The organism is Halorientalis pallida, assembly GCF_004118325.1.
Lineage (GTDB): Archaea > Halobacteriota > Halobacteria > Halobacteriales > Haloarculaceae > Halorientalis > Halorientalis pallida.
This window is the reverse complement of sequence record NZ_RDFA01000001.1, coordinates 178,205-232,917: the sequence shown is the minus strand read 5'-3', so window position 1 is coordinate 232,917 and position 54,713 is coordinate 178,205. Positions and strand designations below refer to the sequence as shown.

Below are 54,713 nucleotides of genomic sequence, written 5' to 3'. Positions count from 1 at the left end.
ACCGCGACGACGTGGACCTGGTCGTCGGACTGGCCGCGGACGAACTCTACCTGCGCTCGACCTCGACGTTCGACGTGCGCGCGGTCGCCGCGACCGCCGCCGAGGCGGCGCCGAACGCCGGGCTCCACGCCAAGAGCACGCGTGACGGCTGTCTCGAATTCCTCTCGGGCGAGCGCGACGCCGTGCTCGACGCCGTGCTGGAAGCAGTCGCCGACGTGGCCTGATTAGGAACCGGTTACGCCACAACGTTCTTTTGGCTCGTTCCGATAGTCGTCGCCGATGAGCCGCGCCTCCGCCCTCGGTCCCCTCGCCACAGTGTTCGCCCACTTGCCCTGCTCCCGTGACGGCCTGACGCGTCTGTTAGGGTCGGTCGGCCTCACCACCGATCCGCCGCCGGTGCGGGAACCTGCGATGGCGGCGCACGCCCCGGCACGGACGGGCCATCTCCCGCCGTTCGAGACGATCACTCTCGCCGAGCAGCCGACTGCCAGCGACGACTGCGCACCCTCCCACGGCGTCACCGTCTGGAACGCCGGCCCGACGCGCACGGTGACGGTAGCCGTCGAGTCGGCTGGTCAGGGTGACCTGCTCGAAACCGAACGGACGCTCGACCCGAATCGGCCGCTCCGCATCGAACTCGGGCAGGCCGACGCGTACACGGTCGCGGTGGGTGACGGCGATCTGCTGTACGAGGTCAGCGTCGAACCCGAGTGGTTCGATCGCGACGCCGCCGTGACCGACGTGGTGGTCGACGACGATGGAGGGGTGCGGTACAGCACGCTCGCCGAGTGAGTGTCCTGTCACTCGGACAACTTTTAACCGCGGGAGCGGTGAACGGAGAGCCGTGCAGCGCCGCCGCGAGTTCCTGGGACTGCTGGTCGGTGGCTACCTGTTCGGGGACCGCTGGGGAACCCTCAGCGGCGGCGACGGAGCGAGCGCGCACCCGCCTGGCGCACCGATTCCCCAGGGGTCGTCCTCGACTGGACCGCCGGACTGGGAGCAAGTCGAGACGCTGACCGCGGGCGAGCCGAGCGCGGACCGGGATCCGTACTACACCGGTCAGCATCGGCTTTTTCTGTGGAACGACCGGTCTCGCTGTTCGTTCGGACTCCGGATTCTCGGCCGCGAACTCGGTCGTGTGCTGGACTGGCGTGGCGAACTGGCTGCCGGAGAGTACGTCACCGTCGAATTTGAGCAGGCCGACCAGTATCTGGTGATCCTCCACGTCGATACCGTGGACGGCGACTGGTACTGGCTGGGCATTCCCGTGGACAGGTTCGACTGCAATAGCTCCGGGACGACGGTCGCAGTACAGCCTGGCGGTCGCGTCGAGTGGAACGTGTCGTCGACGCTCGTGTTCTGTCCGCGCCCGTCTCAGTACCGGAGCCCGAAACCCGGTGATTTCGACCGTCGGTAACCCGAGCCGACACCCTTATTCTCGCGACGCGTCCACTACAGACCAAGCGGCAATGAGCACGGAGACGACCGACCCGACCGAGACGGAGGCGTTCGAGCAGGTCTGTGAGGAACTCGTGAACCGGATCCTCGCGGGCGAACTGGAACGCGACGAGGTCGAGAAGGCCAAGCTGGAAGTCTGTTCGGAGTTCTCCTCGCCGAAAGTCCCCAAGAACTCCGAGTTGCTCGACTACGTGCCCTTCGAGCGCCGGGAGGAGTTAGAGGAAGTCCTCCAGCGCAAGCCCGTCCGGACCGCGTCGGGCGTCTCCCCCGTCGCCATCATGACTTCGCCCGAGCGGTGCCCCCACGGGAAGTGTCTCTACTGTCCCGGCGGCCCCGACTCGGAGTTCTCCAGCGCCCAGAGCTACACGGGCCACGAGCCCGCGGCGGCCCGCGGGAAGCAGAACGACTACGATCCCTACGGACAGGTCACACTCCGACTCGAACAGCTCAGAGAGATCGGCCACCCCGTCGACAAGGTGGAGTTGATCCTGATGGGCGGGACGATGACCGCTCGGAGCCACGACTATCAGGAGTGGTTCGTCAAGCGGGCCATCGAGGCGATGAACGACTACGACGCCGACACCCGGCCCGAACCTGCCGAGGGCGAGAGCTTCGCCGAGGATCCCGAGGAGGTGGAGTTCAGCTACCTCGAAGACGTGATCGCCGAGAACGAGATCGGCGACGTGCGCAACGTCGCGACCACGTTCGAGACCAAGCCCGACTGGTGTGACCCCGAGCAGATCGACCGGATGCTCGACCTCGGGGGCACGAAGGTCGAGGTCGGCGTCCAGACCACCTTCGAGCGGATCAACCGCGAGATGCACCGCGGGCACGGTGTGCAGGACTCGATCGACGCCAACCGCCGCCTGCGCGACTCGGGATTCAAGGTCGGCTTTCACATGATGCCCGGCCAGCCCGGGATGTCCAAGGAGATGTGTCTGGAGGACTTCCGGCGCATCTTCCAGGACTCGGAGTGGCGGCCCGACTACCTCAAGATCTACCCCACGCTGATCGTCGAGGGGACGGCGACCTACGACATGTACCACCGCGGCGATTTCGATCCCCTCGGGAACGAGGAAGCGGCCGAACTGGTCGCGGAGATAAAGTCGATGATCCCCGAGTACACGCGCCTCCAGCGCGTCCAGCGGGACATCCCCGCGGACTTCATCGAGGGCGGCGTCTGGAAGTCCAACCTCCGGCAACTGGCCCGCCAGCGGATGGACGACCACGGCTGGACCTGCGACTGCATCCGCTGTCGCGAGGTCGGAATGAACGACGAGGAACCCGAGCAGGTGGAACTGCAGGAACTCTCCTACGAGGCCGGCGGCGGCACGGAACACTTCCTCTCCTTCGAGGACCCCGAGAAGGACCTCCTGATCGGCTTCTGCCGGGTGCGGTTCCCGAACGATCCCGTCCGGGCGGAGCTGGAAAACGCCGCGCTGGTGCGGGAGCTCCACGTCTACGGGAGTCAGGTCGGAGTCGGTCAGCAGAGTGAGGACGACCAGCACCAGCACCGCGGCTACGGCCGGCGGCTGCTGGAGCGGGCCGAACGGCTAGCAGTGGAGAACGGCTTCGAGAAGCTGTCGGTCCTCTCGGGGATCGGCGTCCGGCAGTACTACCGGGAGAAACTGGAGTACTACCAGGACGGGCCCTACGTGTCCAAGCGGTTGTGAGCTATCGCACCGAACGCGAGCGGAGCGAGCGGTCGGCTTTTTCGCCCACGTTTTTCGACGTTCACGAGAGCGGAGCTCTCGTGAGCAAACCAGAAATGTCCGATTTCTGGTGTGAGTGGTGCGCTCTGGGCACCCGAGGAGAAAAGGTGGGACTGGCCCCTACGTGTCCAAGCGGCTCAGAACTGCCGAGCGTGCGAGACGGTCAGAGGGCGGATTCGCCGTCACTCCCCAGCGAGACGTATCGGCTCCCGCGCAGGACGTCGACGCCGATGAACACGAGGACGAGGCCGCCGACGATGCCGGCGACGAAGAACGTGTAGTCCATCGAGGAGGCCGTCCCCTCTAGAACCGGGTTCAGGAGTGTCAGGGGGAACCCGAGGCCGAGGGCGACGTCGGCGCCGCCGACGAACTGGTGCCAGGAGATGGTCCGGTCGCCGACCTCCACTTCGTCACGCTGGGCCGCGACGACGAACAGCAGGCCCCCGATGCCGAGTAGCAGGGTCCCGACGGCGTTGTACGGGTCCGCAGTGACGCCGAGCAGGAGCGTCGGGAACGAGGTGACCGCCAGGATGACGCCGGCGAACAGGTAGATTCTGCGTCGCATGCCCGTCTTTCCCCGCCCCAAGGCAAAGAAGCTCCCGACACCGGACGCACGGGCGGGTCGTGGCGGCGACCGAAGGCAGGGGGAACTTTGACCCTCGCACCCGAATGGCGACTATGGCTGACGATATCGCAATCGTCGGAGCCGGCGCGGCGGGTGCGGGTGCCGCCCACGCGCTGGCCGATGCCGACGCGACGGTCACCGTCTTCGAGAAGAGCCGGGGAGTCTGTGGCCGCGCGGCGACGCGCCGCCACGACGACTGCCGGTACGATCACGGGGCGAACTACGTCAAGTCCGACGACGACCGGGTCTCCGAACTCCTGACGGAGGAACTCGACACCCACGGCCTGGTCGACATCGAGGAACCGGTCTGGGTGTTCGACGCCGAGGGGGAGATTTCGGAGGGCCGGGACGCCGACGCCCACAAGTGGACCTACGAGTCGGGCATCGCCCAGCTGGCAAAACGGCTCTTCGACGGGACCGACGCGACGGTCGAGAACGGCGTCCGCGTGTCCGAGCCCGTCCGCGAGAACGAGGGCTGGCGGCTCTACGACACCGACCACGAGGATCTGGGGCACTTCGACGTGGTCTTGCTCACGCCGCCGGCCCCGCAGACGGCCGACCTCCTCGGCTGTGCAAACTGGGAGCACGAACTCTGCCGGCAGTTACGCGAAGCGGTCGCCGTGGTGCCCTACCGGACTATCGTCACGGCCGTCCTGCACTATCCCTTCGAACTGGAGCGGCCATACTACGCGCTGGTCAACACGGACGACGCCCACGACGTGGGGTGGCTCTCGCGCGAGGAGTGCAAAGACGGACACGTTCCCGACGGCGAGAGCCTGTTGATCGTCCAGATGGGTCCCGACTGGTCGGTCGACCACTACGACGACGACGACGAGCAGACGACGACCACCGCCGCCGAGCGGGTGGCCGATCTGCTGGACGACGAGCGACTGGCCGAGCCCGACTGGACGGACACCCAGCACTGGCGGTACGCGCTGGCCGACGACGGTGTCGACGACGACGTGATCGACAGGGCGGCCGACCACGGCCTCTACCTCGCGGGCGACTGGGTGGCCGGCGAGGCCCGCGTCCACGCCGCGCTCCGGAACGGGCTAGAAACCGGCGAACGCATCGCCGACCGCTGACCCTCGGGACGCGAACATCTCCGAAAACGTACCAGATTTCTGGTTTTTGTGGCGGGTATTTAAGTCGGTGCCAAAAAATCGTGTACGTCAATGCCACGCGGGAGACGGTACGACGTACCACGGATCGCGCACAGAGCCGAACTGATCGCTTCGACTGACGCCGGCGGCCAGGCGACGCGGCGGGGGCGTTCGCCGTGATCGTGGGGATTCCGACCGAGACGGCCGACGGCGAGGAACGTGTCGCGCTGACGCCACCCGTCGCCGAGGACCTCGTCGAGGACGGGCACGAGGTCTGTGTCGCCGCCGGTGCCGGCGAGGGGGCGACCTTCTCGGACGCCGACTACGAGGCGGTCGGCTGTGAGATTCTCGACGACCGCGAGGCGGTGTTCGAGCGGGCCGAGGTTCTCTTCCAGGTTCGCGGGCTCGGTGCGACCGACACCGAGACCGACCCGTACCGCGAGGGACAGGTCGTCGTCGGCTTGCTCGGACCGTACGAGGTGACCGACGACACGCTCGACGAACTGGCCGACCGGGGCGTCAGTGCGTTCTCACTGGAGTTGATGCCGCGTATCAGCCGCGCCCAGAGCATGGACGCGCTGTCCTCGCAGGCCAGTCTCGGTGGCTACCAGGCCACGCTGCTGGCGGCCGAGGCGTTGCCGAAGATGTTCCCGATGGAGATGACCGCGGCAGGGACGATCCAGCCCGCGGAGGTGTTCGTCATCGGCGCAGGGGTGGCCGGACTGAAAGCCATCGCGACCGCCGAGCGTCTGGGGGCCAGTACGCGCGGCCACGACGTTCGCCTCGAAGTCAAACGCGAGGTCGAGAGTCTGGGCGCGGACTTCGTGGAACTCGAACTTCCCACGGAGGAGTCGGGCGACGAGGAGGGCTACGCCGTCGAGATGGGCGAGGAGTTCTACGCCGAACAGCGCAGACAGATGGAGCGGGTCGTCCCCGAGTCCGACGTGTTGATCACGACGGCGGCGATTCCGGGTCGCCCGGCACCGGAGATCGTCACGACCGAGATGATCGAAGACATGGACCCCGGGTCGGTCGTCGTCGACCTCGCGGCCGAGACGGGCGGCAACTGCGAACCCACCGAGGCCGGCGAGACCGTCGAGGTCGACGGTGTCCGGGTCCACGGCCCGACCGACCTACCCTCGCGGGTCAGCCACACGGCGAGCCAGCAGTACGCGAACAACTGCAAGCACTTCCTCGACAACCTCCTCGACGACGAGGGTGACCTCGACGTCGACTTCGAGGACGAAATCGTCGACTCCACGCTGCTGGTCCACGACGGCACGGTGCGCAACCCACACCGCGACGACGACGGCGGCGATGCTGACGAGGAGGGGAACGAGGACGGTGACGATGCGGCGGACGAATCGGGCGCTGACGACACCGCGGACGACGAGCCAGCCGAAGCGTCCGCCGACGGTGACGGAGGTGACGGCGATGGCGACTGAGCTGTCGGCGTTCGTCACGAACCTGACGCTGTTCGTGCTGGCGGCGTTCGTCGGCTACGAGATCATCACCAAGATCCCGACGAACCTGCACACGCCGCTGATGTCCGGGGCCAACGCGATTTCGGGCATCACGCTGCTGGGGTCGGTCGTCGTCGCCGGGGCGGGATCGACCACGCTCGCGACCGTGCTGGGCTTTCTCGCGGTCGTCATGGCGACGATCAACGTCGTCGGCGGGTATCTGGTGAGCCACTTCATGCTCGACCAGTTCCGCGGAGGTGGTAACTGATGCCGGGGATCCTCGCACAGTATCTGCCCGACGCGGCCCTGCAACTGGCCTACCTGATCGCCGGCATCCTGTTCATCCAGGGGCTCCGGGACATGACCCACCCACGGACCGCGACCCGGGGGAACCAGATCTCCGCCGCAGGGATGTTCCTCGCCGTCGTCGTGACGGCGCTGTGGTTCGATATCCTCTCGCCGCTCGTACTGGCCGCCGCCCTCTTGATCGGCGGCGGTATCGGTGCGTGGCTGGCCGTCACCGTCGAGACGACGGAGATGCCCCAGCTCGTCGGCCTGTTCAACGGGTTCGGCGGCGGCGCGTCCGCACTCGTCGCCGGCGCGGAACTGATCGACACGTTCAACGGCGCGAGTGTGGCCACCCTGCCGGTCAGCCTGACGGCCACGGCGGCCATCGCCGGCATCATCGGCTCGGTCACCTTCTGGGGGAGTCTCGTCGCCGCGGGCAAACTCCACGGACTCGTCGGCGACTCGCCAGTGAGTACGAACGTCGGCCACGCGATCAAGGTCCTGTTCCTCGGGGCCGCCGTCGTGGCCGGACTGATCCTCGTGATCCAGCCCGAGACGCTGGGCGACTCGCCCATAGCGTCGTGGATCCCCTCGTACTGGGTGCTGGTCGCGGCCGCGTCGATCCTCGGGATCTTCCTCGTGGTGCCCATCGGCGGTGCGGACATGCCCGTCGTCATCGCCCTGCTGAACTCCTACTCCGGCCTGGCGGCCGCGACGACGGGGTTCGTGCTGGGCAACACCGCGCTGATCATCGCCGGGACGCTGGTCGGCGCGTCGGGCCTGATCCTGACGGTCATCATGTGTGAGTCGATGAACCGCTCGCTGACGAACGTCCTCTTCGGCGGGCTCGGCGGCGACGACGGCGAGAGCGAGGACATGGAGGACATCTACGAGGGCAGTATCCAGGAGACGTCGCCCGAGGAAGTCGTCATGCTCCTCGAAACCGCGGATCGGGTCGTCGTCGTCCCCGGGTACGGGATGGCGGTCGCCCAGGCCCAGCACGCCGTCGCGGAACTCGTCGAACTACTCGACGAACACGGTGTCGACGTGGAGTTCGGCATCCACCCCGTCGCCGGCCGGATGCCCGGCCACATGAACGCACTCCTCGCGGAGGCCGACGTGCCCTACGACAAGATGCGCGAACTGGAGGAAGTGAACCCGACCTTCTCCCAGACGGACGTGGCCATCGTCTGCGGGGCCAACGACGTGGTGAATCCCCGGGCCAACGAGGACGACGGCAGTCCTATCTCCGGGATGCCCGTTCTGAACGTCGCGGAGGCAAACACCGTCATCGTCAACAAGCGGAGCCTGAGCCCCGGGTTCTCGGGCATCCCGAACCCGCTGTTCGCCAGGGACAACACGAGCATGCTCTTCGGCGACGCCAAGGAGTCGATGCAGGACCTGGTCAACGACTACAAGGAGGCCACGAACTGAGCGCTGGGCGTGCCGGCACGGACGCCGTGTCAGTCGTTCCCAGTTTCTGAAGATTGGGGTGCCCTTTCTTGTGCACAGACAGCGTATTCTCCAGTATGGTTCAAGATGCACTCCTGGTAGCGCTGGTCGGCATGGCAGTGTTCTTCCTCCTGATTCCGGCGTCCATCTGGCTGTTGAAGAGCGCCCTCCGCGTCGAGGAGCCGGCAGAGCCAGTCGAGGAGGAAATCGAGACGAACGAGCAGTCCGGGCGGTCCGAACCGCCGCGACAGGGGTCGAGCGCCTGAACGCGGCGGTCACCGCCGCTGGATCGTCTTCGAGGCCGAACGACACCCTCTTTGCACGCCCGGCGGACCGGGGGATATGGACCGCAAGCGGGAGCTGACGAGCGTCGACCTCGCGGCGCTCTGTGGCGAGTTCGGGGACTACGAGGGCGCGAAAGTCGACAAGGTCTATCTCTACGACGACGGCCTCGTCCGATTCCGGATGCGCGATTTCGACCGGGGCCGCGTGGAGTTGCTGGTCGACATCGGCGAGACCAAACACCTCCGGGTGGCCGACGCCGAGAACGTCCCCGACGCGCCCGGTCGCCCCCCGAACTTCGCGATGATGCTCCGGAACCGCCTCTCGGGGGCCGACCTCGTGGGCGTCGAGCAGTACGGCTTCGACCGCATCGTCACGCTAGAGTTCGAGCGCGGCGACGAGAATACCACTGTCGTGGCGGAACTGTTCGGCGACGGGAACGTCGCCGTCCTCGACGAGACCGGCGCGGTCGTCGACTGTCTCGACACCGTGCGCCTGAAGTCCCGCACCGTCGCGCCCGGCTCTCCGTACGAATTCCCCTCCTCGAGATTCAACCCGCTGGAGGCCGAGTACGAGGCCTTCGCCGCGAAGATGGACGATTCGGACACCGACGTGGTGCGGACGCTGGCGACCCAGCTCGACTTCGGCGGGTTCTGGGGCGAGGAACTCTGTACCCGCGCCGGCGTCGAGAAGACAATGGACATCGCCGAGGCCGGCGCCGAGGAGTACGAGGCCCTCTTCTCGGTGATCGAGGACCTTCGGGACCGCCTCGACGCGGCCGACCTCGACCCACGGGTATACTACGAGGGAAGCGAGGAGGGCGGCGACGGTGAGGGGGCCGACGAGGACGGTCAGGAGACCGACCGCGGTCTCCGCGTCGACGCCACGCCGATTCCCATGCAGGAGCACGACGAACTCCCGAGCGACACCTTCGAGACGTTCACCGCCGCGCTAGACGACTACTTCACCAACTGGGAGGCCGAACCGGAGACCGGGCCCGAGGACGGCGGCGGGCGGAACCGTCCGGACTTCGAGAGCGAGATCGAGAAGCAAAAACGGATCATCGAGCAACAGCAGGGGGCCATCGAGGACTTCGAGGCTGACGCGGAGGCCGAACGGGAGAGAGCCGAACTCCTGTACGCCGAGTACGATCTGGTCGACGACATCCTCTCGACGGTCCAGCAGGCCCGCGAGAACGACGTGGCCTGGGACGCCATCGAGGCCAAATTCGAGGAAGGTGCCGAACGCGGGATCGAAGCCGCCGAAGCCGTCGTCGGTGTCGACGGCAGCGAGGGCACCGTCACGATCGAACTCGACGACCACCGGATCGACGTGGACGCGAGCACCGGCGTCGAGAAGAACGCCGATCAGCGCTACACCGAGGCCAAACGCATCGAGGAGAAAAAGGAGGGCGCACAGGCGGCCATCGAGAACACGCGCGAGGACCTGGAGGAGGTCAAACGGCGCCGCGACGAGTGGGACGCCAGCGACGGTGACGAGGCCGGGAGTGGCGACGGGGCCGACGGTGCGGACGAAGAGACCGCGGACGTGGACTGGCTCTCGCGGGCGTCGATCCCCGTCCGGTCCTCCGAGCAGTGGTACGAGGAGTATCGCTGGTTCCACACCAGCGACGACTTCCTCGTCATCGGCGGGCGCAACGCCGACCAGAACGAGGAACTCGTCAAGAAGTACATGGACAACGGGGACAAGTTCTTCCACGCACAGGCCCACGGCGGTCCGGTGACGATCTTGAAGGCCACGGGGCCGAGCGAACCGGCAAAGGACGTGGACTTCCCCGACTCGACACTGGACGAGGCCGCGCAGTTCGCGCTCTCGTACTCCTCGGTCTGGAAGGAGGGGAAGTACGCCGACGACGTGTACATGGTCGACCCCGATCAGGTGTCGAAGACGCCCGAGAGCGGTGAGTACCTCGAAAAGGGCGGGTTCGCCGTTCGCGGCGACCGCACCTACTTCGAGGACGTGGCCGCCAGCGTCGCCGTCGGCATCAAATGCGAACCGGACACCCGTGTGATCGGCGGGCCACCCGCCGCGATAGCACCGAAGGTCGAGACCAGCATCGAACTCGAACCTGGGCGCTACGCACAAAACGACATGGCGAAGATGTGTTACCGGGAGTTCAAAGCCCGGTTCACCGACGAGTCGTTCGTGCGAAACGTCGCCAGCCCGGACCTCATCCAGGAGTTCCTGCCACCCGGTGGGTCGCGGATGACCGAGGACTGAGCGAGTCGGTCCCGTCAGTGTTTGTGCGTAAAGAGGAGCGGATTGCCGTCGTGCATCGCGGTGCAGATGTCCATCGCGAAGTCCAGTTCCAGCGAGTTGTACTCGTCTCTACAGACGATCAGGTTGTCGAACGGCGATTCACAGGCCGGACAGGCGAGTCCGACCGTGTTCTGGTAGATGCTGACCGAGTCGCTCTCCTGCCGGGGTGTCAGCGAGGAGACGAGTTCGTCGTATCCGTCCATACAGAAAGCGGGTCACGCTGCGAGTATAAATCACACGCCCGGGCGTCGCGTGCCTCCGGCACGAACCGTTGCTCGTGCCCTCGCGCGGGTCGGCGACGAAAACGACCCATAGAGACAACTACTAGGACGATTATTGACGAAGGTATGCAACGACGGCTACAGGGGTCGGCTATCGCCGCCGTCGGCCTCTTGCTGGCCGCCGTCCAGGTCGCTCACGCGACGGCCCGTACGGTGACGACCGTCGGGTTCCTCGTCGATCTCGTCCCGTTCTTGGCGATGGCGGCCGCGATTACCTTCGCCGGCATCTGGGTCGCTCGCAGCCCGGACTACGTCGAGTACGGCACCGTCGTCGGCGCGTGGACCGTCGGCGGCGCCGTGGCGTTCGCCGCCATCACCGCTTTGATCCTCTTCTCGCTGAACGTCGCCATTGAGACGTTCGACGTGTTCGGTGCGGCCCCCTACGTCGCCGTGGACAACGTCACTGCTGGGATGCTCGCGGGCGTCCTCGTCGGTATCTACGACGTTCGCAGTCGGATCGACCGTGAAGAGCTGAAACGCCAGCGCGACCGGATCGAGACGTTCGCCAACCGCGCCGCCGACACGAACCACTACGGGCGAGCCCTGAACGAGTGTGCCACGATGGACGAGGTGAGTTCACTCTGTGTCGAGGCCGCCACGACGCTCGTCCAGTTCCACGACGTGGCCTTCGTCGAGCGCCGGGGCGGCTTCGCCACGCTCGTCGAGAGCACTATCGCCGGCGTCGATCAGGAGACGATCGCGGAACTGGCTGGCCTGGCCGCGGGCGCGGAGCCCGCCACCGTCGACACTCACGAGGACGAGTTGCCGTCGGGCCTCCCCGATGACGTAGAGCGGGTCGTGACCATCCTCGTCACCGAGACCGACAACGCCACCACGGCGCTGGTCGCGCTGGACCGTGGCGACACCGCCGTCACCGAGGAGACGCGCTCCCTGCTCGAGATGCTCGTCGCACACGCCGGCACGGCGCTGGAGACCATCTACGAGACGTCGATCCCCACCCGCGACGAGCGCGATTCCGTCACCATCGAGATCGACGACAGGGAGTGAACGGCGCGCTATTCTGTGTCCGACGGTTGATCGTTCTCGTCACCTGGTTCGTACGCACCGAGACGAACACCCGGCTCCACGTACCGATCGGACTGCCGCTCGCGGTTGCGCTCGGCCACTCGGCCCCACTCCCGAAGTCCTTGGGCGATCTGCTCGTCGGAGAACCCGATCACCTCGCCGACGGCCCGGAGGTCCCGCGGGGCGCGAAGGTGCAGATGCGTGGTTGGATCGACGCTCACGACGTAGGGTACGTCGTATGTCTCGACCAGCTCCCGAAGCTTCCGGAGATCCTGGATCGCCCTGACGCGGGTGCCGCCCTGTTCGCGCAGGACCCGGGCCAGCGAGAACTCGACGCGGACGCCGTTGCGCGCCGCTTCCTTGGCGAGGACGTGGTTGAAGTCACCGCCGTCCATCGGGTGGGCCAGCACGTCGACGGCGGCCTGTTCGACGGCGAACCGGTTGAGGCGGGTGTCGCCGCCGTGGACCGAGACCACGGTCTTCTCCTCGCGGTAGCTGCCGACGAAACCGCTGGCCCGGGACGGGTCGTCGGCCCGGACCTCGACGCCGTCGACCACGTCGATGCCGTACGTCTCGGCGATCTCGTCGTAGTCGGCCTCGCAGGGGCGGTCGCCGTGATTGCGGACGACGACCCCCGAGTACCCGTACTCGGCGGCGGTGAGCGCCTGCCGCGCGAGCGTACTCTCCCCGTCCGGTCGCGCGTGGACGCTCTCGTACATCACTTCTCGGCGATGAACGTCTCCAGGGCCTCGCGGGCGTTCTCGACCGCCTTCTCCTTCGTGGCGGGGTAGGCCTCGACTTTGGCCCGGACGGTGATGCCGTCGCCAAGCCGTACGTCGCCGCCGAACGCGGCCTGCTTGTCCAGTCTGAGAAACAGCGAGCAGTTGTCGTCGACGCGCTCGTCGAGTTCGTCGGCCAGTTGCTGGGCGGTGTCGAGGTCGCTCAGGCGGTCCAGCACGTGGCGCATCTCGTCGGCCCGTTCGACCCGCGCCGAGAGGACGACGATGCGGTCGCCGTGGTGCCCCTCCGAGGTGGCGCGCTCGATCTCGAACTCCTCGGGCAGGAAGTTCCGGAGCGCGCCCGCGACGCGTTTCTCGTCCTCTGTGGCGTAACAGAACGCGCGGAGGTCGACGTAGTGGAAGGGGACCGACGGCACGGCTACGTTACTCCTCGTCGTCGGCTTCTTCGACGAGTTCGAGCGCGTCCTCGGAGATGCCGGCTTCCTGTCCGTCGTCGAAGCTCACGGTGTAGTTGGCGTCGCCGAACATCGTCTCCATGACCTGCGTGACCTTGCCCTCTTCGCCGTCGTGTTCGCTGTGCTCGTCGTGCAGAATGACGGTGTCGTCTTCCTCGAGACTCATACCCGAAATCTACTCACGCCCGCCTAAAAAGGGACTGATTCGCGGTCACTGCCGGACGACGCGGTCGCCCTCCCTGTCGACCCTGACCCGACTGTCGAACGCCTGTGCCAGTTGTGCGACCGTTTGCTCGTCGTGGGCGGCCGGGTCGAGGTGGAAGTGCGCGCTCGCACCGAGTTCGGTCAGTCTGTTGGTCAGCATGTGCAGGAAGCGAAAGACGCGCTCGGTGTCGGCGTACTGCAGGAGGATCGACAGCGAGTCGAAACAGAGGGTCACGTCGCCGGCCGCCGCCCACTCGCCGAGGGCGTCGTTGAGCGCGATGCCGAGTCCCGTCAGGTCCCCCGGGTCGGTGAGACGCTGGACGTGGTAGTGTTCCGCTGGGGGTTCCGGCCCGCGCTCGCCGACGACGCCGCCGGCCCCGACGGCGACCACCGCCGACTCCGCCGGGTGATCGGGGAGGTGTGACTCGACCACTCGGTACCGCTCGATGGCCGACTCCATGTAGAGGACGTGGATGACCCGCGTACTGGCGGCGGCGTCGTGAGGGAGCATGTCGGTGCAGGCGTCGCGTTCGGCACCGCCGACGGAGGGTGCCAGCAGGAGGACGTTCCCGTCGTCCGGAAACCGGTCCGGGTCCCGGTCGCGGACGCGCTCGGAGGTCGTCATCGGTGGTCACCGCGCGTCCGCTCTCGTCCGTCGGCACTCTCTCCTCCAGTCGCGTCGTCCCCGAAGCGATCCGGCCCACGACCGCCGAACAGATCACGTCCGGGAGGGTTGCTCCCGTGCTTCATGACAGTGCAAGTCGGCCGCGTCCACATAACTCCCCGTCAGACGGGCGTCTGCCGGAAGATCCGACCGAATGAGAGTCTTCGGATGGGCGAACGGTGTAACCGTGAGCCGGAAGATCCGACCGAATGAGAGGAGCTTGGAAAATGCGAGCCCGGAGTGCGTGGTCTTCGACCGCGACGCGAACGGGCGGGGCGTCCCGTTCGGACGGCCCGTGTCGAAGCCTTATTGCTGACTCGTGTGAAATACGTCGACATGGTCGACCGTTCGCACTCTTTCGCTGCTCCTCCGGATCGCGTGCAAACGCCACGCCACGCAGACGCGGCACGATGACGGTCGTCGACAACCTGTGGTATCTCGCCGACGAGGCCGATCAGCGGGCCGAGCAGACGTATCATCGGCTCGCCGGCGATCACGAGAACTACGTCGAGTACGAGCGCACGCGGACCGTCTCTCGGTCGCGCTTCCGCACCGTCGCCGACCGTATTCGGGAGAACGGCCTCCCCTACGGTGCGCACACGCTGGTCTACCGGGATTCCGGCGACCTGCTCCTGGTCCGCCACGAGGGTGTCGACATGTGGGTCGTCCCCGGCGGCGAGGTCCACGCCGACGAGTCACTGCGAGAGGGTGCACGCCGTGAACTCAGGGAGGAAGCGGGCATCGACGCATCCTACGAGGGGCTGGGTATCCTCGCCCGGGTCAACTTCCGCAGCGACGGGCACCACGCCTGGGGCGTCCTCCCCGTGTTCGCGGCGCGGGCGGAGACGATGGAGCTGGCGGTCGAGGATCCCGACGACGAGATCTCCGAAGCACGCTGGTTCAGCGACCTCCCCGAGGACACGCGGGACCGCGCGGAACTGCTCACCTGGCGCGACCAGATGCTGTGAGCGGTGCCCCCGTCGGTGGGTTCGGTCGGCCGTTCGACGCGTCGTAACCGGAAGCAGTTTTAACTTTGACAGGTGGGTTGTGTGGGTACGGATGGAACGATCACAGATGGCGGTCGTCGCCGGCGTCGCCGGCGCGGTCGTGGTAGCAGGGGTCGGTGCGGCCTTCGTCTTCGGACTGGTCCCGGGCGGCGGGGGCGACGACGTCGCACCGCCGACCACGGGGGACGGAAACGGGAGCGAGGTGACCCTGAACTTCACGCTCGTCGGGGGGTCGGAGTGTGGACAGACCTGCCGGGTGGTGAACACGACGATCAGAAACACCGGGAACACGTCGCTGAACGTGACGGCGAGTCACGCCCTGTTCACCAGGTACGAGAACGGCAGCGCCAAGAAGGAAGCGTGGAGCGGGCAGGTCGCCCCGGGCACCATCGCCGCGAACGAGACGGTCGTCAGCACCTTCGAGATCAACGTGGGAATCGGCGACGGACTGGCGCTCAGGGAGAACGACGGTCTCCTCTTCACGACGCTGCAGACCGATCGGGGCAACGAGACGGTCGAGACCGTCGTCCCGGTCAACTAGGCCCCGAACTCCTCGCCCTCGCGCCCGTCGGCGTTCATGCGTCGGAGCGTCGCGCGGGCGTTGCTCGCGTCGTACCCGAAGAGGACGCTCTCGCCGTACTCGCTGGCGACCTCCGCGGCGTCGATGAGGTTGTCGATCTCGACGTCGACGGCGTACAACTCGACGCTGAACGGCGTGTCGAGGGCGTCGGCGAAGCCCGAGGCGATGATCTCCAGCCAGTAGGTCGTCGAGTAGGCCATGTCGTAGATGGGGACGACGAACTCGTCGACGTACTCGGCGAGGGCGTCGATATCGAGGCCGGCCCGCTCGTGGATGTGGCCGGGGTAGGGATCGGGGTACAGCGTCAGGTAGAGGTCGCCGGGGACGCGCTCGCGGGCCTCGCGGACGAACTCGGTGATCACGTCGGCTCGCCAGGCGAACCAGTCGTCGAACTCGCTCTCCGCGAAGCGGCGCTCACAGCGGTCGCAGTGACAGTACTCCGGGCGGGGAAAACCCACGTCGTCGAGGCGCACGTCAGGCGTCACCGCGGCGGCGTCGTCGACGATTTCGAGCAGCCCCTCGCGGTAGTCGTCACGGGTGGGGCAGACGTAGGCCCAGTCGAAGTACCGACGCTCCCGCGTGGCGGGTTTGCCGTCCTCGGAGACGGGGACGAGGTCGGGGTTGGCGTCGGCGGCGGCGTTGTCGCCGAAACACGACACCATGCTGATCCCCTCGGGGACGGGTTCGGCGGCCCGGCCGGTGACGTCTTTGACCTCGTAGAACGCGCGGTCGAACTCCGACCAGGCTAACTCTTCCTCGTTGCGAGTGACGACGCCGTACATATCTGTGGGTATGGAGCGGTCGGCAAAAGCCCGTCGGGGCCAGGGCGGTTCGCGAGCGATACGTCGACTGCCACCGACTCACTTCTTGACCGCGAGGCGGTACACGAGGACGATGGCGACCAGGGCAGCGGCGAGCTTGAGCTTCTTCGACATTGCATGACAAGAAACGGTGGGTCGGGGTATAATCCTTCCGGGGGCTGAACAGGAATCGCCCGGCGATCAGAACTCAGTCGACGTGGATGTGGTCGGCGATGGACTCCCGGATGATCGTGTCGCAGTAGGCACACCGCACGCCCTCCTCGAGGACGGCGAAGCGCGAGTCGACCGGCTCGTCTTTCGTCGTGATGCAGTTGCGGTTCGGACACTGCAGGACGCCGACGACTTCGCCAGGCCGCTCGACGCGGTGTTTTTCGACCACGTCGTAGTCCCGGACGATGTTGATCGTCGCCGCGGGCGCGATCAGGGAGAGCACGTCCACCTCGTCCTGACTCAACTCACGCCCCTCGACCTTCACCACGTCCTTCCGACCCAGTCGCTCGGAGGGGACGTTCATCCCGATCGAAACCTCCTCGCCGCCGGAGCCGTCGATGCCCAGGATCGCCAGGACGTTCAGCGCCTGCCCGCCCGTGACGTGATCGATAACCGTTCCCTCGGTGATCTTGCTGACGCGGAGTTGCTGGTCGTCGCTCATAGGTTGCCCTCCAGGATGAGGTCGAGCAGTGCCATCCGCACCGGCACGCCGTTGTGGGCCTGCTCGAAGTAGCGTGCGTGGTCGGTCTCGTCCACGTCGGGTGCGATCTCGTCGACGCGGGGTAGCGGGTGCATCACGACCAGGTCGTCTTTGGCCGCCTCCAGCGTCTCGGCGTCGATCTGGTACTCACCGGCCACCTTGCGATACTCGTCCTCGTCGGGGAACCGCTCGGCCTGGATCCGGGTGACGTACAGCACGTCCAGACTGTCCAGTACCTCGTCGAGGTCCGTGTGTTCCCGCATCGAGGCCCCGGCCTCGTGGAGGTCGTAGCGCACCCCACGCGGGAGTTTGAGGCTCTCCGGGCTGACGAAGTGTTGCTGAGCGTCGAAGGTCGTCAGCGCGTGGGCCAGGGAGTGGACCGTCCGCCCGTACTTCAGGTCGCCCATGATCCCCACGGTCAGGTCGTCGAACCCAGCCGACTCCCGGATCGTGTAGAGGTCCAGCAGGGTCTGCGTCGGATGCTGACCCGCGCCGTCGCCCGCGTTGATCAGCGGCACGTCGACGAACTCGCTTGCCATCTTGGCCGAGCCCTCGAGCGGGTGACGCATCACGAGCGCGTCGGCGTAGCCCTCGACGACGCGCACGGTGTCGGCGAGGCTCTCCCCTTTCTTGACGCTGGACTGGTCGACCGGGCCCATGTCGACGATGTCGCCGCCCAGTCGTTTCATCGCCGCGGTGAAACTCATCTTCGTGCGCGTACTCGGCTCGAAAAAGAGGGTCCCGAGCAACTTCCCGTCGTGCCGGTCGGCCACCGCGTCCGGATCGGCGGCGATCTCGGCCGCGCGATCCAGTACCGACTCGATGTCGGCACGCGAGAGGTGTTTCGCGCTGATGATGTGGTCCTGGGGCATTGAGAGAACCCGCGACCCGCGGCCCCTTGAATCCCTCGTTAGTCCGGACGAATCGAGACCGCCTCCGAACCTTCTTGGCCGAAGCCGCGACCACCCGCGGCCATGCTCGCGATAGCCGGTGGGAAAGGCGGCTGTGGGAAGACGACCACGACGTACCGACTGGGACGTGCGCTCGCCGCCGACGGTCGGTCGCCCCTGCTGGTCGACGCCGACGTGGAGATGCCGGATCTCCACCGTGTCACTGGGGTCCCCCGCGAACCCGGCCTCCCCGCCGTCGCCGACGGACGGCGACCCGCGAGCGTCGCCCACGCACCGGTCGGCCACCCCGCCCTCGCCGTCCTCCCGGCCGCGGGTGCAGGGACGGACGCGCTCGACGCCGCGGCACCCCGCCTCCGCGGGTGGGACGGCCCGGTACTGCTCGACTGCCCGGCCGGTGCGATGGCCGACGCCGTCGGCCCGTTGCGCGTGGCCGACCGGACGCTCCTCGTGTCGACGCCCCGTCGCCGGTCGCTCCGGGACGCCGTCAAGACGGCCGCGATGGCCCGCGAACTCGACGCACCGCCACTCCTCGCGGTGCTGGTCGAGACCAGCCCGGCAGACGACGCGGCGACGGTCCCGACCGAGCCCGCGCGCGCTGCGATGAACTGTCCGGTCGCGGAACGTATACCCTACGTTTCGAGTGGAGATCGCCGGACACAACCGGTTCGTACGGGGTATAGGAGGGTCGCAAGAAAGGTTCAACAACGGAATATTTAATCTGCTGGATACGCTTGTCTCGTACTGACATGGAGAATCGGCTCCGGACCGGGATCGACGTTCTCGACCGGAAGCTCAACGGTGGTATCCCGGCCGGCAGCATCGTCGCGCTCTGTGCCGACCCGGCGAGCCAGGCCGAGCTATTTCTCTACGAGTTGACCGCGACGCGGGGCACGCTGTACCTGTCGCTCGACCGTTCCGAGGAAGCCGTCTCCGACAGCATCCGCAACTCCCCGACCGAGACCGGCGACCCGACCGTCCGGCACATTCCCGGGGAAGCGCCGCTGGACAACGCCGGCAAACTCGTCTCCGCGCTCCCGGAGACCTCGAACCTCATCATCGACCCGGTGAACGTCCTGGAGACACAGGAACCGCCCTCGCGGTTCCGCAACTTCATGAACGACCTCCAGAACCACATCTTCAACACCGGCTCGCTGGCGGTCCTGCACTGCCTGACCGGCCACCAGATTCCACGCCTCCGGGATTCGACCGAACACTTCGCCGACGTGATCTTCCAGCTCGAGACCGGCACCAACGGCGACGACGTGGAGAACCGGTTAGCCATCCCGAAGTTCCGGGGTGGCCGCGCGCCCGCCGACGTGATCAAACTCGACCTCGTCGAAGAGGTCTCCATCGACACGTCTCGGGATATCGCCTGATCCTGATCCTCAGTCGTCGGCGGCAGCCGACGCCGTGGCTCCGTCCGGGGTCGACGCGACCACGTCTTCGTTGCCTGCGACCCAACGCAGGAGCAGGAACGCGAACACGTACTTCGCGAGGATATCCAGCACGGAGTACCCCCACGACGTGACGCCCGCGTCGATCAGGGCGAACCCTTCGATACCGAGCGCCCAGAGGATCGGGTACCCGAGCCACAGCACCACGGTCAAGAGTTTCAGCGTCCCGAATATCTCGGCCGTGCCGGCTCGTGCGGCGTCGTCTGGCCACTCGACCAGCAGCACGTAGAGCACGGCCACGAAGAAGGCCGAACTGATTCCGTAGAACGCCCAGCGAAGCAGGTACGACTGGGAGACGAGCGCGGCGGCCAGCCCCGTCACACACATCCCCACGTCCATCGTGATAGCCGTGAACAGTTTCGCCGTATCCGTGCCCGCGAGCAGGCCGAGCGCCAGGAGGATCATCGGTGTCGAGAACGTCCAGGTCAGGTATCGTCCCCACGGGGAGAACACCTCCTGGCCAGCCAGGGCGTGTCCTGCGGGCATCTCCAGGGTCCCGACGGTAAGCCCCGACAGCAGGGCCGTGTAACTGGCCAGCGAGACCAGCGGCACCAGGAGTGTCGATACCCATATCAGCCGTGCCCGCGGTGTGTCTACGTTGCGGCCCATGTAGACGAACAGCAAGATCGCGAGGCCGGCGAGGGCCACGTTGACCCACAGCGACGCGCTCAGTACCGTGTCGTTCCGAAGTATCTCGACGCCGTTCGTCTGCAAGACGGGCGCTGCGAGCGCCGACGCGTCTCCAGTGGCTTCCGTAATCATGTGTATGATGATTTCGGGACCCGGCCGCGAGGTGGCTCAAAACCGGCCACTGCGACCCGTCCCTACAACGGCTACGCCTGGGATCCGGAAAAAACGGACCCCCAACCAGTCAGTACTCCGAGAACGAACGACGTCCCGACGATCGAACCGTCGGCGGCGTTACTCGTTGGCGTCTTCGGCTGCGCCTTCGATCTCTTCCATGATCTCGTCGGCGTCGACGTCGGCGTCCTCGAGGGCTTCCTCGATGTCGCCCTCGCCGGCACCGCCCATGCCGCCCATCATGCCGCCCATGCCCATGCCCATCCCGGAGCCGTCGATGATCTCCTGGATGATCACGCGGTCGAGACCGAGCAGGTCGGTGACCTGCTGGCAGATCTGCTGTTTCTGCATCATCCACTGCTGGTTCATGCTGAGCTGGGGGTTGGCCTCGATGTAGAGGGTCTCCTTCTCGACCTCGACGACCTCGGTCTCGGGTTCGGGCTCTTCGTCCTCGTCACTCTCCTCCTCGTCGGGCTGGACGAGTTCCTCTTCCTCGACCTCGTCGGTCTGGATCCACATCTCCAGCTCCATGCCGAGGTACATGTCGAAGAGGCTGCGGGCCTGTTCGAGCTGGTCCGCGACCTGCCCGACGACCTCGTAGTCGTACTCGATGTCCTCGCCGGCCAGCGGGTGGTTGAAGTCGACGCGGGCGCGGCCGCCGACGAGGGTCTCGACGCGGCCCTGCTGGCCGTCGATCTGGACCTGCGCGCCGGGGTACTGGTCGTCTTCGGGGATCTTGTTGACTGAGACGGTGCGCACGTCGTCCTCGTCGAACTCGCCGAACGCCTCTTCGGCGGCGATCTCGACGGTGTCGCTCTGACCGACCTCGCCGCCGATGATGTCGTCCTCGACGGCCTCGAAGAGGAAGCCCTCGCCCAGCACGAGCGTGCGGGGCTCGAACTCGCGGCCTTCCTCGTCCAGGCCCTCCTCCTCGGCGACCTCGGGACGGGTCGTGTCGACGATGGTGCCCTCCTCGACCGTGCGGGCGGTGTAGTCCAGTTCCACGAAGTCGCCCGCCTGGAGCCCGGACTGTTCGGATTCGGCTGTCTCCTCGCTGTCTGCTACGTCATCGGCCTGTTCGGCCTCGTCGGCCTCGGCTTCGTCACTCATACCCTGAAGGTCATGGGTTACGCCTATAAGCACAACGTTTCGACCTTGGCCGTCGACGGGGGGCGACCGGCCGGAATCCGGATGCTTTAGTCCCGCCCCGCGAATCGGGAGGTATGTACGAGGTGGAGGTCAAGGTCCGCGCCGACCACGAGGCTGTCCGGGAGCGACTGGCCGATCTGGACGCCGACCCGCTGGGTACCGTCGAGCAGATCGACACCTACTTCGACGCGCCCCATCGCGACTTCGCGGCGACCGACGAGGCACTGCGACTGCGCGAGGAACGGGACGCGGACGGAGCGATAACCGAGCTGACCTACAAGGGACCGCTGGTCGAGGCCGAGTCAAAGACCCGCGAGGAGATCGAGTCCGAAGTGGCCCATCGCGACCGCGTGCAGGCCATCTTCGAGTCGCTGGGCTTCTCGCCGGCCGCAACAGTGGAGAAGGAACGCACACGATTTCAGGTCGACGAGTTCACTGTCACGCTGGATTCGGTCGTCGGCGTAGGGGAGTTCGTCGAGGTCGAAACGGAGTGCGGGCGCGAGGCCGACGTGCCCGCCGAGCGCGAGGCCGCCCAGGACCTCCTTGAATCGCTCGACCTGGACCCCGACGACGGCATCCGAACTTCCTACCTCGGCATGCTGCTCGCCGACGGGGATGCTTGACGGTAATTCTGTCAGCCTCGACATTTCCGGAAGTTATAGCATCCCCACCTGCCAAGGCACGGGTAATGACCGAGCGGAACATTCGCGTCGAGCCGACCAACCGGCTCGCTGTCGAAGATCAGGAAGTAGAGATCGTCGAGCGCAAGGGGATCGGGCATCCGGACTCGATCTGTGACGGCGTGGCAGAGCGCGTCTCGCAGGCGCTCGCGCAGGCCTACCTCGAACGGGTCGGCAAGCCGCTCCACTACAACACCGACGAGACGCAACTGGTCGCAGGCAGCGCCGCGCCGGCGTTCGGCGGCGGGGAGATCCAGGAGCCGATCTACCTGCTGATCGTCGGCCGCGCGACCAAGGAGTACGAGGGCACGAAGATTCCGGCCGAGACCATCGCGCTGGAGGCCGCCCGCGAGTACCTCAACGAGGAGATTCCGCAACTCGACGTGGGTCGAGACGTCGTCGTCGACGTGAAACTCGGCGAGGGCAGTGGTGACCTGCAGGAAGTGTTCGGTGAGGACGGCGCAGTCCCGATGGCCAACGACACGAGCTTCGGGGTCGGCCACGCGCCCCTGACCGAGACCGAGCGGATCGTCTACGAGACCGAACGGCGGCTCAACGGCGAGTACGCCGACGACAACCCCGAGGTGGGGCCGGACGTGAAGGTAATGGGCAAACGCGAGGGCGACCACGTGGACGTGACCGTCGCCGTCGCGATGATCGACGAGTACGTCGACGACCTCGACGCCTACCGGGATGCAGTCGAGGGCGTTCGGGAGTACGTCGGCGACCTCGCCCGGTCGATCACCGACCGCTCCGTGACCGTGCACGTCAACACCGCCGACGATTACGAGGACGGGGCGATCTACCTGACCTGTACCGGCACGTCCGCCGAGATGGGCGACGACGGCTCGGTCGGCCGGGGCAACCGCGCGAACGGGCTCATCACGCCCAACCGTCCGATGAGCATGGAGGCCACGAGCGGGAAAAACGCCGTCAACCACATCGGGAAGATCTACAACCTGCTCTCGACGGACGTGGCCGAGGCCGTCGTCGAGGAGGTCGACGGCATCCGCGAACTCCAGATCCGCCTGCTCAGTCAGATCGGGCGACCCATCGACCAGCCCCACGTCGCCGACGCCCACGTCGTCACCGAAGACGGCGTCTCGGTCGCCGACATCGAGGACGAGGTGACTGCCATCGTCGACGAACGACTGGCGAACGTGACCTCGATCACCGAGCGGGCCATCGAGGGCGACCTCTCGACCTTCTAGAGTTCGACCATATCGTCGAACGTCGTCTTGATGCGACTGATCGTCCGCTCGTCGTGGGCCGTCGGGTCGAGGTGGAAGTGGGCGACCGCGTCGACCTTGTGGAACTGTCCCGTCAGCATGTGCAGGAACTTGTAGGCGCTCTCGGTGTCGACGAACTGGAGCATCGCCGTCACCGAGTCGAAGCAGACGTACACCTCGTTGTCCGTCTCCGACAGTGCCGTCAGGGCGTTGTTCAACTCCATCCCCAGACCCGTGAGGTCGTTGGGATTGGCCGCGAGGACTTCGACGGTGCCGTCGGCCTCGCCGGACAGCGTCTGACCACCGATGGACCCGGACTGAGCGCGGTCGTCGACGCTCACGATGACGGTGTTGGCCGGCGGGTCGCCGACCCGGTCGGCCCACTCGTCGACCAGGCGGTCGGGCGAGCGGTGGTAGACGATCCGCACCAGGTCGACGGACTCCGGCGCCTGTCCCGAGAGCAGATCGTGGCACTGCTCAGCCTTGTCGTCGCTCATCGCCGGCGCCATCACGAGCAGGTTCCCGGCTTTTGCGGGTGTGTGTTTGCTCATCTCAGTTCCCCTCGTCGGCCCGTGGCGGGCGCTGGATGCGCATGTACGGTTTGTCCTCGGTGTACTCGACCAGTCGCGTCGAGCCGAGGAACCCGGCGGGCGACTTCTTCAGTTTGAGATACTGGAGTCCCTTGTCGTTGATCCACGTCCGGAGGACCTGCCAGGCGCTGTTCTTGTAGAATTCGGCGAGCTCGTCCGCCATCGTGCCGGGGTTGAAAAAGTACAGCGACGTGTCGGCGGCCTGCATCAGGTTCTCCTCCTCCCAGAATCGTATCCGTTTCAGTTCGTCGTCGTCCGTTACCGGGATCTGAGCCTCGACGTTGATCGCGCTGAACATGGCGCTGTCACCCCGGCGCTCGTCGATGATCTCGAAGACGTGCTCGGCGTCCTCGTCCTCGTGTTCGCGCGGTTTGAACACGTTCCGGCGGGTGTTCCGCCAGATGTTCGGGTAGTCGATCAGGAAGAGTTCGTCGTTCGCGAGCATCTCGTCCATGTCGCCCACGTCCCGGTCGATGATCGCTTCCAGCCGCTTTGGCGGCAACTCCACGGGCGGGACCAGCGTGATGGCCATGTCGTTGTCGACCGCCGCTCGCATCAGGTTCGTGATGATCGAGTGGGGGCTGGCCTGTCCGTCGTGTTCGAGCAGCATCGTCCCGCCGAGGACGATGCCGCCACCCAGCAGGGCGTCGAGTCCGCCGATCCCGCTCGCCATGAAGTCCTCTGGGACGAACTCCCCGGGGTGGGTCCGCATCCGGGGGATCAGCCTGACGCCGTCGTCGTCGAAGTCCGTCTGGAAGACCCGGGTGTCGTGGTCGACGCCGCGCATCTTCATCACCTCCAGGAAGCGGTGGTAGTCGCCCTCGATGTTCTCTCGCCACAGGCGGACGACGCCGTGAGTGTTGTACTGGATCGAGTCGGAGACGGCGACAGTGGCCTCGCCCGCGTCGGTGCCGAGACCGCTCTCTTCGGCCGTCAGGACGGTCGTCGCCTCGAACTCGTCGGAGAATAGCCTGATGAGATCGAGGACGGCCCGCCGGTAGCGGTCGTAGTCGTCGCCCATCGCCGACAGCCCGGAGACGCTGTCCAGCACCACCCGGTCGACCGGCGCGAACTGTTCGAGGTGTTTGACGATGTACTGGGACTCGAAGGGCGCGGAGTAGCCGTCGCTGACGGAATCCCCACCTTCGAGCGTCTTCAGTGTCAGTTCTTCCTCTTCACCCTCCAGCGTGTAGCCCGTCGTGGCGTGGATCGTGGTGAGCGTGAGGTCCCTGTGGTCGAGGTCGAACGTGTAGCCGTCGAACGTGTCCCGTAACTCGTCGGTGGTCTGTTCCGTGCTGACGAACAGACAGTCGTCGCCGGCGTCGAGTCCGCGCTGGAGGAACTGCATCGCCAGCGTCGACTTGCCGGTCCCGGGACCGCCCGAGACGAGGACCGACCGGTTCTTCGGGAGCCCGCCCTGGAGGATTTCGTCCAGAACGACGCTCCCCGAGGGGACCTTTCGCAGGCCATCGTCGCTGGATTCGACTGTCGGCTCCTGACTCATGGGGGGATCGAACTTGTCACGGGTACGGAGGCCAGTCGTAAGTGAGTGCGGGTCGATTCGACACACCGTGTCGGTGGCGACGGCCGGGGAGCCGAAACCGCTTTGCCTCGCGGCCCTGTTGCGGCGAGTATGACGCAGGTCTGTCTCGTCGGCGATCCGGAGGTGAACCTCCGGTACGAGTTGCTCTCGCGTGAGACGGCCCGCAACGCCCTCGCGACGTACGACCTGCGGGAACCGTTCGAGAACACCGTCGCCGTCGAGACGGTGAGCCTCGGCGCAGCCGTCGCCCTCCTGAACGACCTGAACTGGTATCTCGTCCGGTTCACACGCGACGCGTTCGTCCGCGAACCCAGCGTCAGCGAGACCGAGTGGCTCTCGCGGGACCTGGCGGCGGCCGTCCGCGACGACGACCTGTCCGCCGACGAGACCGAACGCTTCCTCGAGGTCTACGGCGTCGAGTACGAGTCCGACCGGCGAGACGACGGTCCACCGGACGCGGTGTCGACCGACGAGTCCACCGACACCGAGGAAGGCGACGGGTCCGACGACGCGACCGTCGAGACGGCCCCCGCACTAGTCGAGCCGATGTACGCCGCCCGGACCGGACCGGAACTCCCCGAGTACGACCTGCGCGAGGTCTCGGACACGCTCGTCGTCAGAGTGACCGAAGACGAGTTCGGCGGCGAGAAACAGCGGTAAGCGGGCCGGACCCGCTATTCCGGGCCCGGTGCCGGCGAGTCGAGGAACTCGATCAGCGAGACGACCCGCTGGAGGACTTTTCGCTGGCTCCGCCGGAGGTTCTCGGAGGCGGCTGGTTTGGACACGTCGAACGACCCCGCGATCTCGCCGAGCGTCGTCCCCCGGGGGACGTCGAAGTACCCGTCCCGGACGGCGCGTTCGAGGGTCCGGCGCTCGACTGCCGAGAGCGAGAGGGACTCGTCGACGAGTTCGTGGACCGGGTCGCAGTCCAGGGCCTCCCTCGGGACGTCGTCGGCCCCGAGCCGCTCTCGGTTCCGGACGGTGAACTCGTTGTCGTCGTCGAGCGCGGTGAGTGCGTCCGAGGCGACCGAGCCGTCGTCGAAGCCGACGTGCCAGCGCTCGCTGCCGTCGGCGACGCGGAACGGGCCCGTGACGTAGCCGTCGTGCTCGCGAATCACGGACATCGCCTCGGTCTCGCCGATGCGGGTCCGGACCTGCGCCCGGTCGTCGTGTCGGGCGAGCAGGTGACAGGTCCGGAGCCGATCGTGAGCCCGAAGCGCGTCGAGACCGTTCGCCAGCGCCGCCTCGTCGGCTCCATCCACGGTCATTCGCGTCTCCAGTTCCCGCTCGTTTTGATCGAACTCCCACTGGAACGCCGCGAACCGGACGTCGAAGTCGGCGCTCACGTCGATGAACGGGCAGTCGTACTGCTCCATATCCAGTGTGTACTCGAGCATGGCGTGGGAGCGTTCCCCTCTCCACGGCCGCGATTATAGTTCTTGTAGCGCTTCTGTGGCGGCTTTACATGTTAAGGGCCAACCCTATCGCCGCCAGCGTGGACGTATAAACCATGCACGCACTGCCAGCGGACGGACCGGTCGTACTGCGGGAGGTGAGATAGATGGTGGTCGCCTCACTGCTTGGGCTCCAGAGTCCGATCGTCGAGCTGGTTCTCGCAGGGATCGTCGTCTTCCTGCTCTCGGCCCTCTACCTCGGGCTGCGATTCGAGGGCGTCGGCTCGGTCGCCGAATCGGAACCCGACACCGGCGACGAACCCGCTAGCAACGAGGGGGAGTCGAGGCAGCCACAGCCCGGGAGGAACTGACCGATGCAGGTACTCCAGAGCTGGGGCGGCGAACTCCCGGTCCAGTACAGCAGCGATCTGGCGGTCGTGTTCATCGTCGGCTTCTCGCTGTTGATGGTCGGGATCGGACTGGTCGCCAGCCGGTACCAGCACGACCAGGAGGACTACTTCGTGGCCGGCCGCAGCGCCGGCATCTTCGTGATCGCACTGTCGATTTTCGCCTCGATCCAGTCGGGGTGGGGGATCGTCGGGTTCCCGGGGTCGGCCTTCGAGGTCGGCTTCGATTTCATCATCGTCGCGATGACGGCCGTGATACTGGGGTTCGTGATCGCCTACTGGTTGCTGGGCCGGAAGATGCGCCTGCTCGGGGACGTGCGCAACGCCATCACCGTCCCCGACGCCATGTACTATCGCTACGAGGACGACCGGGTTCGGCTGCTGGGGGCGACGACGGTCTTTCTCGGTTCGATGGGCTATCTGGCCTCACAGTACGCCGCGCTCGGGATCATCGGGGCACTCGTACTGCCCGTCGGCTTCTTCGAGGCGCTGATCCTCGGGCTGGTCGTGCTCGGATTCTACACCGTGATCGGCGGCATTCTGGCGGCGATCTGGTCGGACGCGATTCAGGGAGCCATGATGATCGTCGGGGCCCTGCTGACGACCTACTACGTGTTCACCAACTTCCCGGGCGGGTTCGACGGCATGGTCGGGACCCTCCAGACCAGCGATCCGGGGTTTCTGAACCTGACGCTCCTGGGCGGCGAGGGACTGGCGACGATCGGCTTTCTCGTCTCGATGGCGATCATCGGCCTCACGGTGGCCGGCCAGCCCCACGCCATCACGAAGTTCTACATGACCAAACGCGTCTCCGTCCTGAAGTGGGGCGCACTCATCTCGGGGACCGGCTACCTCCTCACGTCGCTGTACTGGTGGGTCGGGCCGGTGATGCGCGCGGCCGTCGCCCGCGGCCAGTTCGGCGGGTCGCTGCCGACCCCGGACACGGCGCTCCCGCTGGCGCTGATCGAGTACGCCCCCGCCGCGGTGACGGCGTTCGTCCTCACCTCGATCATCGCGGCCATCATGTCGACCAGTAACGCCTTCCTGAACGTCGGCGCCTCCGCCATCGTCCACGACTACCTCATGGAGTACCGGGGGACGGAACTCTCGGACCGGAAGCAGGTCCTCTGGGGGCGGGGCGCGACCGCCGCCTTACTCGTCGGTGCCGGCCTCATCGCCGCGACCTTCCCGGGCCTGATCTTCGTCCTCGGGGCCGCGGGCTGGGCTATCTTCGCGTCCGTCGTCTTCCCGTGTGTCGCCATCGGATACAACTGGAAGGGTGCGACGGCCGAGGGGGCGCTCTGGGGCGGCACCGCCGGCCTCGTCTTCACGCTCGTGTTCGCGTACGCACCCCAGTACACGCCGCTGACGATTCCGTGGGGCCTGCTGGGCGGGCAACTGGCGACGGTCATCGCCGTCACGGTGTTCGTCGCCGTCTCGCTGGTCACCAACACCAGCGAGTACGGCGACCTCGACGACAGCGTCCAGGCCGTGCTCGACATCGGTCGCCTGCAGGGCAGGTCCGGGGACTCGGTCGGCATCGCCGCCGACGGCGGGCGATCCAGCGAGAGCGACGACTGACGATTCCGGTGCCCGCTCCGCCGAGTCGGCCCGGCACTGGGAGCGCTCGGGGATGCCGTCCGAACCGGTCCCGACGATCCGTCTGATTTCTGCCAGGCTGGTGCGGGTCGTCGAAGATGGGTTCGGCGGCGACGAACAGCCTCAGCCTCGGACCCACAACACGACGCTGAGCAGGGTCAGAACCGTGGCGGTGGCCAGCGTGAGGACGCTCTGTAACAGCGGTGAACCGAACAGCGCCCCCTGCGTCCGGGGTCGGGGCTGGGGACCTGGGTCGTCGGCTGGAGCCGCCTCCGTCGCCGGCGGCGTCGTCCCCACGGTTCGTCGCGTCTCTTGCTTCGTCTCCGTCGCCGAGGACGCGCTCGTCGGCGTCATGGCCGAAGTCGTCGGGCGTTCCGTGGCGACCGTCGTCGGTGTCTCGGTCGGCGACGATTCCGGCGTCGTGGTTCTGTTCGTCGCGGCATCGGAGACGGTGACGACGGCGTAGTGGCTCGTCGGATCCTCGACTTGCCGGTCGTGACTCTTCGCGTCGATCAGGCTGCTCCGGTAGGTGCCCGCAGAGAACTCGAACGTCGTCACGTACTCCGTCCCGACGACGAAGTGCGACGCACGCTCGGCCACCACGCCGCCCTCGATATCGTAGACGCCGACTGCGATCCGACGCAGTCGGTCCGACCTCTCTACCCGGACGGTGCGGTTCGTCCCCTCGACGGTCGCGGTGTAGGACTCGATCGACGGGGGCCCCTCGGTCGTTCCCTCCTCGGCCGACTCGTCGTCGGCTGTCTCGTTCTCGCTGGTCGTGTTCTCGGTCCGGTTCGCGTCGACGCTCGATTCGTCGCCGTCGCTGTCGTTCCCGGTTCCAGCGTCGGTGTCGTCGACCGAGGACTCGTTCGTCTGACCGGCGAGCGGGACCGCGCCGAGTGACACCCCGCCGACGCCGACACTGGCCGTCGCTGGCGTCGCGTGATCGGTCGCCTGGGCCGCGGGTAGTCCCCCCGCGACTCCCGCGACGGGAACCGCGACCAGCAGACAGCACAGGACCGCAACCGGTATCGGTGACTCCGTGCCCTCGATGGCCGATTTCCCTGTCATAGTCGGTCGTGACCGTGACGGACTGTGATCGATCCCACCCAGGTGACCCGCGCCCACCACGGCCGCTCGTACTAGTCAGTCAGGAACGAGCTACTTATGATTTGCAATTCGTAGATTTATCGCCACCGACAGGTCGAATCAGTGGCGAGTGGCGGAGACGGTCGATCGGTCCGTTGGGACTCGGAGTGTGCGCGCATCCGGCGCGCGGAGCGGGCCGGTTCGCTCCGCCCGAGGTGATGCCGAGCGCAGAGGTAGTCTTCGCACTGAATTTGCCGAGTCGAGCGAGACCGCAGGTCCCGCAAACCAGGCGAACGGGCGCTACAGGCCCGTGGGCAGACGGGGGTGTGCGAAGGACACCCGCAGACGTAAAAATTAGTCTTCGAACATCCCGGTCGACATGTACCGCTCGCCGGAGTCCCAGAAGGCGGTGAGGACGAGCGGGCAGTCGGTGAACTCGTCACTCGCGGGGTCGGCGGGGCCGTCGCCGTCCATCACGATTCCCGGGCCTGGACCACCAGCGTCGGGGGAGGGCGGGCAGTCGGCGTCGGGGTCGGACAGACGCTCGGCCACGCGGCGGGCGACGACGTTGGTGCCGCCGGAGGACTGGCCGACCAGGATCCCTTCCTCACGGGCGAGACGACGACACTCCGCCTCCGCGGCGTCGATGCCGACGGTCTCGACCGAGTCGAGCAGGTCGGTGTCGAGGTTGTCGCTGACGAACCCCGGACCCATGCCCTGGAAGTCGTCCGAGCCCGATTCGCCGGTCGAGAGGACGGCGTTGTCCTCGGGCTCGACGGCGACGACCTCCATGTCGGGAAACGCCTCCAGCAGGCGGCGCGCCGTTCCCGAGAGGGTGCCCCCGGTGCCGACGCCGGCGACGAAGGCGTCGGGGGTCCGGTCGCCCAGCTGGTCCAGAATTTCCGGACCGGTCGTCCGGTAGTGGGCCTCCGGGTTGGCGGGGTTCTCGAACTGCCGGAGCTGGACCATCCCCTCTTCGGCTTCGAGGCGGTCGGCTCGATCCTTGGCCGCGTCCATCTCGCCCTCGACGAGTTCGAGGTTCGCGCCGTAGGCCTGCATGATGTTGCGTCGCTCCTCCGACTTCGAGGCGGGCATGACGATTGTGATGTCGTACCCTTTGGCGGCGGCGACCAGCGAGAGGCCGATGCCGGTGTTGCCGCTCGTGGGCTCGACGAGGTGGTCGCCGGGTTCGATCTCGCCGGTGGCCTCGGCGGCCTCAACCATCGCCAGCGCGGGGCGATCCTTGGCCGAGCCACCCGGGTTCTTCGACTCGATCTTCGCGGCGACGGTCGCCCCAGGCGGGGACTTGACCTGTACCAGCGGCGACCCGATGGTCTCCAGAATCGACGCGTGCATGTCGCCGGCTATGCCACCCCGGGTTAAGTGCCCACTGCCGCCGGCAGTGCGTGCCTCGGTCGCCGACACCCCCCGCACCCCGTGTTTTTTGCTCACAGCCACTCGACACTCGACCGTGGAACGGGCCGACGCCGGCGAGGTCGCGGAAACGTACGTCGCCGCCCTCCAGCACGACCTGGTGGATTTCGAGGACGCCGCACTCGTCGGCGTCGTCCGCCAGCCGACGGGCTGGTTCCACGGCGCTGTCGACGAGAACCGGCCGGCGCTGGGGCCGCCGGCGGCCCTGCTGGAGGAGACGAAACGGCGACACGAGGACCTGAAGATGCAGGGGCTCTGCGACGAGGGCGCGCACAACGCTGCCTGGGACGAGGTGGGATTCGAGGCGCGGTACCGCGATCACGTCCGGGAGTCCCCCGACGCACAGGCCGCACTCGACGACCTCGCCGAGCGGGTTCGCGACGGCGAAACCGTCGTCCTCGTCTGTTTCGAGGGTGAGGACAAGCGGTGTCACCGACGCGTGCTGGTCGGCCTGCTCGAGGCGCGCCTGTGACGACTTCCCGCTCGGCTGTCGGGAACACACCGGTTAAGGCCGCCGACCGCGTTGCGGGAAGTATGAGCGACGGACGACTCACGACGATGGAACCGGACCCGGTCTGGGACGAGGACTCCTACGAGGAGACGGTCGAGACCCTGCGCGGACTCGACGAAAGCGTGGTCTTCAACGTCTGGGGCGGCGACTGGTGCAAGGATTGCCGATCACAGCTTCCCGCTTTCGGCGCGGCGCTGGAGGCGGCGGACGTCTCCGCGGACCGGATCGAACACTACCCGACCGAGAAGGAAGACGACGGCTCCAAGACCGGCCCTGGCGTCGACGAGTACGGCATCGAGTACATCCCGACGGTCGTCGTCGAGGACACGGAGACGGGCGAGGAACTCGCCCGGTTCGTCGAGGACGCGGAGGTCCCAATCGCGGTCGCACTGGCCGACGACCTCGCGGACATCGAGACGGCGGCCTGAACGCCCTCGATAGCCGACTCGGACGCGACCCGCAACCACGTCGCAGTCAATCCTGAACGAACCGGTAGCCACAGGTTAGCACCGGCTCCGGACCCGGTAGGAACGTCCTACTCACCGTCCCCTGTCTCCGGAGCAGGGAGTACACGATAACTGACCTGTCCTATTCGAAGTATAACCAAGGACGTAAGTGAGAGACACCGACACGATGCGCCGGAACACGAACGTGGGATTCGACAGACGGCAGTTCATCAGTGGCGTCGCGGCGGGGGCAGGGGCGCTCGCCTCGACCGGGGTCGCGGTCGCAGGCTGTAAGGACCACGACGCTCCGGACCTCGACGAGGTGGCGGACGGGAAATCCGACACGACCTACTACTGCCTGCAAAAGCGGTGGTTCTTCGAGAAGAAACTCGTCGAGATCACGCCGCTGAAGGGGTCGATCCCGGTCGAAGAGCTGTACGGATGGGACCGGACTCACTACAGTTCGGTGGGGACGAAGCCCCTCCAGCGCGAGGACACCTGCACGCTCTTTCTCTACGAGGGACCGGAGGGGGACCTGAGCCTGGTGATCGTCCACGAGAAGTGGACGGGCGACAACGACGGCGGGGCGGCGTCGTTCACGTTCCTCGGCCTGCCGAAAGACGGCTCCTGGATCGTCCAGGACGACGAGTACGACGCGCCGAGCAACTTCGACCAGTGGGAGACGGAGGGTCTGCTCCAGACCGTCCACTGGACCTGGGCCGGCGGCCGCAACGACGGCGGGGCGTACGGCCCGCTCGACGACGACCTCTACTTCCGGATCGACCCGGCGTTCAACGAGGACGCCGAACTGTACGGCGAAGAGTACGAGGGGGAGGTCGAGACGTGGGAACTCCTCTCGGGTCCACTCGACGACCCCGAGCGACACGAACTGTGGATGGACGAGGAGGCGAACTTCTTCAAGAGCATCTTCGACCACCGGGATCACGAGGACTACTGGGAGCAGAAACGCGAGGAGTGGGGTGACGAGGACGACGAAGACCGGAACGCGGACGAGAACGACGGGGACGACGAAGCCGACGACGACGGTGAGGAAGCCGACGAGGAAGACGATGGGGGCTGGTGGGAGGACGACGATGCGGACGACGATGACGACGACTGGTGGGACTGAGAGGGCGCGGTCGTCGGACCGCAGTGACGCGGATCAGTACCGGAGCGTCGACTGGTTCACGCGGTAGATCGTCACGGCGTCGTTCTCGAAGACGGGTTCCGTGGCGGGATCGCCGTCGAACCGGTCGGTGCCGTACCGCGTGCGTTCCTCGGGGCCGTAGTAGACGTACCGGACACCGTAGCGGTCGAGGAGGCGGTGGCGATCCGAGCGACTCCCGTCGAACACGACGCCTACGTCCTCGACCCGTCGCCAGTAAGCGTCGGGGTCGCGGAAACCGACCTCGTGTGCCCACCCGGCGACGGTCGGGACGCCGGTCAGACTCGACGGGGCGTTGACCCAGTAGTAGTCCGGGCCGATCCCCGACCCGGGCGCGCTCAACAGCGTCGGCGTTCCCGACCGCTCGTCGAGCCACGAAATCGCGGCCATCCGTTCTGGGTACCGGTCTCGAGCGAACGACAGCGCGTCCAGCGTCGGGTTATCGACGCTGTTGTGCGGTTCGTCGTCCCCGTCGGTCCACTCGATCACGGCGGCGACCCCGTAGATGCCGGTCGAGAGGACCAGTAGTGCCACGGCGACCGGGCGGAGATCGAACCCACCGATCCCGGGGAGCGAGACGCCGTCGCCGTCGGCGAGGACGCGGCCGACCACGACGGCGGCGGCGATGCCGAACAGCAACCAGACCTCGGCGTAGGTCTTGAAGAAGGTGTTCACGCGGCCGATCCTGGTCGGCTCGTTCAGGTAGACGAGTTCCACGAGGACGACTAGCCCGAACCCGGCGAGCGCGAGGACCCCCTCGTAGCCGACCGCCGCGTCCGCGTCGGGGCGGCGGGCGCGCTGGAGGACGAACCAGGCGACCAGCACGAGGATGGCGAACACGACCACGCCGGCAAAGCCCGAGAGCAGGTAGTTCACCATCGCCACTGCGGCAACGACGATGCCGGCACTCGTGCGGACGCCCGTCTCAGGCGTCAACCGGACCAGCAGGTACGGGACCAGGACGGCGAGAAAGGGGCCGTGAACGAGGAGGAGCGATCCCAGTGGGCTACGGGTCGTGACGACCGCGATGGAGAGTCCGGTCGTCGCAGAGACCGACCAGAACGGGAGCGACCACCCCACAGCCAGGAGCGCCACGATCCCGGTCGCCACCGTCGCGGCGAGCGCGCGGCCGTCCCCGAGGAACCCGACGACTGGAGCGTCGCCGGAGGTGGGAATCGACCCGCGAAATCGGTCGAACCCGAGCGACACCGGCGACGCGGGAGCGAAGTACAGCGTCAGCCAGACGATGCCGAGGAGGATCGGGAACGACCAGGCGTGGGCGACGGTGACGAAGCCCGCGATGGACGGGACGAGGCCGAATACGACCCCCTGTCGGTATCGACGGCGCTCGTCGGGCGTCCCGAAGTAGGCGTAAAGGCAGGCGACGGTCAAAAGCGAGAACGGCGCCGCGAGCATGTGCGCGTGCACGTCGCCGTTGAGATACGCGAAGAGCGGGAACTCGGTTATCATCCCGGGCACGACGCGACTGGCCGGCCAGTAGTCGAGCCCCGCGACCGCCGCGGCGGGCGACCCGTCGACGGGGCTCGACAGCAGGCGAACGACCGGTGACAGGTTGCTCGCGAACCCGACGAAGAAGACGCCGGCGAGCGCGGCGGCGTGACCGGCGTCCCAGCGCCGACCGATCGCGCCCGCCAGCCCGTAGGCGGCCGTCACGAGACTCGCGTAGAAGGTGGCCAGCGAGAGGTTGTAGGCGAACCGTGCCGGTGTATCGGCGAGTCGCGCCAGGAGCGAAGCCGTGAACTGCCCGCCGTAGTAGTAGCTGAACGGTTCGCCGGCGAACCACGTGTCTTCGGCCGGCAGGGCCGTCGCCCGGAGGTGTGCTCGGAGCAACCCGAAATCGAGGAACTTCTCCCCGCTCGCCGGGTCGACGGCCGGGTCGAAGGCACGGAGCGCGAGCATGAAACAGAACGCGAGCACGAAGAGGCCGTAGGCGGCCAGGCCGGCCCGGAACCGGTCGCGCCAGTCCGTCCGGCGGGCCGTGACGACGGTGGCCAGTCCCAGCACTGCGAGGCCGGCCACGAGCCCGGCCGTGATCGAGCGGTGGCCGATCCAGAGGGCGACGCTACCGACCACGAACAGCGCCGCGGGGAGGCCGAACGCCGGCGCGTAGCGGCCGAGGCTCGCGAGCGGTCCGAGCGCCATCAGCCCACCGGCCAGCCCGAGGACGAGGCAGACGACCAGCCAGCCGACGACGGCATCGAGGGGAATCACCCGTTCTCGGGTGGCTGGCTCACGGGGCGGTCACAAAAGCACGGCGACACCGATCAATCCGCTGTCTCGAACCACTCCAGCGCCGCCCCGATGTCCTGTCGCGGCGGCGAACAGGTGAACGCCCGGCAGGCGTACACCGTCGGCTCACCGTCGCGCTCGTCGCGGTCGGCCCAGATCGGCGGTGCCTCGTCGAGTCCGAGCGCGTCGAGCCACTCTCCCAGCCCGTCGGCGCTGGGCGGCCGACGAGTGAGGACGCGACCCGGGAGGTAGGTTTCGCCGACGGCCGCCCGCCAGTCCTCCGCGAGGGAGTCGGTGGCGACGGTGAGTTCGTGATTCCCGTGTTCGTAGCCGTCCGCGGCCAGCACGAGCGACGTGTGGCGGAGCGGGTCGGACTCGATCTCGCTGCCGTGGGTCGCCAGCGCCTGCTCGGCGATCTCGGCGAACTCCTCGCGCGGCAGGAAGTGATCGAGCGCGAGCAACAGGTCGGCGGCCACCCCGGCGCTGGAGGGCGTCGACTGGTCGGTGAGTTCCTGGGGACGCGCGACCAGGCCCTCACCGTCGGCGGGCGTGAAGTACAGCGTTCCCGCGTCGGCGTCCCAGAAGTTGTCCTCGATGGCCCGCGCGAGGTCCAGCGCGAACGCGAGGTGGGCGACGTCGCCCGTGACCTGGTAGAGGTCGAACGCGCCCCGCGCGAGGAAGGCGTAGTCCGCGAGGTAACCGTCGACGCTCACGTCGCCGTCCTTGTACCGCCGGGCGAGCCGCTGTTCCTCGTCGTCCCACAGGTGCGCCCGGAGGAATTCGAGCGCCTCGACGGCGGGCTCGGCGACCTCGGGGCCCGCGACGAGGCCGGCCTCGGCGTAGGCCGACAGCATCAGCCCGTTCCAGCCGGCCAGGATCTTCTCGTCGCGACGAGGGCGCGGCCGGTCCTCGCGGGCCTCGAAGACGGCGGCGGTCGCCTCGTCGAGGACCGTCTCGACCGTGGCGGTATCGAGGTCGTACGCGTCGGCGAGGTCCTGGATGTCGGCGACCACGGTCAGCACGGTCTCGCCCTCGAAGTTGCCCGGTTCGGTGACGCCGTACCGGTCACAGAACAGGTCGGCGGCGGTGTCTTCGTCGACGCCGTCGTCGCCCTCGAACTCACTGCTCGCGACGGCCTCGCGGACGCCCGCGGGACTCCAGACGTAGAAGGCCCCTTCCTCCTGTTCGCCGGACTCGCCCTCGCTCTGGGCGTCGAGCGTGCTGAAGAAACCGCCCTCGGGGTGCTGGAGTTCGCGGGTGACGAACTCCAGGGTCTCCAGCGCGTACTCGCGGTAACGCTCGTCGCCGGTCGCCTGGTAGCCCGCCAGCAGGGCGCGGGGAATCTCTGCGTTGTCGTACAGCATCTTCTCGAAGTGTGGCACCGTCCAGTCCCGGTCGGTGCAGTAGCGGTGGAAGCCACCGCCGACGTGGTCGTAGAGGCCACCGTCGATCATCGCGTCGAGTGCCTCGGTGGCGACCCCGCGGTACTGGTCGCGGCCGGTCCGACGGTTGGCCCGCAAGAGGACGTGGACGCGGCCAGCCTGCGGAAACTTCTGTCCGCGGCCCCAGCCGCCGTGGTCGCGGTCGGCCCCGCGGACGGCGGCCTGCGCGGCCGCGTCGAGTGTCCCCGACGGTGCCTCGCCCGCCGATTCGGGCGTCTCTTCGAGCTCGCCCTTGACTGCGTCCGTCCACTTCTCGGCGCGCTGTTCGAGCCCGTCGCGTTCGGTCTCCCAGCTCTCGGTGATGTCTTCGAGCAACTGGCCGAAGCCGGGCATCCCACGCTTGGATTCGGGCGGGAAGTACGTCCCGACGAAGAAGGGCTCGCTCTCGGGCGTGAGGAACACGGAGAGGGGCCAGCCGCCCGTGCCCTGGGTCATCTGACAGATGGACTGGTAGATCGAGTCCAGATCCGGGCGTTCCTCGCGGTCGACCTTGATCGGGACGAAGTTCTCGTTGAGTTTGCGGGCGATGTCGGGGTCCTCGAAGGACTCGTCTTCCATCACGTGACACCAGTGGCAGGCCGAGTAGCCGACCGAGAGGAAGATCGGTCGATCCCGTTCACGGGCGGCGTCGAGAGCGGCGTCGTCCCACGGTTGCCAGTTGACGGGGTTGTCGGCGTGCTGGCGGAGATACGGACTCTCCTCGTCGTCGAGGCGGTTGCGGTCGGTGGGGGCCGCGTCGGTCATGGGGCCAGGTAGGTCCGCCGGGTACTTGAGAGCGGGGACGGGGCACCGCCGGCCTCCGGCAGGGTATGACAACGCTTAGGTGACCCTGTGATAGCTTTTTTTCTATGACAGAGACCGTGCTGCTGGTCGGCGGAGGCGGACGCGAGCACGCCATCGCTCGGGCGCTCGCCGACTCCGACGCAGACCTGTACGCCTGTGCCGGCAACCGCAACCCGGGGATCGCGGAGATCGCGGTCGGATTCGAGACGCTGGACACGACGACGCCGCCCGCGGTCGTCTCCTACGCCGAGGACGTGGGTGCGGACCTCGCCGTCATCGGCCCGGAGGCGGCGCTGGAAGCGGGCGTGGCCGACGCGCTCGACGACGTGGGCATCTACACCTTCGGCCCACAGGAGGAGGAGGCCCGCATCGAGACGGACAAGGGCTTCCAGCGTCGCTTCATGGAGAAACACGACGTGCCGGGCTGTCCCGACTTCGAGGAGTTCCGGGACACGGAGGCCGCCTGCGAGTACGTCGACGAGTACGACGGCGACCTCGCGATCAAGCCCGCCGGCCTCACCGGCGGCAAGGGTGTCCGCGTCATGGGCGATCAGGTCGACGCCGAGGAAGCCAAGGCGTACATCCGCGATTCGGACTACGACCGGATCGTCCTCGAAGAACGCCTGATCGGCGAGGAGTTCACGATCCAGGCGTTCGTCGCCAACGGCGAGTTGCGCGTCACGCCCGCCGTGCAGGATCACAAGCGCGCCTACGAGGGCGACGAAGGCCCCAACACCGGCGGCATGGGCAGTTACAGCGACGGCTCACTGGAACTCCCATTCATGTCCGAGGACGAGTACCACGACGCCGTGGACGTACTCCGGGCCGTCGTCGACGCGCTCGACGGCTACAAGGGCGTCCTCTACGGCCAGTTCATGCTCACCGCCGAGGGCATCAAGGTCGTCGAGTTCAACGCACGCTTCGGCGACCCCGAGGCGATGAACACCCTGCCGGTCCTGAACACGGACTTCCTCGACGTGCTGACGGCCGCCCGGGACGGCGAGAAACTCCCGAAACTGGCGTTCCAGCGACGGGCCACCGTCTGTAAGTACGCCGTCCCCGACGGCTACCCCACGGACCCCGAGGCCGGCGCGAAGGTCCAGATCGACGCGGACTCGGCGGGTGAGGCCATCCTCTTCTACGCCTCCGTCGACGAGCGCGACGACGGCATCTACACGACGACCTCCCGCTCGTTCGCCGTCGTCGGCGTCGCCGACTCGATCACCGGGGCCGAGGAGGTCGCCGAGGACGCGCTCCAGCGGGCCGGCACCGACGGCCTGCGCGTGCGTCACGACATCGGCAAACCCGACCTCGTCCAGCGCCGCATCGACCACATGGCCGAGTTACGCGACGACTAGGCGATGTCCTGATCGGACAGCGAGAGCAACCAGTTTTCACCGTCGTCGATCGCCGTCCCGCCGAGACGCCAGTCCTCCTCCGATTCCGTCGATGGCACCGGCCTGGCGACGTGGGTCGTCCGCGAGACCAGCCGCGACAGCGTGACGGTGTCGTCGGCGACGAACCCGCAACTGGACAGCACCGCGTCGGGAATGGGGTCGGCCGTCGCCGTCAGGACCGCCGCGGCCGGTGTGTCGGTGACGACGGCCGAGACGAGCGCGGCGAAGGCATCGTCGGACCCGCCGACCAGCGGGAGCGCGTCGGCGAGGCGTGTAGTCGTCATCCCGGTGATCGTATCAGTGCAGGTGACGAGGCTCCCGACCAGTCGGCCGTCTCGGCGGGCGAGGTATGTCCGGCAGTTCCAGTTCGGGTTCGAGAATCGCCAGTCGAGAAAGGCTTCGGTCCGGCGGACGTGGATACGTTCGGGGACCGCCTGCTGGTAGAGGGCGGCGAGCGTGGCCGTGGGGACGCCGTCGAGTCGTTCGACGGCGATGTCGTCCGGAGGCGTGACGTGCCGGTCGCGATAGTCCAGATAGCCAGTGACCAGCGGGGCGCAGAGACGACCGGCGAGTCTCGCCGCACGGCCGTCGCCCCGTCGAGCAGCGATCGCTGCCGGATCTTGCACGCGGTAGTACGTGGTGGGTCGGGCGACGGTCCGCCAGCCGAACTTCTCCAGGAGCGGGCGCAGCGCCGGCGTCGGGAAGTTGAAGTATAGTTCGGCGTCCCCGTCGCGGGCGATGCGAGCTTCGGTCATCCGCGTGGCCAGGCCCGACCCGCGGTGGTCGGGGTGGACGATCCAGTCGACGGGCTGGAGCGCCCGGACCGTCTCGCCGCCGACGCCGAGTCGGTAGGGGACGGCCGCTTCGGCGCCGACGACGGTCCTCCCACGTTCGGCGAGCGTCATGCGGACGCCGTCGGCGGCGGGGTTCTGCCGGAAGCGCCAGTCGAACCACTCGGCGGAGCGCTCGTGGCCCCAGACCGTCTGGTAGAGGTCGCGGAACCGCTCCCCGTCGCCGGCGGCGAACGGACGAATCGCGTACTCGCCCTCGCCGGGTGTGGTCGTAGTCGGCTCCATCGCTCGGTGGCCACGCGGTGACGACGGGTTACTATACAGTCGATACTCAGAATAGGGGCCGACTACGAGCGGACGATGGGCACCATTCATATCGGTCGCCACCGAAAAACTGGGTCGTGACCGACGATCCAGACGACGGGACTGGGGCAGCAGGGTCGGGGGCCGACGCGGGCGACGGGCGTGACGCCGACGGCGAGTCGGCGCGGCCCGAACGCCACGCCGCGACGCGCGTCCACGCGACACGGGGGCCGAAGAACTCCCTCCAGCACTGGCTAGAGGCGCGCAGTTTCTTTCGGGTCTGTCTCAACTACGTCGCGATCGTCCTCGCACGGATCGCGCCGAGTTTGCGGCTCAAGAGCTGGCTCTTGCGCCGGATCGGCGTCACCGTCGGCGAGGGGGTCTCGTGGGGCCTGGAAGCGACGCCGGACGTGTTCTGGCCGGAACTGATCACCGTCGAGGACCACGCCATCGTCGGCTACGACGCGACACTGCTCTGTCACGAGTTCCTGCAGGAGGAGTACCGCACCGGCGAAGTCGTCGTCGGCGAGCGGGCGATGATCGGCGCGGGAGCCATCGTCCTCCCCGGCGTCGAGGTCGGTGCCGGCGCGCAGGTGGCGGCGAACTCGCTGGTGACCGAGGACGTGCCGCCGGACACGACGGTTGCGGGCGTGCCGGCCGAGGAAGTCTAGTCCCGGACCCGGACGATCCCTTCGCGCAGGATCTGCTGGTTCGGGATGATGTACTCGGTGCCCTCGTTCTCGACGTGAGTGACGAACAGGTCGACCTCCTGGACGATCCCGGTGCGGTCGCCGACGCGGATCTCGTCGCCGATGGCGTAGGGTTCGTTGAGGAGGAGGTAGACGCCGGCCGCGCCGGCCGACAGGAGATCACGGAAGGCCAGGCCGCCGAGGAAGATGATCCCGAAGACGTAGGCTGCAAGCAGGATCAAGAGCGCGCGGGTCGCGACGCCCAGTTGGTTCAGCGCGATCAGGCCCGCGATGTAGAAGATGCTGTACTTGACCAGCGTCGGAATCAGGCCAGCTTCGGGGAGTTTGATGCCGCGCAGGTGTTCGCTGACCAGCAGGGCCGCCTTGTCACCGACGACCAGACCCGCGATGACCGCGAGCACGGCGATGAACACCTGCGGGAGGAACGCGGCGAAGAACGGCAGGACGGCTGCCATCGCCAGGACGCCAGCCACGTCCAGTGCGGCGATGGTCGTCCCCAGATACACGGAGAAGGCCACGAGTTGCGAGAGCAGGCCGACGGTCGAGGTGCCCAGTCCCCGCGCGCTTCGCTCGAAGGCCGTCCCCTCGACCACGCCCGGCAGGCCGATGGCACGCAGGGCGCGTTTGATGAACCGGCCCAGCAGGTATCCGGAGAGCAGCCCGACGACGAAGATCGCGCTCGCAGCGAGAAAAGGTGAACTCGTCAGGTACCGCAGGGCCGCCTCGTGCAAGCTCATCAGTACTCCTCCGGATCGAGCTCGAGTATTATCTCACCGCCTTTGAACGCTCGAACGAGGCCGTCGCTCTCACTGAGGACGATGGCGACGGCGTTGGTGTCCCGCGTGATCGCCCCGGCCGCCATGTGGCGCGCCCCCAGACCTTTGGGGATGTCGACGCCCTCCGCGGACGGCTCCAGGTAGCGGTAGGCCGAGACGATCTTTCCGGAGTCGGAGATGACGAACGCGCCGTCCAGCCGGGAGAATTCCTTGAGCATCACGTTCACGATGGGGTCCCCGACGTGGACGTGTGACTTCTCGAAGGGGTTGTAGGAGAGCGGTCGGGACTTGTTCATCACTTTGCCGGCGTCGCCGACGACGAACAGCGCGCCGACGGGCTTACCTTTCTGTCCTTTCTTGCCGAGTTCGACGGCGACCTCGAGCACGTCCCGGATGACGGCGGGTTCGGCCCGCGAGTTGACGAACAGGCCGTAGACGCCGGAGGGCGAGAAGTTGCTGGCCTTGACCCGCATCACCGTGTCGATGTCCTCGTCGAAGGTCTTGACGGCGCAGGCGATCTCGTCCCCGTCGGCGACGAGTTCCTGACCCATCGCCCCCTCGACCCCGAACCGGACGCGACTGGCCACGTCGTTGAACTCTAGCGGGAGTTCGACGTACTCGTCGGCCCCGACCGAGTTTTCCGGTGCGACGACGACGACCAGCGTGTCGTCCACCTCCTCGAAAGACTCGTAGAACGAAGCACTCGGAGAAAACAGGAAGATTGCGTCCACTTCGGACACGAGACTCCCGAGTAGCTCACGCAAGTCGCTCATTGCTGTACCGACCAACCTTACCCGATTAAGTTTTGTGGCCTCGTCGTGCGCCCGTCCTGCGCCCGTCTGACTCGCCGGTACGGCCGTGAACCCGACCCAGAACCCCCACTGCTCGGAGACAGCGCTTATCACCCCGGCCTCCGTGGACCGTGGCATGTCAGACCTGCCCGAGGATCCAGACCCGGCGACACAGCTGTACCGACACCGCACGGAGACCGTCTCCGAGGAACGCGGGTCGGGCCCGCCCGTCGTGTTCGCCCACGGTACCCTGATGGACTGGACGATGTTCGAACCGCAACTGGCGGCCCTCTCCGACGACTACCGGACCATCGCCTACAACCTCCGGGCCCGGACCGACCGGTTCCAGGGGCCCTACGATCTCGACGATCTCGTCGAGGACTGTCGTGTGCTCATGGACGCCAAGGACGTCGACTCCTGCGTCCTCGCGGGGATGTCGATGGGCGGGTTCATGGCCCTGCGCTTCGCGCTGAAGTATCCCGATATGCTCGAGGGAATCGTCCTGATCGACAGCATGGCGACCCCCCACGACGAGGCCGAACAGGAGCAGTACGGCGACATGGTCGAGACGGCGAAAGCGGAGGGCGACGTCCCCGACCCGATGGCCGAAGCCGTCTCACACATGCTGTTCGGTCAGACCGCCATCGAGGAGCGGACCGATCTGGTCGAACACTGGAAGGACCGCTGGCTGACCTACCCCGGCGAGGCCGTCCACGACGAGGTGAACTCCTGGCTCCACCGCCCCGGCGTCGAGGACCGACTGGACGAGGTCGACGTGCCTGTCCTGATCACCCACGGTGCCGAAGACGTGTCCATCGAACCCGAACGCGCCGAACCGATGGTCGACCAGCTGCCCGACGCACGGATGGAACTCATCCCCGAGGCCGGCCACTCCTCGAACACCGAGAACCCCGAGGCCGCCAACGCCGCGATCCGCGAGTTCCTCGAGGACGTGTACTGACGGCGACGCTCGCCTCTCAGATCGCGGTCCAGCCGCCGTCGACGACGAACGTCGATCCCGTGCAGTACGAGGACGCCTCCGAGGCGAGATAGAGCGCGATCCCTTTGAGTTCCGACGGTTCGGCGAACCGCCCGAGCGGCGTCCGCCCCTCGATTTCGTCGTGGAGGTCCTCGACGGCCGGGGACTCGGCGGCCGTCTCGGTCAGCAGGCCGTGGCCGATGCTGGTCCGGACGTAGCCCGGACAGACGGCGTTGACCCGCACGTCCGGGGCGAGTTCCGCGGCCAGTTGCTTCGTGAGTTGTTTCGCCCCGCCCTTCGAGGCCACGTAGGGGCCGATGCCGATGGCGGGTTCGGCGACGAAACTGAGCATCGAGGCGGTGACGATCAGTCGGCCGTGGCCCTGTTCCTCCATGATCGACCCTGCTTCCCTCGTCGTCAGGAAGACGCCGTCGAGGTTCACGCCGTTGATCTCCCGCCAGTCCGACAGCGAGACGTTCGTGATCTTGTTGCCCAGGCCGGAGATGCCGGCGTTGGCGAAACAGACGTCGAGGCCGCCGAGATCGTCGACGGTCCGCTCGACCATCCGCTCTGCGTCGTCCTCGTCGGTCACGTCGGCCTCGATGGGCAGAACCGTCGCGTCCGTCTCGGCCCGGAGGTGGTCGGCGGTGTCGGCCAGCCCCGACGCGTCGACGTCGGCGATGGCCACGTCGGCACCGCCTTCGGCCATCGCCTCGGCGTAGCCCGCACCGATCCCGCTGGCACCGCCCGTGACGAGTGCGACCTCACCGTCGACCCGGAACTGATCCAGTACCGTCATCGCTGTCCCCCCGACCGTCCGCGGCGAATACGATCGCTCACGAGTTCAGGTCCCGGATCGATCTCGGTTAAGCGTACGGATCAGACAGCTGCCGAGTCAGACCCGATCCAGGAACCGGTCGAACGCGCCGCTCTCGGCGTGGACGTGGGTGTAGGTGCCCAGCGTCCGGTACTCCGTCAGTCCGTCGCGCTCGCCGTCGATGCCGTCGCCACGCTCCATCTCGAAGGCGAAGCGGGCGTCCCGCCCGACCGACGCCTCGCTGTAGTGGAACTCGTGCCCTCGAAGGCACTCACCCGGATCGGCGGTGAGCGTGCCCGCTGTGGCCCGCATCTCGACGTGATCCAGCGCCTGGTAGCGGTCCCGCATCTCGATGTCGGCGGGGAGGACACCGGCCATCTCGCCACTCTCGCCGTCGGCCGTCGTCAGCGATTCCGCGAGTGTCATGAGCCCGCCACACTCTCCGAGGACGGGCATCCCTTCGCTGGCACGCTCGCCGATGGTCGCGAGCGCCGGCCCGTCGGCCAGTGCGTCCACGTGGAGTTCCGGGTAGCCGCCGGGGAGGTAGACGCCGTCGCAGTCGGGCAGGTCGTCGCCCGCTGTCGGCGCGAACGTCACCACCTCGGCCCGGTCCCGTAGTCGTTCGAGCGTCGCCGGGTAGCGAAAGCAGAAGGCGGCGTCGTCGGCGACGGCGATCCTGGCGTCGGTCGGGTCGGCGGGAGCGCCACCTTCGGAATCGGGTTCGGGCGGTTCCCGCGCCACGTCGAGCAGTTCCGCGACGCGCAGGTGTTCGGCGGCGGCCGCGAGCGCGTCGTCGTCGACGGGCGACTCGTCGCCCATCTCCAGGCCCAGGTGACGGTCCGGAATCTCCAGGTCGGGTGTCGGTGGAATCCGCCCGAAGTAGGTGAGTTCGTCGGGCAGGGCCTCGCGGATACCGTCGGCGTGACGGCCGCCGTGGGCGCGCTGGGCGATCACGCCGGCTACGTCGATGTCGCGGTTCGCGCGGGCAGCGTACTCACGGAAACCGAGCGCCGTGGCGGCGACGCTCTCCATCCCTGCTTTGGCGTCGACGACGAGGACGACGGGCAGGTCCAGTGCCTCGGCGACCATCGCGGTGCTGGAGCCGTCGCCGTCGTACAGCCCCATGACGCCCTCGACGACACAGAGGTCGCCGTCGCCGCGATGGTAGTTCCGCCGGAGGCCGTCGGTCCCTTCGAGCCAGGCGTCGAGCGTCCGGGACGGCTGGTCCGCGACGACGGCGTGGTGACTCGGGTCGATGAAGTCCGGGCCGGCCTTGGCGGGCTGGACCGCGTGACCGGTGTTCTCTACGGCCCGGAGGAGCGCAAGCGTGGCGACGGTCTTGCCGACGCCGGAACTCGTACCGCCGAGGACGAGCCCTCTCATGGCTGGGGCTCGGCCGGGTCCCGGCCGTCGAGCAGACGGTCGTAGACGGTGACGATTCGCTCCCGAACGTCTTCCATCGGGACGCCGGCGGCGTCGGCCAGCGCCAGCGCACCGCCCATACCGACCCCCTCTTTCGCCTCGCCGGCGACGTAGGCGTCCATCGCCGGATGATCCCGGTTCTCGAACCCGGGGTCGGTGACGGTCAGGTCGACGTTCAGGGCACGGGCGGCCGTCTCCAGGTCGACGCTCTCGTCGCCGGCGACGAACGAGGTGGTCGCCAGGCGGAGGGTGGTCTCGACGCCGGCGTGACGGGCGAGTGCCGCGGCGGCCAGTAGCTGGGTCCCGCCAGCCAGTGTCACCGCGGTATCGCCCTCGACCAGCCCCACGAGCAGGCCGGTGATCGTCGCCAGCACCGGGTCGCCCATGCGTCGGAGCGCGTCGGCGGGATCGCCCGCCGCGTCGCCAGGTTCGAGCGAACTCGCCGTCAGTCCGTCGCGAACGACCTCCTGCTTGAGCTCCAGCGGGTTCTCGGGGAGCGAGGACGAGACGGTGGGCGTCTCACCGAGCGCGCGGAGGACGCCGAACGCCGTCGTCGTCCCGCCGGGAATCGTCTCGGCCAGGTACACCTCGTCGTCGGGGACCGCGCGGCCGAACTCTCGGGCCGCCGCGAGGACGCCCGGTGCGGTCGAGACCGGGTCCTGCTCCCGAACGTCGTCGCCGGGACGAGCGCCGACGGTCACGGTCGGCGCGCCAGTCGGCTCTGCGAGCCCGCCGTCGACGACGGTCACGTCCAACCCGATCAGTTCCCTGACGGCGCGAGTGACGACCGCCGGTGTCGGACAGCCGCTCGGACTCACCGGGACGACCGGCGCGCGGATCGGTTCACCGTACGTGAGAATCTCCGCGTCCGCGCTCGGCGTGTGGACCAGCAGGTCCGAATCCGCGCCGGCCGCACTGATTCCCTCGATCTCCGCCGTCCGCGTCGTGCCCGCGACGAGCATCAGTCGCACGGTCGACGCACCCGAAGTTCCATGCCAGTGTGATTACCACAACTCAGTTTTAACTCGTTCGGTCGGTGTGGCGGGACCAGTTCGGTGGCGGGCCGCCGTCAGCAGACTTTTTGGCGGGCCCGCCCTGGCGCGAGTATGAAGAAGAGTCTCGAAGAACACGCCGCTCGCTTCGACGAGAAGGCCGAGGGGTACGACGACGACGAGACCCCCGAGTACCGCGCCTGTGCCGGCCTGGTCGTCGAACACGCCGCGCCCGAGGCCGACGACACCGTGCTGGACCTGGGGACCGGGACCGGCGCCATCGCCCTCCAGATCGCGCCCGACGCGGGGCGGGTGATCGGTCGAGATATCAGCGACGGGATGCTCGACCGGGCCCGCGGGAAAGCTGCCGAGCGTGGCATCGAGAACGCCACCTTCGGGACGGGGCGGTTCCGCGAGCCGAACGTCGACGACCCGGTCGACGTGGTGACGACGAACTTCGCGATGCACCACCTCAGCGACGACGAGAAACGGGAGGCTATCGAGGTGATCGCGGGTCTCGATCCCGACCGGTTCGTCCTCGGCGACGTGATGTTCTTCGGTGAGCCGGACCCCGAGGAGCCGTTCTACAGCCCCGAGGTCGACGATCCGGCGACCGTCGGGACGCTCGCCGACGCGCTGACCGACGCCGGGTTCGCGCTGACGCGCGTCGAACGAGTCCACGAGCAGGTCGGTGTGCTGGTCGCGGAACGGGTCCCGGCCGAACGCGCAGTCGTGCCACAGGACCGATGAAACACCTCCCGAAACACCTCCGGCCGCGGTGGCGGTACCTGGCGGTACGCATCGAGGGCTGGCCCGACGCGGCGTTCGACCGCGGGGACTTCCAGCGCCACCTCTGGTACGCCGCACAGAATCTACTGGGCGACGCGGCGAGTGCGGACGTGGACCTGACGGTCGTGCGATTCGCGTTCGCGGACGGCGACGGGTGGGCGGCGGTGCGGACGCGACGTGACGAGGTCGACCGGGCGCGGGCCGCAATCGCGACGGTCGAGTCGATCGACGGCCAGCCCGTCGGCTTGCGGGTGGCGGGCGTGAGCGGGACCGTCCGTGCCTGTGAAGAAAAGTATATACGAAGCGCTCCGGAAATCACCACAGAGAGAGCGGTCGCTTTCGAGGGCGCCGAGCGGACGGCGGTGGTGCGGGACGGCCGCGCCGACGTCCGACTCGAATCGGCGTTCGCGGGCGCGACCACACTCGATTTGTAACCATGCAGGGACAATCACAACAGCAGGCCTACGACCGGGGAATCACCATCTTCTCCCCGGACGGCCGCCTCTATCAGGTCGAGTACGCACGCGAAGCCGTCAAGCGCGGGACTGCGTCGATCGGCATCCGCGCCGCCGACGGCGTCGTCCTCGCGGTGGACAAGCGTATCCGGTCGCCGCTGATGGAACGGTCGAGCGTCGAGAAGTTGCACAAGGCCGACGACCACATCGGCATCGCCAGCGCCGGGCACGTCGCCGACGCCCGCCAGCTGATCGACTTCGCGCGGCGCAACGCACAGATCAACCAGCTCCGCTTCGGCGAGCCCATCGGCGTCGAGACACTGACGAAGGACGTCACCGACCACATCCAGCAGTACACCCAGATCGGCGGCGCACGCCCGTTCGGCGTCGCACTCATCATCGGCGGCATCGACGCCGACGGCGAACCGCGCCTGTTCGAGACCGATCCCTCGGGCACGCCCTACGAGTGGAAGGCCCTGGCCGTGGGTGCCGACCGCGGCGAGGTCCGGGACTACCTCGAAGAGCACTACGACGAGGGGATCGACCTGGACGAGGCCGTCGGACTGGCGCTTTCGGCGCTGGGCTCGGTCAACGACGACGCGCTCCGGCCCGAGGCCGTCGGGCTGGCGACCGTCGGCGTCGACGACCGGGCGTACAGCCAACTCACCGACGACGAGGTCGAAGAGCACCTCGTCGATCTGGACCTGCTGGCGGACGAAGACGCAGCCGACGGTGACGAGACGACGGACGACGACGCTACCGAGGAGTAACGTCGTCACGGAGCGTCGACGAACCGAACCGCTGCGATTTCTCGCACTGCACCCGCGAAAACTCCGGTCGGGAGCCGGGAAACACCTTTTAGCCGGGCCACACAACCCCCAGGTATGATTTCGCTCGACGAGGCGGTGACGGCCCGACTGGAGTCCCACGGGGAGCGATTCGAGGTGTTGATCGATCCCGACGCGGCACTCGCGATCAAGCGCGGCGAGTTCGACGGCGACCTGGAGGACGTCATCGCCGCCGAGGACGTGTTCGAGGATGCCTCCCGCGGCGACCGCCCGCCGGAGAACGCCCTCGAAGAGGTCTTCGAGACTACGGATCCCCTGGAGATCATTCCACAGGTGGTCGAAGACGGTGAGATCCAGATCACGGCCGAACAGCGCAAAGAGATGCAGGAACAGAAGCACAAACAGCTCGTCCAGCACATCACGCGCAACGCGGTCAACCCGCAGATGGACGACGCCCCGCACCCGCCCGAACGCATCGAGAACGCCCTCGAAGAGGCGGGGTTCAAGATCGACCCGATGGAACCCGTCGAGAACCAGGTCGACGAGGCACTCGACCTCCTGCGCCCGGTGATCCCGATCCGGTTCGACGAGATGACCGTCGCGGTGCAGGTGCCACCGGATTACGCCGGCTCGGCACAGGCCCAGATCCGACAGTTCGGCGACCTCGAACGCGAGGAGTGGCAGTCCGACGGTTCGTGGGTCGGCGTCATCACGTTCCCCGCCGGGATGCAAAACGAGTTCTACGACGTGGTGAACGAACACACCAGCGGGGAAGCAGAGACCCGGATCATCTCCGACGAGGACGATATCCCGACGCGCTGAGTGAGAGACGACAACCATTTGATATATAGCTGGAACCGAAGTGTCGCCGTGCTCGGAAACGTCTGGAAACTAGTTGTTGGTTTAGAAAACTTTCTACGTGAGTGTATCGACGCTGGGCCTGCATCATGTCAGCAGAAAATGGGGCGGGCGGGACTGCCACGTGGCTGTACGTGGTGGTCGCGGTCGCCGCCGTCCTGATCGGTGTGTTACTGGCGCCCCAGGCGATGCGCCTCACGCAGGGGGCCGGCCAGGACACGCCGGATTCGGTCGCAGTGGTCCCGATCGAGGGGCCGATCACGAGTTCCACGGCGGATCAGATCAACGCGAACCTGCGCGAGGCCCGCCGGAACGACTCGATCAAGGCTGTCGTCTTGGACGTGAACAGCCCAGGTGGCACAGTCCCCGCGAGCGAGGCACTCTACCTCGCGGTGAACAGAACGACAGCGGCCGGCATCCCCGTCGTCGCGAGCGTCAACGGCCAGGGTGCCTCGGGCGCGTACTGGGCGATGATGCCCGCCAGTCGCATCTACGTGACGCCCGGCTCCATCGTCGGGAGCGTGGGTGTCATCGGCACCAAACCCGCCGGTGGCGCGGCCGGAAGTCAGATCATCACCGGTCCGGACAAGGGCGCCGGCGGCACCGAGGCCGAGTTCCGTGACCGCGTCGAGATGCTCAGACAGCAGTTCGTCACCACCGTCACGAACGAACGCGGCGACCGCCTCGAACTGAGTCGGCAGGAACTGTCGTACGCGAAGGTCTACGCCGGGTCGGTCGCCCAGCGCAACGGCGTCGCCGACGAGATCGGCGGTATCGACGCGGCGATCCAGCGGGCCGCCGAGAACGCCGACCTCGAGGACTACGCCGTCACCCGGATGGACCCGCCGGAACAACCCGGCCTGGGGATCATCCTGGGGAGCCAGGAGACCGGACGGACCAACGACTCCGGGACCCGTCGGGTCGTCGTCGAACAGTCACCGTTCGACTACGACGGTGTCGAGACGCCGCACTATCTGGCCCTGTACGGGCTGCCCGAGCGAGGGGAGGTGAGCGACGATGGCTAACGTCCCCAAACTTGTCGGCGTGTTCGCCCTCGTGTTGGCGCTCGTGCTGGCGATCGCTGCGGCGATCCCACTGCTCGCCTCGCCGAGCGGAGACGCCAACCCCAGACCGCAGGACCCCGCATCGTTCGAGCCTGGGACGATCGTCCCACAGGAGTTGAGTCAGAACGGTTCGGTCAGCGTGGACGCCGGCAGCGACCGGAAGGTGGTCCTGATCGACCGGGCACACGAGAACGACTTCGACCGCGAAGAGATCGAACCGATGGTGGACGCGCTGGTCGAACAGGGCTACGAGGTTCGATTCCACGGCGGCAGCGGACCGGGCGGGGCACCGTCGCCCTCGGCCGGCCCCGGGTCGAGCAGTCCGCTGAACCAGTCGCTCCGTGGCGCTGACGCGTTCGTCGTAATCTCGCCGGACCGCCCCTTCACCGACGCGGCACGACGCGGGGTCGCGGACTTCGCCGAGCGCGGCGGCCGCGTCGCGCTGCTGGGCGAACCCACGTCGCAGAGTCCGGCCATCGTCGGCATCTTCGGTCCGGCACCGCAATCGACCGCGGCCAGTCAGATGACGCCGCTGTCCTCCCGGTTCGGCATGAGTCTGTCGACGGGCTACCTGTACAACATGCACGAGAACGGGAACAACTTCCAGAACGTCTACGCCACGGCGGCGGGCGACGGCCCGCTCACCGAGGGCGTGGACCGAGTGTTGTTCGACCGGGCGACGGAAGTCGCAGTCGGCGGCGACGCCTCGGTAGCGCTGTCCGCCACTGACCGCACCGCGCTGTCGACGACTCGCCAGCAGGGCGGCTATCCTGTCGCCGCGGTCAACGGCAACGTCGCCCTGATCGGCGACACGTCGTTCCTGACACCCGCGAACTACCAGTACGCCGACAACGAGGTGCTGATCGGCAACCTCGCCGAGTTCCTCGTGACGGGTGAGAAAGAGCCGAAACCGAAGCCGACCGCACAGCGGCCGGGCGTTCCGCCCGGAGCGGGCCAGCCGCGACCGCCGTCGGCCGGGCCGCCGCCGACGAACGGGTCGACGCCGCCGTCGACGGCGACGCCGGCGGCACCCTGAAACGCTGCGTTATCCTTTTTTGAAGCCGACCAGGAAACCGCCGCTGAAGCCCGCAGTCACGGGCAGCGCCGCGAGCAGGCTCATGATCCAGCCGGGGGCTTCCGCCGCCTGATCCGCGCCGTCGCTCGCCGCGCCGGTGATCGCGCCCCAGTTGACCTGGAGGACGCCCTTGGTTTCGAGGAACTTGAACAGGGCCAGTTCGAGCCCGACGATGATGGCGATGATCTTGGCGATCTTCTTGGCGGCGAACCCGATGACGCCACCGATAACCGCGCCACCCCCGACCTCGAGGCCGATCTGCTGGGGGTCCAGCCCGGCGACCTGAAGCAACGTTGGGTCTACCATGTCACATCAGTTAACTGAGTACGCCGGTATAAGGCTTTTGTGCCCGTCTCCGTGGTGCTGACGCCCGTCAGACGCGGCTGCAGGCTTGGACGTTCAGCGGGACCGACAGGACGTGTGACGGGTGGTGGCCCTGTGTTTAAATAGCATCGCGCCGTAGGTTCGATCGAGTGACGGCGACACACAGCGAGACGGAGCGAGCGGTTATCACCAAGCGCGTGGACTCGGGGACGCCCGACACCAGCGAGATCCGCGAACTGGCCCGCGCGGCCGGGTACGAGGTCGTCGGCGAGGTGACCCAGACCCGGACGGAAGACCCAGCGATGCACGTCGGGGAGGGGAAAGCAGAGACCATCGCAGCCACGGCTGTCCGCGAGGACGCGACGGTCGTCATCTTCGACAACCAGCTGGGGCCCTACCAGACGTACAACCTCGGGAACGAACTGCCCGAGGACACCCGTGTGATCGACCGGTTCCGCCTCATCCTCGAAATCTTCGGCCAGCGGGCACAGACCCGGAAGGCACAGCTCCAGGTCGAACTCGCGGAGTTGCGCTACGAACTGCCCCGCGCCGAGGCCAAAGCCAGCCTCGCCAAACGCGAGGAGCGGCCCGGGTTCATGGGGCTGGGCGAGTACGACGAGAGCCGGGAACGGGACATCAAGGCCCGCATCTCCCGCATCCGAGACGAACTGGAGAACATCGAACAGACCGAGCAACACCGGCGTGAACAGCGCCGCGAGTCCGGGTTCGACCTCGTCGCGATGGCGGGGTACACCAACGCCGGCAAATCGACTCTGTTGCGTCGGCTCGCCGAGGACCTCGACATCGACGAGAACGAGGAGTTACACCCGGATCTCGACACGACCGCCGAGAGCGAGGACCGCCTGTTCACGACACTCGGCACCACCACCCGGAAAGCCGAGATGGATCGCCGGGACGTGCTGGTGACCGACACTGTGGGGTTCATCACGGATCTGCCCCACTGGCTGGTCGAGTCGTTCAAGTCGACGCTCGACGCCGTCTACCGTGCCGATCTCGTTCTCTTGGTGGTCGACGTGAGCGAATCCGTCGAGGAGATCCGCGAGAAACTCGTCACCTGCCACGACACCCTCTCGGAGCGCAACCAGGCACCCATCGTCACGGTCCTGAACAAGATCGACCGGGTGGACGAGGACGAACTCGGACGCAAGCGGGAGGCGCTCTCGGCACTGGCCCCGAACCCGGTGGCGATCAGCGCCAGGGAGGGCGAGAACGTCGACGCGCTCCGGGACCGTATCGACCACGAACTCCCGCCGTTCGAGCGCGAGCGCCTCGTGATGCCGATGACCGACGACACTATGAGCGTGGTCTCGTGGATTCACGACCACGCCCACGTCGACACCGTCGACTACGGCGAGCAGGTGATCATCGAGTTCGAGGCTCGACCGAAAGTGGTCGAGCAGTCACGGGCCAAGGCGGGCGACCTCGTGGCCGCCGAGTCAGTCTAGCAGCGACGGCGCGAGTTTGGCGACGCGTCTCTCCATCGGCGGGTGGGTCGCGAACAGGATCGAGAGCAGGCCGCGCTTCCCGCCGAAGATACAGAGCGCGCCGACGCTGTCGTCCACGTCCGGCGCGTCCTCGTGGTGGCCGACCTCGTTGATCTTGACCAGCGCACGCGCCAGCGCTTCGGGGTCGTCCGTATAGTCGGCGGCGTCGCTGTCGGCGACGTACTCCCGATACCGCGAGATGGCGAGTACGAAGATCATCACGACCGCGTTGACGACGATACTCAACAGCCAGGCGACGAGCGACCCGACGAGACTGTCGTCGGCCAGCGCGACGACGAGAAACACCGTCATCGAGACCAGGGTGGCGATGGACTGGCCCAGCAACATCACGATGGAGTCGCGGTTCTTGACGTGGGCGAGTTCGTGGGCCAACACCCCTTCCAGTTCGTCCGTCTCGAGCAACTGGAGCAGGGTATCGGAGACCACGACCACGCCACCACCCTTCCGACCGACGGCGAAGGCGTTCGGTACGCCCATCTCGCCGACGAGCAGGCGGGTCCCCTCGACGCCCATGTCCGCACAGAGGCTGTCGAACCGCTCTTGGACCTCTGGGTACTCGTCGGCGGGGAATTCCTCGCCGTCGACGCTACGGATCGCCATCCACTTGGCGAACTTGTACTGGCCGGCGACGAAAAGGAGCGTCAACCCGACCAGTATCGGCAGGTTCGCCAGCGGTTCCAGAAACCGCACCAGTGCGGCGTAGAACGCGAACAGCACTACGCCGGAGACGGCCATCCGGATCTTCAGCCCAGGATGTCTCATACTGACTGACTGTACATTGAATTGATCAAAAACCTTCGCCCTGTTCGACGGGATGAACTGGGGGCGTCAGACCAGCGTGTAGGCG

General features: G+C 67.3%; 60 protein-coding genes (2 of these 60 running past the window's edge). 33 read left to right on the top strand and 27 right to left on the bottom strand.

What is annotated here, in order from left to right:
* The 4 genes in view from EAF64_RS01315 to EAF64_RS01300 are tightly spaced (at most 55 nt apart) and all read left to right on the top strand, a layout consistent with a single transcriptional unit that may run on beyond the window.
* Positions 1-224 carry the end of a DHH family phosphoesterase gene (locus EAF64_RS01315; protein WP_129067176.1) on the top strand. 1,906 nt of this gene lie to the left of the window's left edge, so 224 of the gene's 2,130 nt are visible here — the last part of the coding sequence; its start codon lies beyond the left edge, outside the window; it ends in the stop codon at positions 222-224.
* A 55-nt stretch (positions 225-279) separates the two neighbouring features.
* On the top strand, positions 280-792 hold the full coding sequence (locus EAF64_RS01310; RefSeq protein WP_129067175.1) for a hypothetical protein: 513 nt from the start codon (positions 280-282) through the stop codon (positions 790-792).
* Positions 793-844: 52 nt separating this feature from the next.
* Complete coding sequence (locus tag EAF64_RS01305) at positions 845-1,417, top strand: hypothetical protein (RefSeq protein WP_129067174.1); 573 nt, start codon at positions 845-847, stop codon at positions 1,415-1,417.
* 52 nt (positions 1,418-1,469) lie between these two features.
* On the top strand, positions 1,470-3,131 hold the full coding sequence (locus EAF64_RS01300; protein ID WP_129067173.1) for a tRNA uridine(34) 5-carboxymethylaminomethyl modification radical SAM/GNAT enzyme Elp3: 1,662 nt from the start codon (positions 1,470-1,472) through the stop codon (positions 3,129-3,131).
* 202 nt (positions 3,132-3,333) lie between these two features.
* Here EAF64_RS01300 and EAF64_RS01295 read toward each other — a convergent pair whose 3' ends face one another.
* A complete protein-coding gene (locus tag EAF64_RS01295) occupies positions 3,334-3,735 on the bottom strand; it encodes a hypothetical protein (protein WP_129067172.1) in 402 nt (133 codons plus the stop codon).
* Positions 3,736-3,848: 113 nt separating this feature from the next.
* Between EAF64_RS01295 and EAF64_RS01290 the strand changes: the two genes are divergently transcribed.
* The 6 genes from EAF64_RS01290 (at position 3,849) to rqcH (ending at position 10,624) form a co-directional block, all read left to right on the top strand.
* Positions 3,849-4,880 carry an NAD(P)/FAD-dependent oxidoreductase gene (locus tag EAF64_RS01290; protein WP_129067171.1) on the top strand — a complete coding sequence of 344 codons (1,032 nt, stop codon included), beginning with the start codon at positions 3,849-3,851 and terminating at the stop codon, positions 4,878-4,880.
* 194 nt (positions 4,881-5,074) lie between these two features.
* The gene (locus EAF64_RS01285; RefSeq protein ID WP_129067170.1) at positions 5,075-6,343 is read left to right on the top strand and encodes a Re/Si-specific NAD(P)(+) transhydrogenase subunit alpha; all 1,269 of its coding nucleotides are present in this window, start codon (positions 5,075-5,077) and stop codon (positions 6,341-6,343) included.
* Positions 6,333-6,629 (top strand): NAD(P) transhydrogenase subunit alpha, encoded by a 297-nt coding sequence (locus EAF64_RS01280; RefSeq protein ID WP_129067169.1) that lies wholly within the window; start codon positions 6,333-6,335, stop codon positions 6,627-6,629. Before EAF64_RS01285 ends, EAF64_RS01280 begins: the two co-directional genes overlap by 11 nt.
* Positions 6,629-8,083 (top strand): NAD(P)(+) transhydrogenase (Re/Si-specific) subunit beta, encoded by a 1,455-nt coding sequence (locus tag EAF64_RS01275; RefSeq protein ID WP_129067168.1) that lies wholly within the window; start codon positions 6,629-6,631, stop codon positions 8,081-8,083. The genes EAF64_RS01280 and EAF64_RS01275 overlap by 1 nt, the downstream gene beginning before the upstream one ends.
* A 95-nt stretch (positions 8,084-8,178) precedes the next feature.
* A complete protein-coding gene (locus tag EAF64_RS01270) occupies positions 8,179-8,367 on the top strand; it encodes a hypothetical protein (RefSeq protein ID WP_129067167.1) in 189 nt (62 codons plus the stop codon).
* 76 nt (positions 8,368-8,443) lie between these two features.
* Entirely contained in the window at positions 8,444-10,624 is a 2,181-nt protein-coding gene (gene rqcH / locus EAF64_RS01265; protein ID WP_129067166.1) for a ribosome rescue protein RqcH, read from the top strand.
* A gap of 14 nt (positions 10,625-10,638) precedes the next feature.
* Here rqcH and EAF64_RS01260 read toward each other — a convergent pair whose 3' ends face one another.
* A complete protein-coding gene (locus EAF64_RS01260; protein WP_129067165.1) occupies positions 10,639-10,866 on the bottom strand; it encodes a DUF7385 family protein in 228 nt (75 codons plus the stop codon).
* Positions 10,867-11,010: 144 nt separating this feature from the next.
* On the opposite strand from EAF64_RS01260, the gene EAF64_RS01255 reads away from it, so the two are divergent.
* On the top strand, positions 11,011-11,952 hold the full coding sequence (locus EAF64_RS01255; RefSeq protein ID WP_129067164.1) for a hypothetical protein: 942 nt from the start codon (positions 11,011-11,013) through the stop codon (positions 11,950-11,952).
* Positions 11,953-11,960: 8 nt separating this feature from the next.
* Here EAF64_RS01255 and EAF64_RS01250 read toward each other — a convergent pair whose 3' ends face one another.
* The 4 genes from EAF64_RS01250 to EAF64_RS01235 are packed head-to-tail and all read right to left on the bottom strand — an operon-like array spanning position 11,961 to position 13,994.
* Positions 11,961-12,689, bottom strand: coding sequence for an RNase P subunit p30 family protein (locus tag EAF64_RS01250; protein WP_129067163.1), 729 nt, complete (start codon positions 12,687-12,689; stop codon positions 11,961-11,963).
* Positions 12,689-13,126 (bottom strand): RNA-binding protein, encoded by a 438-nt coding sequence (locus EAF64_RS01245; protein ID WP_129067162.1) that lies wholly within the window; start codon positions 13,124-13,126, stop codon positions 12,689-12,691. The genes EAF64_RS01250 and EAF64_RS01245 overlap by 1 nt, the downstream gene beginning before the upstream one ends.
* 7 nt (positions 13,127-13,133) lie before the next feature.
* Positions 13,134-13,331 (bottom strand): DUF1918 domain-containing protein, encoded by a 198-nt coding sequence (locus tag EAF64_RS01240; RefSeq protein ID WP_129067161.1) that lies wholly within the window; start codon positions 13,329-13,331, stop codon positions 13,134-13,136.
* 45 nt (positions 13,332-13,376) lie between these two features.
* Positions 13,377-13,994, bottom strand: a complete 618-nt coding sequence (locus EAF64_RS01235) for a DUF7504 family protein (protein ID WP_129067160.1) — start codon at positions 13,992-13,994, stop codon at positions 13,377-13,379.
* A 449-nt stretch (positions 13,995-14,443) separates the two neighbouring features.
* On the opposite strand from EAF64_RS01235, the gene EAF64_RS01230 reads away from it, so the two are divergent.
* Positions 14,444-15,001 (top strand): NUDIX hydrolase, encoded by a 558-nt coding sequence (locus tag EAF64_RS01230; RefSeq protein ID WP_129067159.1) that lies wholly within the window; start codon positions 14,444-14,446, stop codon positions 14,999-15,001.
* 91 nt (positions 15,002-15,092) lie between these two features.
* Entirely contained in the window at positions 15,093-15,581 is a 489-nt protein-coding gene (locus EAF64_RS01225) for a hypothetical protein (protein WP_193767534.1), read from the top strand.
* On the opposite strand, the gene EAF64_RS01220 is transcribed toward EAF64_RS01225, so the two are convergent.
* From EAF64_RS01220 to pyrB, 3 genes are all read right to left on the bottom strand, one after another.
* On the bottom strand, positions 15,578-16,402 hold the full coding sequence (locus tag EAF64_RS01220; protein ID WP_129067157.1) for a hypothetical protein: 825 nt from the start codon (positions 16,400-16,402) through the stop codon (positions 15,578-15,580). The genes EAF64_RS01225 and EAF64_RS01220 overlap by 4 nt on opposite strands.
* 226 nt (positions 16,403-16,628) lie before the next feature.
* The gene (gene pyrI, locus EAF64_RS01215) at positions 16,629-17,093 is read right to left on the bottom strand and encodes an aspartate carbamoyltransferase regulatory subunit (protein WP_129067156.1); all 465 of its coding nucleotides are present in this window, start codon (positions 17,091-17,093) and stop codon (positions 16,629-16,631) included.
* Entirely contained in the window at positions 17,090-18,004 is a 915-nt protein-coding gene (gene pyrB / locus EAF64_RS01210; protein ID WP_129067155.1) for an aspartate carbamoyltransferase, read from the bottom strand. The genes pyrI and pyrB overlap by 4 nt, the downstream gene beginning before the upstream one ends.
* Positions 18,005-18,106: 102 nt before the next feature.
* On the opposite strand from pyrB, the gene EAF64_RS01205 reads away from it, so the two are divergent.
* Together EAF64_RS01205 and EAF64_RS01200 are read left to right on the top strand one after the other, a co-directional pair.
* Positions 18,107-18,760: a MinD/ParA family ATP-binding protein gene (locus tag EAF64_RS01205; protein WP_129067154.1), complete on the top strand. Its 654-nt coding sequence runs from the start codon at positions 18,107-18,109 to the stop codon at positions 18,758-18,760.
* A 29-nt stretch (positions 18,761-18,789) separates the two neighbouring features.
* On the top strand, positions 18,790-19,419 hold the full coding sequence (locus EAF64_RS01200) for an RAD55 family ATPase (protein WP_129067153.1): 630 nt from the start codon (positions 18,790-18,792) through the stop codon (positions 19,417-19,419).
* A gap of 9 nt (positions 19,420-19,428) precedes the next feature.
* On the opposite strand, the gene EAF64_RS01195 is transcribed toward EAF64_RS01200, so the two are convergent.
* Together EAF64_RS01195 and EAF64_RS01190 are read right to left on the bottom strand one after the other, a co-directional pair.
* A complete protein-coding gene (locus EAF64_RS01195) occupies positions 19,429-20,259 on the bottom strand; it encodes a bacteriorhodopsin (protein ID WP_129067152.1) in 831 nt (276 codons plus the stop codon).
* 159 nt (positions 20,260-20,418) lie between these two features.
* On the bottom strand, positions 20,419-21,408 hold the full coding sequence (locus EAF64_RS01190; RefSeq protein ID WP_129067151.1) for an FKBP-type peptidyl-prolyl cis-trans isomerase: 990 nt from the start codon (positions 21,406-21,408) through the stop codon (positions 20,419-20,421).
* A 113-nt stretch (positions 21,409-21,521) separates the two neighbouring features.
* On the opposite strand from EAF64_RS01190, the gene cyaB reads away from it, so the two are divergent.
* Positions 21,522-22,070, top strand: coding sequence for a class IV adenylate cyclase (gene cyaB / locus EAF64_RS01185; RefSeq protein WP_129067150.1), 549 nt, complete (start codon positions 21,522-21,524; stop codon positions 22,068-22,070).
* 65 nt (positions 22,071-22,135) lie between these two features.
* The gene (locus EAF64_RS01180) at positions 22,136-23,338 is read left to right on the top strand and encodes a methionine adenosyltransferase (protein WP_129067149.1); all 1,203 of its coding nucleotides are present in this window, start codon (positions 22,136-22,138) and stop codon (positions 23,336-23,338) included.
* Here EAF64_RS01180 and EAF64_RS01175 read toward each other — a convergent pair.
* Entirely contained in the window at positions 23,335-23,907 is a 573-nt protein-coding gene (locus EAF64_RS01175; RefSeq protein ID WP_129067148.1) for a DUF7504 family protein, read from the bottom strand. The two genes, EAF64_RS01180 and EAF64_RS01175, sit on opposite strands and share 4 nt — an antisense overlap.
* A gap of 1 nt (position 23,908) precedes the next feature.
* The gene (locus EAF64_RS01170) at positions 23,909-25,450 is read right to left on the bottom strand and encodes an RAD55 family ATPase (protein ID WP_129067147.1); all 1,542 of its coding nucleotides are present in this window, start codon (positions 25,448-25,450) and stop codon (positions 23,909-23,911) included.
* Positions 25,451-25,579: 129 nt separating this feature from the next.
* Between EAF64_RS01170 and EAF64_RS01165 the strand changes: the two genes are divergently transcribed.
* Positions 25,580-26,149, top strand: coding sequence for a DUF5804 family protein (locus EAF64_RS01165; protein ID WP_129067146.1), 570 nt, complete (start codon positions 25,580-25,582; stop codon positions 26,147-26,149).
* Between the two features lie 14 nt (positions 26,150-26,163).
* On the opposite strand, the gene EAF64_RS01160 is transcribed toward EAF64_RS01165, so the two are convergent.
* Positions 26,164-26,886, bottom strand: coding sequence for a helix-turn-helix domain-containing protein (locus EAF64_RS01160; RefSeq protein WP_129067145.1), 723 nt, complete (start codon positions 26,884-26,886; stop codon positions 26,164-26,166).
* 164 nt (positions 26,887-27,050) lie between these two features.
* Between EAF64_RS01160 and EAF64_RS01155 the strand changes: the two genes are divergently transcribed.
* Positions 27,051-27,254: a hypothetical protein gene (locus EAF64_RS01155; RefSeq protein WP_129067144.1), complete on the top strand. Its 204-nt coding sequence runs from the start codon at positions 27,051-27,053 to the stop codon at positions 27,252-27,254.
* Between the two features lie 3 nt (positions 27,255-27,257).
* Entirely contained in the window at positions 27,258-28,871 is a 1,614-nt protein-coding gene (locus EAF64_RS01150) for a sodium:solute symporter family transporter (RefSeq protein ID WP_129067143.1), read from the top strand.
* Positions 28,872-29,012: 141 nt separating this feature from the next.
* Here EAF64_RS01150 and EAF64_RS01145 read toward each other — a convergent pair whose 3' ends face one another.
* Complete coding sequence (locus EAF64_RS01145; RefSeq protein WP_129067142.1) at positions 29,013-29,960, bottom strand: hypothetical protein; 948 nt, start codon at positions 29,958-29,960, stop codon at positions 29,013-29,015.
* Between the two features lie 372 nt (positions 29,961-30,332).
* A complete protein-coding gene (locus EAF64_RS01140) occupies positions 30,333-31,334 on the bottom strand; it encodes a PLP-dependent cysteine synthase family protein (protein WP_129067141.1) in 1,002 nt (333 codons plus the stop codon).
* 115 nt (positions 31,335-31,449) lie between these two features.
* Here EAF64_RS01140 and EAF64_RS01135 point away from each other — a divergent pair, with 115 nt between their 5' ends.
* From EAF64_RS01135 to EAF64_RS20695, 3 genes are all read left to right on the top strand, one after another.
* Positions 31,450-31,884: a DUF488 domain-containing protein gene (locus EAF64_RS01135; protein ID WP_227738851.1), complete on the top strand. Its 435-nt coding sequence runs from the start codon at positions 31,450-31,452 to the stop codon at positions 31,882-31,884.
* Between the two features lie 62 nt (positions 31,885-31,946).
* Positions 31,947-32,351 carry a TlpA family protein disulfide reductase gene (locus tag EAF64_RS01130; RefSeq protein WP_129067139.1) on the top strand — a complete coding sequence of 135 codons (405 nt, stop codon included), beginning with the start codon at positions 31,947-31,949 and terminating at the stop codon, positions 32,349-32,351.
* A gap of 187 nt (positions 32,352-32,538) precedes the next feature.
* Positions 32,539-33,498, top strand: coding sequence for a hypothetical protein (locus tag EAF64_RS20695; protein WP_193767533.1), 960 nt, complete (start codon positions 32,539-32,541; stop codon positions 33,496-33,498).
* Positions 33,499-33,531: 33 nt separating this feature from the next.
* Here the strand turns inward: EAF64_RS20695 and EAF64_RS01120 are convergent, their stop codons facing one another.
* Entirely contained in the window at positions 33,532-35,766 is a 2,235-nt protein-coding gene (locus EAF64_RS01120) for a DUF2298 domain-containing protein (RefSeq protein ID WP_227738850.1), read from the bottom strand.
* 53 nt (positions 35,767-35,819) lie between these two features.
* Positions 35,820-37,970, bottom strand: a complete 2,151-nt coding sequence (locus EAF64_RS01115; RefSeq protein WP_129067138.1) for a thioredoxin domain-containing protein — start codon at positions 37,968-37,970, stop codon at positions 35,820-35,822.
* A gap of 104 nt (positions 37,971-38,074) precedes the next feature.
* Between EAF64_RS01115 and purD the strand changes: the two genes are divergently transcribed.
* Positions 38,075-39,367, top strand: a complete 1,293-nt coding sequence (purD, locus tag EAF64_RS01110; RefSeq protein ID WP_129067137.1) for a phosphoribosylamine--glycine ligase — start codon at positions 38,075-38,077, stop codon at positions 39,365-39,367.
* On the opposite strand, the gene EAF64_RS01105 is transcribed toward purD, so the two are convergent.
* Positions 39,364-40,482: a GNAT family N-acetyltransferase gene (locus EAF64_RS01105; RefSeq protein WP_193767532.1), complete on the bottom strand. Its 1,119-nt coding sequence runs from the start codon at positions 40,480-40,482 to the stop codon at positions 39,364-39,366. The two genes, purD and EAF64_RS01105, sit on opposite strands and share 4 nt — an antisense overlap.
* A 116-nt stretch (positions 40,483-40,598) precedes the next feature.
* On the opposite strand from EAF64_RS01105, the gene EAF64_RS01100 reads away from it, so the two are divergent.
* Entirely contained in the window at positions 40,599-41,171 is a 573-nt protein-coding gene (locus tag EAF64_RS01100) for an acyltransferase (protein ID WP_129067135.1), read from the top strand.
* Here the strand turns inward: EAF64_RS01100 and EAF64_RS01095 are convergent.
* Positions 41,168-41,947: a mechanosensitive ion channel domain-containing protein gene (locus tag EAF64_RS01095; protein ID WP_129067134.1), complete on the bottom strand. Its 780-nt coding sequence runs from the start codon at positions 41,945-41,947 to the stop codon at positions 41,168-41,170. The two genes, EAF64_RS01100 and EAF64_RS01095, sit on opposite strands and share 4 nt — an antisense overlap.
* Positions 41,947-42,759 carry a diadenylate cyclase DacZ gene (gene dacZ, locus EAF64_RS01090; protein ID WP_129067133.1) on the bottom strand — a complete coding sequence of 271 codons (813 nt, stop codon included), beginning with the start codon at positions 42,757-42,759 and terminating at the stop codon, positions 41,947-41,949. The genes EAF64_RS01095 and dacZ overlap by 1 nt, the downstream gene beginning before the upstream one ends.
* 154 nt (positions 42,760-42,913) lie before the next feature.
* Here dacZ and EAF64_RS01085 point away from each other — a divergent pair, with 154 nt between their 5' ends.
* A complete protein-coding gene (locus EAF64_RS01085) occupies positions 42,914-43,738 on the top strand; it encodes an alpha/beta fold hydrolase (RefSeq protein ID WP_193767531.1) in 825 nt (274 codons plus the stop codon).
* Between the two features lie 16 nt (positions 43,739-43,754).
* On the opposite strand, the gene EAF64_RS01080 is transcribed toward EAF64_RS01085, so the two are convergent.
* The 3 genes from EAF64_RS01080 to EAF64_RS01070 all read right to left on the bottom strand — a co-directional run bounded on the left by EAF64_RS01080 (position 43,755) and on the right by EAF64_RS01070 (position 46,957).
* A complete protein-coding gene (locus EAF64_RS01080; RefSeq protein WP_129067132.1) occupies positions 43,755-44,555 on the bottom strand; it encodes an SDR family NAD(P)-dependent oxidoreductase in 801 nt (266 codons plus the stop codon).
* 96 nt (positions 44,556-44,651) lie between these two features.
* Positions 44,652-45,956: a cobyrinic acid a,c-diamide synthase gene (locus tag EAF64_RS01075; RefSeq protein ID WP_129067131.1), complete on the bottom strand. Its 1,305-nt coding sequence runs from the start codon at positions 45,954-45,956 to the stop codon at positions 44,652-44,654.
* Complete coding sequence (locus EAF64_RS01070; protein WP_129067889.1) at positions 45,953-46,957, bottom strand: nicotinate-nucleotide--dimethylbenzimidazole phosphoribosyltransferase; 1,005 nt, start codon at positions 46,955-46,957, stop codon at positions 45,953-45,955. Before EAF64_RS01070 ends, EAF64_RS01075 begins: the two co-directional genes overlap by 4 nt.
* A gap of 144 nt (positions 46,958-47,101) precedes the next feature.
* Here EAF64_RS01070 and EAF64_RS01065 point away from each other — a divergent pair, with 144 nt between their 5' ends.
* The 6 genes from EAF64_RS01065 (at position 47,102) to EAF64_RS01040 (ending at position 51,977) form a co-directional block, all read left to right on the top strand.
* Positions 47,102-47,737: a class I SAM-dependent methyltransferase gene (locus tag EAF64_RS01065; protein ID WP_129067130.1), complete on the top strand. Its 636-nt coding sequence runs from the start codon at positions 47,102-47,104 to the stop codon at positions 47,735-47,737.
* Positions 47,734-48,210 carry an Rpp14/Pop5 family protein gene (locus tag EAF64_RS01060; RefSeq protein ID WP_129067129.1) on the top strand — a complete coding sequence of 159 codons (477 nt, stop codon included), beginning with the start codon at positions 47,734-47,736 and terminating at the stop codon, positions 48,208-48,210. The genes EAF64_RS01065 and EAF64_RS01060 overlap by 4 nt, the downstream gene beginning before the upstream one ends.
* 2 nt (positions 48,211-48,212) lie before the next feature.
* A complete protein-coding gene (gene psmA, locus EAF64_RS01055) occupies positions 48,213-49,001 on the top strand; it encodes an archaeal proteasome endopeptidase complex subunit alpha (protein WP_129067128.1) in 789 nt (262 codons plus the stop codon).
* Positions 49,002-49,115: 114 nt separating this feature from the next.
* Complete coding sequence (locus EAF64_RS01050) at positions 49,116-49,841, top strand: ribosome assembly factor SBDS (protein ID WP_129067127.1); 726 nt, start codon at positions 49,116-49,118, stop codon at positions 49,839-49,841.
* 125 nt (positions 49,842-49,966) lie between these two features.
* The gene (locus tag EAF64_RS01045) at positions 49,967-50,902 is read left to right on the top strand and encodes a S49 family peptidase (protein ID WP_227738849.1); all 936 of its coding nucleotides are present in this window, start codon (positions 49,967-49,969) and stop codon (positions 50,900-50,902) included.
* Positions 50,895-51,977 carry a DUF4350 domain-containing protein gene (locus EAF64_RS01040; RefSeq protein WP_129067126.1) on the top strand — a complete coding sequence of 361 codons (1,083 nt, stop codon included), beginning with the start codon at positions 50,895-50,897 and terminating at the stop codon, positions 51,975-51,977. The genes EAF64_RS01045 and EAF64_RS01040 overlap by 8 nt, the downstream gene beginning before the upstream one ends.
* Before the next feature lie 9 nt (positions 51,978-51,986).
* Here the strand turns inward: EAF64_RS01040 and EAF64_RS01035 are convergent, their stop codons facing one another.
* The gene (locus EAF64_RS01035) at positions 51,987-52,322 is read right to left on the bottom strand and encodes an FUN14 domain-containing protein (protein WP_129067125.1); all 336 of its coding nucleotides are present in this window, start codon (positions 52,320-52,322) and stop codon (positions 51,987-51,989) included.
* Positions 52,323-52,489: 167 nt separating this feature from the next.
* On the opposite strand from EAF64_RS01035, the gene hflX reads away from it, so the two are divergent.
* On the top strand, positions 52,490-53,806 hold the full coding sequence (hflX, locus tag EAF64_RS01030; protein WP_129067124.1) for a GTPase HflX: 1,317 nt from the start codon (positions 52,490-52,492) through the stop codon (positions 53,804-53,806).
* Here the strand turns inward: hflX and EAF64_RS01025 are convergent.
* Positions 53,798-54,628, bottom strand: coding sequence for a M48 family metallopeptidase (locus EAF64_RS01025; protein ID WP_129067123.1), 831 nt, complete (start codon positions 54,626-54,628; stop codon positions 53,798-53,800). The two genes, hflX and EAF64_RS01025, sit on opposite strands and share 9 nt — an antisense overlap.
* 66 nt (positions 54,629-54,694) lie before the next feature.
* Positions 54,695-54,713 carry the 3' portion of a hypothetical protein gene (locus EAF64_RS01020; RefSeq protein ID WP_227738848.1) on the bottom strand. 206 nt of this gene lie beyond the right edge of the window, so the window shows 19 of its 225 coding nt (coding positions 207-225); its start codon lies beyond the right edge, outside the window; its stop codon occupies positions 54,695-54,697.

Excerpts from the sequence above, each read along its gene's own strand:
- purD (WP_129067137.1), top strand. The coding sequence starts at position 38,075 with ATGACAGAGACCGTGCTGCTGGTCGGCGGAGGCGGACGCGAGCACGCC.
- EAF64_RS01165 (WP_129067146.1), top strand. The coding sequence starts at position 25,580 with ATGACGCAGGTCTGTCTCGTCGGCGATCCGGAGGTGAACCTCCGGTAC.
- EAF64_RS01130 (WP_129067139.1), top strand. The coding sequence starts at position 31,947 with ATGAGCGACGGACGACTCACGACGATGGAACCGGACCCGGTCTGGGAC.
- EAF64_RS01255 (WP_129067164.1), top strand. The coding sequence starts at position 11,011 with ATGCAACGACGGCTACAGGGGTCGGCTATCGCCGCCGTCGGCCTCTTG.
- cyaB (WP_129067150.1), top strand. The coding sequence starts at position 21,522 with ATGTACGAGGTGGAGGTCAAGGTCCGCGCCGACCACGAGGCTGTCCGG.
- dacZ (WP_129067133.1), bottom strand. The coding sequence starts at position 42,759 with ATGAGCGACTTGCGTGAGCTACTCGGGAGTCTCGTGTCCGAAGTGGAC.
- EAF64_RS01195 (WP_129067152.1), bottom strand. The coding sequence starts at position 20,259 with ATGATTACGGAAGCCACTGGAGACGCGTCGGCGCTCGCAGCGCCCGTC.
- EAF64_RS01045 (WP_227738849.1), top strand. The coding sequence starts at position 49,967 with ATGTCAGCAGAAAATGGGGCGGGCGGGACTGCCACGTGGCTGTACGTG.
- rqcH (WP_129067166.1), top strand. The coding sequence starts at position 8,444 with ATGGACCGCAAGCGGGAGCTGACGAGCGTCGACCTCGCGGCGCTCTGT.
- EAF64_RS01220 (WP_129067157.1), bottom strand. The coding sequence starts at position 16,402 with ATGTACGGCGTCGTCACTCGCAACGAGGAAGAGTTAGCCTGGTCGGAG.
- EAF64_RS01105 (WP_193767532.1), bottom strand. The coding sequence starts at position 40,482 with ATGGAGCCGACTACGACCACACCCGGCGAGGGCGAGTACGCGATTCGT.
- EAF64_RS01250 (WP_129067163.1), bottom strand. The coding sequence starts at position 12,689 with ATGTACGAGAGCGTCCACGCGCGACCGGACGGGGAGAGTACGCTCGCG.
- EAF64_RS01025 (WP_129067123.1), bottom strand. The coding sequence starts at position 54,628 with ATGAGACATCCTGGGCTGAAGATCCGGATGGCCGTCTCCGGCGTAGTG.
- EAF64_RS01230 (WP_129067159.1), top strand. The coding sequence starts at position 14,444 with ATGACGGTCGTCGACAACCTGTGGTATCTCGCCGACGAGGCCGATCAG.
- EAF64_RS01170 (WP_129067147.1), bottom strand. The coding sequence starts at position 25,450 with ATGAGTCAGGAGCCGACAGTCGAATCCAGCGACGATGGCCTGCGAAAG.
- EAF64_RS01310 (WP_129067175.1), top strand. The coding sequence starts at position 280 with ATGAGCCGCGCCTCCGCCCTCGGTCCCCTCGCCACAGTGTTCGCCCAC.
- psmA (WP_129067128.1), top strand. The coding sequence starts at position 48,213 with ATGCAGGGACAATCACAACAGCAGGCCTACGACCGGGGAATCACCATC.
- EAF64_RS01035 (WP_129067125.1), bottom strand. The coding sequence starts at position 52,322 with ATGGTAGACCCAACGTTGCTTCAGGTCGCCGGGCTGGACCCCCAGCAG.
- EAF64_RS01270 (WP_129067167.1), top strand. The coding sequence starts at position 8,179 with ATGGTTCAAGATGCACTCCTGGTAGCGCTGGTCGGCATGGCAGTGTTC.
- EAF64_RS01225 (WP_193767534.1), top strand. The coding sequence starts at position 15,093 with ATGGAACGATCACAGATGGCGGTCGTCGCCGGCGTCGCCGGCGCGGTC.
- EAF64_RS01140 (WP_129067141.1), bottom strand. The coding sequence starts at position 31,334 with ATGCACGCGTCGATTCTGGAGACCATCGGGTCGCCGCTGGTACAGGTC.
- EAF64_RS01180 (WP_129067149.1), top strand. The coding sequence starts at position 22,136 with ATGACCGAGCGGAACATTCGCGTCGAGCCGACCAACCGGCTCGCTGTC.
- EAF64_RS01240 (WP_129067161.1), bottom strand. The coding sequence starts at position 13,331 with ATGAGTCTCGAGGAAGACGACACCGTCATTCTGCACGACGAGCACAGC.
- EAF64_RS01115 (WP_129067138.1), bottom strand. The coding sequence starts at position 37,970 with ATGACCGACGCGGCCCCCACCGACCGCAACCGCCTCGACGACGAGGAG.
- EAF64_RS01050 (WP_129067127.1), top strand. The coding sequence starts at position 49,116 with ATGATTTCGCTCGACGAGGCGGTGACGGCCCGACTGGAGTCCCACGGG.
- EAF64_RS01075 (WP_129067131.1), bottom strand. The coding sequence starts at position 45,956 with ATGAGAGGGCTCGTCCTCGGCGGTACGAGTTCCGGCGTCGGCAAGACC.
- EAF64_RS01300 (WP_129067173.1), top strand. The coding sequence starts at position 1,470 with ATGAGCACGGAGACGACCGACCCGACCGAGACGGAGGCGTTCGAGCAG.
- EAF64_RS01175 (WP_129067148.1), bottom strand. The coding sequence starts at position 23,907 with ATGAGCAAACACACACCCGCAAAAGCCGGGAACCTGCTCGTGATGGCG.
- EAF64_RS01070 (WP_129067889.1), bottom strand. The coding sequence starts at position 46,957 with ATGCTCGTCGCGGGCACGACGCGGACGGCGGAGATCGAGGGAATCAGT.
- EAF64_RS01205 (WP_129067154.1), top strand. The coding sequence starts at position 18,107 with ATGCTCGCGATAGCCGGTGGGAAAGGCGGCTGTGGGAAGACGACCACG.
- EAF64_RS01190 (WP_129067151.1), bottom strand. The coding sequence starts at position 21,408 with ATGAGTGACGAAGCCGAGGCCGACGAGGCCGAACAGGCCGATGACGTA.
- EAF64_RS01060 (WP_129067129.1), top strand. The coding sequence starts at position 47,734 with ATGAAACACCTCCCGAAACACCTCCGGCCGCGGTGGCGGTACCTGGCG.
- EAF64_RS01295 (WP_129067172.1), bottom strand. The coding sequence starts at position 3,735 with ATGCGACGCAGAATCTACCTGTTCGCCGGCGTCATCCTGGCGGTCACC.
- EAF64_RS01080 (WP_129067132.1), bottom strand. The coding sequence starts at position 44,555 with ATGACGGTACTGGATCAGTTCCGGGTCGACGGTGAGGTCGCACTCGTC.
- pyrI (WP_129067156.1), bottom strand. The coding sequence starts at position 17,093 with ATGAGCGACGACCAGCAACTCCGCGTCAGCAAGATCACCGAGGGAACG.
- EAF64_RS01235 (WP_129067160.1), bottom strand. The coding sequence starts at position 13,994 with ATGACGACCTCCGAGCGCGTCCGCGACCGGGACCCGGACCGGTTTCCG.
- EAF64_RS01160 (WP_129067145.1), bottom strand. The coding sequence starts at position 26,886 with ATGCTCGAGTACACACTGGATATGGAGCAGTACGACTGCCCGTTCATC.
- EAF64_RS01065 (WP_129067130.1), top strand. The coding sequence starts at position 47,102 with ATGAAGAAGAGTCTCGAAGAACACGCCGCTCGCTTCGACGAGAAGGCC.
- EAF64_RS01200 (WP_129067153.1), top strand. The coding sequence starts at position 18,790 with ATGGAGAATCGGCTCCGGACCGGGATCGACGTTCTCGACCGGAAGCTC.
- EAF64_RS01260 (WP_129067165.1), bottom strand. The coding sequence starts at position 10,866 with ATGGACGGATACGACGAACTCGTCTCCTCGCTGACACCCCGGCAGGAG.
- EAF64_RS01085 (WP_193767531.1), top strand. The coding sequence starts at position 42,914 with ATGTCAGACCTGCCCGAGGATCCAGACCCGGCGACACAGCTGTACCGA.
- EAF64_RS01155 (WP_129067144.1), top strand. The coding sequence starts at position 27,051 with ATGGTGGTCGCCTCACTGCTTGGGCTCCAGAGTCCGATCGTCGAGCTG.
- EAF64_RS01290 (WP_129067171.1), top strand. The coding sequence starts at position 3,849 with ATGGCTGACGATATCGCAATCGTCGGAGCCGGCGCGGCGGGTGCGGGT.
- pyrB (WP_129067155.1), bottom strand. The coding sequence starts at position 18,004 with ATGCCCCAGGACCACATCATCAGCGCGAAACACCTCTCGCGTGCCGAC.
- EAF64_RS01040 (WP_129067126.1), top strand. The coding sequence starts at position 50,895 with ATGGCTAACGTCCCCAAACTTGTCGGCGTGTTCGCCCTCGTGTTGGCG.
- EAF64_RS01095 (WP_129067134.1), bottom strand. The coding sequence starts at position 41,947 with ATGAGCTTGCACGAGGCGGCCCTGCGGTACCTGACGAGTTCACCTTTT.
- EAF64_RS01145 (WP_129067142.1), bottom strand. The coding sequence starts at position 29,960 with ATGACAGGGAAATCGGCCATCGAGGGCACGGAGTCACCGATACCGGTT.
- EAF64_RS01150 (WP_129067143.1), top strand. The coding sequence starts at position 27,258 with ATGCAGGTACTCCAGAGCTGGGGCGGCGAACTCCCGGTCCAGTACAGC.
- EAF64_RS01275 (WP_129067168.1), top strand. The coding sequence starts at position 6,629 with ATGCCGGGGATCCTCGCACAGTATCTGCCCGACGCGGCCCTGCAACTG.
- EAF64_RS01280 (WP_129067169.1), top strand. The coding sequence starts at position 6,333 with ATGGCGACTGAGCTGTCGGCGTTCGTCACGAACCTGACGCTGTTCGTG.